This is a genomic window from Bacillus sp. NEAU-242-2, from assembly GCF_027853835.1.
Taxonomy (GTDB): Bacteria; Bacillota; Bacilli; order Bacillales; family Bacillaceae; genus Bacillus; species Bacillus velezensis.
The window spans coordinates 1-54,884 of record NZ_JAPNNY010000009.1 but is presented as its reverse complement, the minus strand read 5'-3'; the positions used below and the strand labels follow the sequence as shown (position 1 = coordinate 54,884).

The window sequence follows — 54,884 nt, the reverse complement described above, 5'->3', positions numbered from 1 at the left end:
CGGCGGGCGGCTTTCTCCCACTCCGTTCAAACCGTCCAGAAACCATCACCCATTACATCAATTGAAACATCAGAAGAACCCCGCGTTCACACAAAGCTCGAAGAATTCAACAGAGTGCTTGGCGGCGGCGTTGTGAAAGGCTCGTTAGTATTGATCGGCGGCGATCCCGGGATCGGAAAATCAACGCTCCTTCTCCAAGTATCCGCACAATTAGCAGATACGGCCGGCAGCGTGCTTTACATTTCAGGGGAGGAATCCGTGAAGCAAACGAAGCTGCGCGCCGACAGACTTGGAATCAACAGCCAAATGTTACATGTTTTATCTGAAACCGATATGGAGTATATTTCGTCTGCTATACAAGAGATGAAACCCGCATTTGTTGTCGTAGACTCCATTCAGACCGTTTACCAAAGTGATATCACCTCGGCTCCCGGCAGTGTATCACAAGTAAGAGAGTGTACGGCCGAATTGATGAAAATCGCGAAAACAAACGGCATACCTATTTTTATCGTCGGACACGTCACAAAAGAAGGATCGATCGCAGGGCCGAGATTGCTTGAGCACATGGTCGATACCGTTCTATACTTTGAAGGAGAGCGGCACCATACATTCCGTATTTTGCGGGCTGTAAAAAACCGGTTCGGCTCAACAAATGAAATGGGCATCTTTGAAATGCGGGAAGAGGGGCTTACGGAAGTGCTCAACCCTTCTGAAATTTTCTTGGAAGAGCGTTCTGCCGGGGCATCGGGTTCGAGTATCGTTGCATCAATGGAAGGAACGAGACCGATTCTGGTTGAAATCCAGGCGCTCATATCACCGACCAGTTTTGGAAACCCGCGCCGCATGGCTACAGGCATTGACCACAACAGGGTATCGTTAATTATGGCTGTGCTTGAGAAGCGGGTGGGTCTTTTGCTTCAAAATCAAGATGCATATTTAAAAGTCGCCGGCGGGGTCAAACTGGATGAACCGGCGATTGATTTGGCAGTAGCCGTCAGCATTGCCTCAAGCTTCAGAGATACACCGCCGAATCCCGCAGATTGCTTTATCGGTGAAGTGGGACTGACAGGAGAAGTCCGCAGGGTGTCAAGAATCGAACAGCGCGTAAAAGAAGCGGCGAAACTCGGCTTCAAGCGCATGATCATACCTGAGGCGAATGCAGACGGGTGGACAATACCAAAAGGGATTGAGGTTGTCGGAGTAGCAAATGTTGCTGAAGCGCTTCGTACTTCATTAGGAGGATCATAATAGATGGAAAAAGAGAAAAAAGGGGCGAAACAAGAGCTTGACCTGTCTGCAATTCTGCAGTTCGTTGCACCGGGCACCCCGCTCAGAGCCGGGATAGAGAATGTACTTCGGGCAAATACAGGCGGCCTGATTGTTGTCGGATACAATGATAAGGTAAAGCAAGTCGTGGATGGCGGTTTTCATATTAATACATCATTTGCGCCCGCTCACTTATACGAGCTGGCCAAAATGGACGGTGCCATTATTTTAAGTGATTCCGGCCAGAAAATTCTTTATGCGAATACGCAGCTTATGCCGGAGGCGACCATTTCTTCTTCAGAAACGGGAATGAGGCACCGTACGGCGGAACGGGTGGCGAAGCAGACCGGCTGTCTCGTCATCGCCATTTCTGAGCGCAGAAATGTCATTACGTTATATCAGGACAGCATGAAGTACACACTAAAGGACATAGGTTTTATTTTAACAAAGGCAAATCAGGCCATTCAAACGCTAGAGAAGTATAAAACCATTTTAGACAAAACGATTACGGCTTTAAACGCATTAGAGTTTGAGGAGCTTGTGACATTCAGTGACGTGCTGTCTGTCATGCATCGGTATGAAATGGTGCTTCGAATAAAAAATGAAATCAATATGTATATTAAAGAACTCGGAACGGAAGGACACTTAATCCGTCTGCAGGTGATTGAACTGATTACGGACATGGAAGAAGAGGCGGCACTTTTCATCAAAGACTATGTCAAAGAAAAAATCAAAGATCCGTTCGTGCTGTTAAAAGAGCTTCAGGATATGTCCAGCTATGATCTGCTTGATGATTCCATTCTGTTTAAACTGCTTGGATATCCGGCTTCTACGAATCTTGATGATTATGTGCTCCCGAGAGGATACAGGCTGCTGAACAAAATTCCGCGTCTGCCGATGCCGATTGTTGAAAATGTGGTTGAGGCGTTCGGATTTTTGCCAAGCATAACGGAAGCCACTGTAGAAGAGCTTGATGATGTCGAGGGTATCGGCGAAGTGCGCGCCCAAAAAATCAAAAAAGGCTTAAAACGCCTTCAGGAAAAACACTATATAGATAGACAGCTTTAAGTATCGCTTAAACCTGTCGGAATCCGGGTATATTATTGTTAGTTTTTGTTTATTCTGAATTTGTAGGCTCTGACAGTCTGCTGAAAAAATGCTACTTAAAAGGAGGTGGAGGTATGTTAAAACGAATAGTTCAGGCGTTCTTCATTATTGTGGGCGGCGTTGTCGGTATCTTTTTAATACCTGAATTGTTTGTGCTGTCAAATATACAGGACATACCTTTAATAACAAACGCATATACGTCTGCTGCAATTGGTGCTATTATCTTTTTTCTCATCAGTATATGGACGACAGAATATGTGATTAATTGGGTAAAATGGATTGAAGATTCTTTGCTGAGAGCTCCGGTGCCGGATCTGTTATTCGGGAGTCTCGGATTGGTTTTTGGACTTATCATCGCATATCTCATTGTAAACGTGATTCCGCTGGACAATATTCCGTACCGTATATTCAGCACCATCATTCCGGTCTTTCTGGCTTTCTTTCTCGGTTATCTGGGCTTCCAAGTCGGATTTAAGAAAAAGGATGAACTGATCAGTCTTTTCTCCATTTCTGCAAGAATGCAGAAGAAAAAGGGAAGTGCTGATGAGGAGCAGGAAGAACAGGATAAAAGGCTGAAAATCTTGGATACAAGTGTTATTATTGATGGGAGAATTGCAGATATTTGTCAGACGGGCTTTTTAGAAGGCGTCATTGTCATTCCTCAATTTGTGCTGGAGGAATTACAGCATATCGCTGATTCTTCAGATGTTTTAAAACGTAACAGAGGACGCCGCGGACTGGATATCTTGAATCGCATTCAAAAGGAACTGGATATTACGGTTGAAATTTATGAAGGCGACTTCGAAGACATTCAGGAGGTTGACAGCAAGCTTGTCAAACTTGCGAAGCTGACTTCCGGCGTCGTTGTGACGAATGATTTTAATTTAAATAAAGTATGCGAGCTTCAAAAGGTTGCAGTACTGAATATTAATGACCTTGCAAACGCGGTGAAGCCGGTTGTGCTTCCGGGCGAAGAGATGAATGTGCAGGTGATTAAGGACGGGAAAGAGCATAATCAAGGTGTGGCTTACTTGGATGACGGCACGATGATTGTTGTGGAAGAAGGCCGCAATTATATAGGGAAACATATTGATGTGCTCGTAACCAGCGTACTGCAGACAGCGGCGGGACGAATGATTTTTGCCAAGCCCAAGCTGCTTGAGAAAGCTCTTTAAGAGGGAGTTCATATGGAGTATGTTGTCGTTATTCCGGCTGCCGGACAAGGAAAAAGGATGAAGGCCGGGAAAAATAAGCTGTTCATCAGCTTAAAAGGTGCGCCTGTTATTATACACACACTGCGGGTTTTTGAAAGCCACGCACCCTGTCAGAAAATAATCCTGGTGATAAACGAGAGTGAACGGGAAGATTTTCGCCAGCTGCTGGCCCAATGTCCGATTCAGACGGAAATTGAGCTTGTTACCGGAGGTGCGGAGCGTCAGCACAGTGTATACGAAGGACTGAAAGTGATTGATAAGGAATCGGTCGTCCTTGTTCATGACGGAGCGCGCCCGTTTGTCACACATCAGCATATCGATAAGCTCGTTGAAACAGCAGAGAAGGCAGGAGCGGCTGTCCTGGCTGTTCCTGTGAAAGACACGATAAAACGGGCGGAAGGCTCCCGGGTTGCGGAGACCTTTGACCGTTCAAGCTTGTGGGCCGTTCAAACGCCGCAAGCTTTTCGTCTTTCTTTATTGAAGACGGCGCATATGGAAGCGGAAAACAAAGGCTTCTTAGGTACGGATGACGCCAGCCTCGTCGAGCGTCTTGATGGATATCAGGTGAGTATCGTTGAAGGCAGCTATACCAATATTAAGCTGACAACGCCGGATGACCTGATATTTGCGGAAGCAATCATGAAAGCGGAAAGTGGGAATCATAATGTTTAGAATCGGACAAGGATTTGATGTGCATCAATTAACGGAAGGCCGTCCGCTCATCATCGGCGGAATTGAAATTCCTTATGAAAAGGGGCTGCTCGGACATTCAGATGCTGATGTATTGCTGCATACAGTCGCAGACGCGTGTCTCGGAGCGGCAGGTGAAGGAGATATCGGCAAACATTTCCCGGATACTGATCCGGAATTCAAGGATGCGGATTCTTTTAAGCTGCTTCAGCATGTCTGGAACATTGTAAAAGAAAAAGGGTACGTACTCGGAAATATAGACTGCACGATTATTGCGCAAAAGCCGAAAATGGCGCCGCATATTGATGCTATGAGAAAACGGATAGCTGAAGGCCTTGAGGCGGACGTCTCTCAAGTAAACGTAAAAGCGACGACGACCGAAAAGCTCGGGTTTACCGGAAGAGCCGAAGGAATTGCCGCTCAGGCAACCGTTCTGATCCAAAAAGCCTGATCATTGTTTTGATGCCGGGTCTATTTGGTGGTAGAATAGATACATATATTCGGCTAGAGGCTACAGACGAGATGAAAGGAAGTATTTGAACATGGGAAATGAAGTACGCGTTCGTTATGCACCGAGTCCGACCGGACATTTGCATATCGGTAACGCCAGAACGGCGCTTTTTAACTATTTATTTGCCCGCAGCCAAGGCGGAAAGTTTATTATCCGGATTGAGGATACGGACAAAAAGCGAAATATTGAAGGCGGAGAGCAAAGCCAGCTCAACTATTTGAAATGGCTCGGCATGGACTGGGATGAAAGTGTGGATGTCGGCGGAGAATACGGCCCGTACCGCCAGTCTGAGCGTAACGACATTTACAAAGAGTACTATGAAGAGCTTCTTGAAAAAGGGCTTGCTTATAAATGTTTCTGTACGGAAGAAGAACTTGAGAAAGAACGTGAAGAGCAAATCGCCCGCGGGGAAATGCCGCGCTATTCCGGCAAACACAGAAACCTGACTCAGGAAGAGCAGGAGCAGTTTTTAGCCGAAGGCAGACAGCCGAGCATCCGTTTCCGCGTGCCGGAAGGGAAAATCATCGCATTTAACGATATCGTAAAAGGCGAGATTTCTTTTGAATCAGACGGCATCGGCGACTTTGTCATCGTCAAAAAAGACGGAACACCGACGTATAACTTTGCTGTCGCGATTGACGATTACTTAATGAAAATGACGCACGTGCTCCGCGGTGAGGATCACATTTCAAATACACCGAAACAGATCATGATTTTCCAGGCATTCGGCTGGGATATTCCTGTCTTCGGACATATGACGCTTATCGTAAACGAAAGCCGCAAAAAATTAAGTAAACGTGATGAATCAATTATCCAGTTTATTGAGCAGTATGATGAGCTGGGTTACCTGCCTGAAGCGCTGTTTAACTTTATCGGACTTCTCGGCTGGTCTCCCGTCGGTGAAGAAGAGCTTTTCACAAGAGAACAATTCATTGAAATTTTTGATGTAAATCGTTTGTCTAAGTCACCGGCTCTGTTTGATATGCATAAACTGAAATGGGTCAACAACCAATACGTTAAAGCGCTGGATCTTGATCAAGTGGTTGAGCTGACCCTGCCGCACCTGCAAAAAGCAGGAAAAGTCGGCACTGAGCTTTCTGCCGAAGAACAGGAATGGGTTCGTAAATTAATCTCTCTTTACCATGAGCAATTGAGCTACGGCGCTGAAATTGTCGAGCTGACTGATTTGTTCTTTAAAGATGAGATCGAGTATAATCAAGAGGCAAAAGCCGTTCTGGAAGAAGAACAGGTGCCTGAAGTGCTCAGCGTATTTGCTGCGAAGCTTGAAGAGCTTGAAGAATTTACGCCTGAGCTGATCAAAGCCTCAATCAAAGCTGTTCAGAAAGAAACAGGCCATAAAGGCAAAAAGCTGTTCATGCCGATTCGTGTAGCGGTTACCGGTCAGACACACGGTCCGGAGCTTCCGCAGGCCATTGAGCTGATCGGCAGAGAAACAGCCGTCAGACGCCTGAAAAGCATTTAAATATACGATTGTTGACAGGGAAGAGTATAAAACAATGACCATTACAGAAAGAATCTTCGTCGGCTGAGAGAGATTCATGCGTCATGTTTTAGAAGTGCGCCCTTAAGACCTTTGAAGAACATTTCTGCGGAAATCAGTATTTAAAGGCGGCCGCCGCCGTTACCGGCTTTTAAGTTGGGAAAACAGTGACTTGTTTTTCAAACAGAGTGGAACCGCGCGGTAAAAGCGTCTCTGTCATGTTTACATGCAGAGGCGCTTTTTTTATAGGCGGAAAAACAGACTGGAGCGGGGAGAGAATGGGGGGAAGCATGTGTTTTTTAAAATGCTAAAAGAAGACATAGATACAGTGTTCGATCAAGATCCGGCAGCAAGAAGCTATTTCGAAGTTGTTTTAACTTATTCTGGTTTACATGCTATATGGGCGCATCGGATTGCACATGCTTTATATAAACGGAGATTTTTCTTCCTGGCGCGCCTGATATCACAGATTGCCCGTTTCTTTACCGGAATTGAAATCCATCCCGGCGCGACCATCGGGAGAAGGTTTTTCATTGATCACGGTATGGGGGTCGTCATAGGGGAAACATGTGAAATCGGCAATAACGTGACGGTATTCCAAGGTGTCACTCTTGGTGGGACGGGAAAAGAAAAGGGAAAGCGGCATCCGACCATAAAAGATGATGCTTTAATTGCAACCGGAGCGAAGGTGCTCGGCTCTATTACGGTCGGGCAGGGCTCTAAAGTAGGGGCCGGCTCCGTTGTGCTTCGTGATGTTCCCGACTTTTCGACCGTTGTCGGCATACCGGGGAAAGTCGTCATTCAGAACGGAAGAAAAATCAAACGCGATCTCAATCACCAAGACTTGCCCGATCCGGTTGCTGACCGGTTTAGAGCATTGGAGCAGCAGATTTTTGAACTGCAGGCTGAACTGGAAGATAAAAAAGAAAGGATCAACCAAAAATGACCATTACACTTTATAATACATTGACACGGAAAAAAGAAACATTCGTTCCTCTTGAGGAAGGCAAAGTAAAAATGTACGTGTGCGGACCGACTGTATACAACTATATTCATATCGGAAACGCCCGTCCGGCGATTGTGTATGATACCGTACGCAACTATTTGGAGTATAAAGGATACGATGTTCAATACGTATCGAATTTCACCGATGTTGACGACAAACTGATTAAGGCGGCCAACGAGCTCGGCGAGGACGTCCCGACCGTTTCTGAACGGTTCATTAAAGCGTATTTTGAAGACGTGGGCGCCCTCGGATGCCGGAAAGCGGATCTTCACCCCCGGGTCATGGAAAACATGGACGCCATTATTGAATTTGTCAGCGAGCTGATTAAAAAAGGTTACGCTTATGAATCAGAAGGCGACGTCTATTTCAAAACAAGGGCCTTCGAAGGCTACGGCAAGCTATCTCAGCAATCCATTGATGAACTCAGATCAGGCGCGCGTATCCGTGTCGGCGAGAAGAAAGAGGATGCGCTGGACTTTGCGCTTTGGAAAGCTGCTAAGGACGGAGAAATTTCATGGGATAGCCCTTGGGGAAAAGGCCGCCCGGGCTGGCATATTGAATGCTCCGCAATGGTGAAAAAGTATTTGGGTGACGAAATCGATATTCACGCCGGCGGTCAGGACCTGACATTCCCGCACCATGAAAACGAAATCGCGCAATCTGAAGCATTAACAGGCAAGACATTCGCAAAATACTGGCTTCATAACGGATATATCAATATCGATAATGAGAAAATGTCAAAATCGCTCGGCAACTTTGTTTTGGTGCACGATATCATTAAGCAATATGACCCGCAGCTTTTGAGATTTTTCATGCTGTCCGTTCATTACCGCCACCCGATCAACTATTCGGAAGAGCTGCTTGAGAAAACAAAAAACGCGTTTAACCGCCTGAAGACGGCATACAGTAATTTAAACCATCGTTTGATTAGCAGCACGAATCTGACTGACAATGATATTGAATGGCTCGCTAAAATCGAAGAGCACCGCGCTGCATTTGAAGAAGCGATGGATGATGATTTTAATACGGCGAATGCGATTTCCGTTTGGTTTGATTTGGCGAAGCTTGCCAACTACTACATGCAGGAGGACAATACGGCGGATCACGTCATTAAAGCCTTTATCAGCATGTTTGACAGAATCGGATCCGTTCTCGGACTTACACTCGGCGAAGAAGAGCTTGTCGATGAAGAGATTGAAGAATTGATCGAGAAGAGAAATGAAGCCCGCCGCAATCGCGATTTTGCTTTGTCAGACCAAATTCGCGATCAGCTGAAAAGCATGAATATCATTCTTGAAGATACGGCCCAGGGAACTCGCTGGAAGCGGGGAGAATAAGCGGATGCTTCAATTTGAACAAATCAAAGATTCAAAGCAGTTAAACGGTCTTGCGCTCGCTTATATGGGTGATGCCATTTTTGAAATATACGTCCGGCATCACCTGCTTAAGCAGGGCTTTACGAAACCGAATGACCTTCATAAGAAGGCGAGCCGGATTGTATCGGCAAAATCACAGGCAGACATATTGTTCCGCCTTCAGGACGAATCCTTTTTCACGGAGGAAGAGGAAGCCGTGCTGAGAAGAGGCAGAAACGCGAAATCAGGGACGACGCCTAAAAACACAGATGTACAGACGTACCGCCATAGTACAGCTTTTGAGGCTTTACTCGGATACCTTTTTCTTGAGAAAAGAGAAGAAAGACTGAATCAGCTGATTGCTGAGGCTATACAAGTCGGGACGTCAGGGAGGAAAACAAATGAGTCAGCAACATGATTACGTCATAGGAAAAAACGCTGTGATTGAGACGTTAAAGTCAGATCGCAAGCTGTATAAGTTATGGATGGCGGAAAACACAGTAAAAGGACAGGCGCAGCAAGTTATGGAGCTTGCTAAAAAGCGCGGCGTCACCATTCAATTTGTACCGAGGAAAAAACTTGATCAGATGGTGGAGGGGCAGCATCAGGGTGTTGTCGCCCAGGTGGCGGCATATGAATATGCACAATTAGACGAATTATATAAAAGAGCGGAAGAGAGAAACGAACAGCCTTTCTTTCTCATATTGGACGAGCTGGAAGACCCTCATAATCTCGGTTCCATCATGAGAACGGCTGACGCTGTCGGTGCACACGGCATTGTGATTCCGAAACGCAGAGCGGTCGGACTGACGTCGACGGTCGCAAAAGCTTCGACCGGTGCGATTGAACACATTCCCGTCGTGAAGGTGACCAACCTTGCCCGGACACTTGATGAAATGAAGGAGCGGGGGATTTGGGTCGTCGGAACGGATGCATCCGCCCGGGAAGACTACCGCTCTATGGACGGCAAGATGCCTTTGGCGCTCGTTATCGGAAGCGAAGGCAGAGGAATGGGCCGGCTTGTGAAAGAGAAATGTGATTTTCTCATTAAACTTCCGATGGCCGGAAAAGTCACGTCTCTGAATGCGTCGGTAGCGGCCGGCCTTCTCATGTATGAAGTCTACCGGAAGCGCAATCCTTTAGGGGAATGAAGACAGATGGACATCCTGTTAGTAGACGGATACAACATGATTGGAGCTTGGCCGCAGCTAAAGGATTTAAAAGCGAACAGTTTTGAAGAAGCGAGAGATGTACTGATCCAGAAGATGGCGGAATATCAGTCCTACACGGGAATCAGAGTCATTGTGGTGTTTGACGCACATCTGGTAAAAGGCATAGAGAAAAAACAAACGAATCACAGAGTCGAAGTGATTTTTACACGGGAGAATGAGACGGCGGATGAGCGGATCGAGAAGCTTGCCCAGGCGCTGAATAATATTGCGACACAGATTCATGTCGCAACCTCCGATTATACGGAGCAGTGGGCGATTTTCGGACAAGGGGCTCTCCGCAAATCCGCCCGGGAGCTTCTGAGGGAAGTGGATACGATAGAACGGCGGATTCAAAGGCGGGTTTCAAAGATCACTTCTGAAAAACCACCGGGGAAAATCGAGCTGTCCGAAGAGGTTTTGAAAACGTTTGAAAAGTGGCGCCGAGGCGGTCTGGATTAGGTTGACGCTTTTTCGCCCATTAATGTATAATATTTCTATCTACGTGCGCCGGGGGGATCGCAGTGAATCTACAGAACAGCAAGGGAAAGTTCAACAAAGTGCAATTTTGCCAGTTGGAGGACGAGCAGGTCATTGAAAAGGTTCATGTTGGGGATAGTGATGCGTTAGATTACTTGATTACGAAGTACCGTAATTTTGTACGGGCGAAAGCAAGGTCTTATTTTTTAATAGGGGCCGACAGAGAAGATATTGTACAGGAAGGGATGATAGGCTTATATAAGTCTATCCGAGACTTTAGAGAGGACAAGCTTACTTCATTTAAAGCTTTTGCAGAATTATGCATTACCCGCCAGATTATTACCGCAATAAAGACAGCTACCCGTCAGAAACACATTCCTTTAAATTCCTATGTTTCTTTAGACAAACCTATTTTTGATGAAGAATCCGACAGAACACTGCTTGATGTCATTTCAGGCGCTAAAACGTTAAATCCTGAAGAGATGATTATTAATCAGGAAGAATTTGATGATATCGAAATGAAAATGGGAGAACTGCTGAGCGATCTGGAGAGAAAGGTGCTTGTTCTGTACTTGGACGGAAGAAGTTACCAGGAAATTTCAGATGACTTAAACCGACACGTAAAATCAATCGATAATGCCCTGCAGCGCGTGAAGCGCAAGCTTGAAAAGTATTTGGAAATAAGAGAAATCAGTCTGTAGCAGGTTTCTGTGTCATATTGACAGAATTTTTCTGACTGTGCTATTTTATTAAGATAAATGATTGTTTAGGAAAAGGTGTAACGATATGAGAAAAAAGATTACGCTGGCATGCAAAACATGCGGAAATCGTAATTATACGACAATGAAAAGCTCTGCATCAGCGGCTGAGCGGTTAGAAGTTAAGAAGTACTGCAGCACTTGCAATTCACATACAGCTCATTTAGAAACAAAATAGTGTTCGCTTTTTAAATTGTGGAGGTCTTTTACATGCGCATGATGAGTTTCTTTAAAGATGTTGGGAAAGAAATGAAAAAGGTTAGCTGGCCTAAAGGCAAAGAGTTAACGCGCTATACGATCACGGTGATTTCAACGGTTATCTTTTTTGTTATCTTTTTTGCCCTCCTTGATACAGGAATTTCTCAATTAATTCGTTTAATAGTTGAATAATGATCAGCAATACGTGCTATAATAGATCATAATATCGTTTGCCAAAACCCGTTCAGCGGGTTTTTTATTGTGTTGAAAAAAGGATTCATAGGCTCTGAGCCTATTTTTTGTTTTACACTTCATTTTTAAATGCGGGGAGGGAAGGACTGCAGAGTCCTGATAGAATGGAAAAGAATTGGTATGTTGTTCATACGTATTCCGGTTATGAAAACAAAGTAAAAGCGAACCTTGAAAAACGTGTGGAATCAATGGGAATGCAGGATAAAATTTTCCGCGTTGTCGTCCCTGAAGAGGAAGAGACTGATATTAAGAACGGCAAGAAAAAAGTAGTCAAAAAGAAAGTGTTCCCGGGTTATGTGCTTGTTGAAATCGTCATGACTGATGATTCCTGGTATGTGGTCCGCAACACGCCGGGCGTTACCGGATTCGTCGGATCAGCCGGTTCAGGCTCAAAGCCGACTCCGCTTCTTCCTGGCGAAGCGGAAACCATCTTAAAACGCATGGGCATGGATGAGCGGAAAACCGACATTGATTTTGAATTGAATGAGACAGTCAAAGTCATAGACGGACCTTTCGCCAACTTTACAGGATCAATTGAAGAGATTGATTATGATAAGAGCAAAGTGAAAGTATTCGTTAACATGTTCGGCCGTGAAACGCCGGTTGAGCTGGAATTTACCCAGATCGACAAATTGTAATGTGAAAAAACTTGAAATTGCTATATATTAATGATAATATAGCAAAGGTACGTCTTGGACTAATCCAAGGCAGCTAGCTTGATATTTCGTCATTCATATAAAGAATGAAACCTTGAGTGGGAGGGTTTACCCTATTACCACATCACGGACTTAAGGAGGTGTGTCTCGTGGCTAAAAAAGTAGTAAAAGTTGTAAAATTGCAAATTCCTGCTGGAAAAGCTAACCCAGCGCCGCCAGTTGGACCTGCACTAGGTCAAGCCGGTGTAAATATCATGGGATTCTGTAAGGAGTTTAACGCTCGTACAGCTGACCAAGCTGGTTTAATCATTCCTGTTGAAATTTCGGTTTACGAAGACCGTTCATTTACATTTATTACAAAAACTCCGCCTGCTGCAGTATTGCTTAAAAAAGCAGCTGGAATTGAGTCTGGTTCTGGTGAACCAAACCGTAATAAAGTGGCAACCGTTAAGCGCGATAAGGTTCGCGAAATCGCTGAAACGAAAATGCCTGACTTAAACGCAGCAGACGTTGAAGCGGCAATGCGCATGGTTGAAGGTACTGCCCGCAGTATGGGTATCGTTATCGAGGATTAATTTGTTTCTTGTCGGGTTGCGAGTTTTCACAAGTTCGCAACCCTTATTCGTGGGAGGTTATTCCGCTATAACCACATAAGGAGGAAATTTTAAAATGGCTAAAAAAGGTAAAAAGTACGTTGAAGCTGCGAAGCTTGTAGACCGTGCGAAAGCTTACGACGTCGCTGAAGCAGTGGCGCTTACTAAAAAAACAAACACAGCTAAATTCGACGCTACAGTTGAAGTTGCTTTTCGTTTAGGGGTTGACCCTCGTAAAAACGATCAGCAAATCCGCGGTGCAGTTGTACTTCCTAACGGAACTGGTAAAACTCAGCGCGTGCTTGTATTCGCTAAAGGCGAAAAAGCAAAAGAAGCTGAAGCTGCCGGTGCAGACTACGTCGGCGATTCTGATTACATCGCGAAAATCCAGCAAGGCTGGTTCGAATTCGATGTAATCGTTGCGACTCCTGACATGATGGGTGAAGTCGGTAAAATCGGCCGTGTGCTTGGACCAAAAGGTCTTATGCCAAACCCTAAAACAGGAACTGTTACATTCGAAGTAGAAAAAGCAATCGGCGAAATCAAAGCTGGTAAAGTAGAATACCGCGTTGACAAAGCTGGTAACATCCATGTTCCGATCGGAAAAGTTTCTTTCGAGGATGAAAAACTTGTTGAGAACTTCACAACAATGTATGATACAATCCTGAAAGCAAAACCGGCTGCGGCTAAAGGTGTTTACGTGAAAAACGTTGCCGTTACTTCTACTATGGGCCCTGGTGTCAAAGTAGACGCTTCTACTTTCAACGTAAAATAATATTTGACTTTAGATCAGCATTCTGATATGATTCAAAATGTTGTAAAATATAATATGTCATTTATACCGTAGACAGCAGGGGCCGTTGAGGCTTAATATCCTGCCGAGGTGTATATATATCACAGCTATTACGTTACGTATGCTTGTATATACAGCCTCCATGTCCACATGGAGGCTTTTTATATGAAATCGTCGTCACAGTCGTGATCACCTAGCGGTATAAGTGTTACACAAAATCTACAGGAGGTGTAACCATGAGCAGCGCAATTGATACAAAAAAAGTTGTTGTTGAAGAGATTGCTTCTAAACTGAAAGAAAGCAAATCAACGATCATCGTTGACTACCGCGGACTTAACGTTTCTGAAGTAACTGAACTCCGTAAACAGCTTCGCGAAGCTAACGTAGAGTTCAAAGTGTACAAAAACACAATGACTCGCCGTGCGGTTGAACAAGCTGAACTTGATGGTTTGAATGATGTCTTAACTGGACCGAATGCGATCGCATTCAGTACTGAAGATGTTGTCGCTCCGGCAAAAGTTCTTAACGAGTTCGCGAAAAATCACGAAGCTCTGGAAATCAAAGCGGGCGTTATCGAAGGAAAAGTATCTTCTGTTGAAGAAGTGAAAGCTCTTGCTGAACTTCCTTCACGCGATGGCTTACTTTCTATGTTGCTTAGCGTACTTCAAGCTCCAGTTCGCAACCTTGCACTTGCAGCTAAAGCAGTTGCAGACCAAAAGGAAGAACAAGGCGCTTAATCTGATTTTACCCTAAAATAAAACAAATGGAGGAATTTCAAATGGCTTTAAATATCGAAGAAATCATTGCTTCCGTTAAAGAAGCAACTGTACTTGAATTGAACGACCTAGTAAAAGCAATCGAAGAAGAATTTGGCGTAACTGCTGCTGCTCCTGTAGCTGTAGCTGGCGGAGCTGCTGCTGGCGGCGCTGCTGAAGAGCAAAGCGAATTCGACCTTATCCTTGCTGGTGCAGGTTCTCAGAAAATCAAAGTTATCAAAGTTGTTCGTGAAATCACTGGTCTTGGCTTGAAAGAAGCTAAAGAACTTGTTGACAACACTCCAAAACCACTTAAAGAAGGTATTGCGAAAGAAGAAGCTGAAGAGCTTAAAGCTAAACTTGAAGAAGTTGGCGCTTCTGTAGAAGTTAAGTAATCTTCACTTGCCTGTAGGGGAAGCTCGCTTTTATGAGGCGGGCTTTTTCTTTGCTTTTCTTTAAGTGCAATTAAAAAAGGAGGTTCTAATAATGAGTGAACACTATTATTCAGAAAAACCTTCAGTTAAAAGTGATAAACAGACATGGTCATTTACACTGCGGAACAGATCTTATACATTCACAAGTGACAGCGGCGTTTTCTCGAAAAAGGAAGTTGATTTCGGTTCGCGTGTCTTAATTGAAGCGTTTGAAGAGCCGGAGATCGATGGTGACTTCCTGGATGCAGGCTGCGGTTACGGCCCGATCGGTCTGTCGCTCGCCGGTGCATTTACAGACCGGACCGTGCACATGATTGACGTGAATGAAAGAGCCGTAGAGCTGTCAAATGAAAATGCAGAAAAAAACGGAATAAAAAACGTTCGGATTTATCAGAGTGATTTATTTTCAAATATTGATTCTGCTCAAACATTTGCTTCTATTATTACAAACCCCCCAATCCGCGCCGGAAAAAAAGTTGTCCATGCCATTTTTGAAAAAAGCGCTGAGCATTTAAGGGCTTCAGGTGAATTGTGGATCGTTATACAGAAAAAACAGGGCGGGCCTTCTGCCATTGAAAAACTGAAGGAGCTTTTTGACGAAGTTTCTGTGGTTCAAAAAAAGAAAGGCTATTATATCATAAAAGCAAAAAAAGTTTGACTTGAATTTTCAGCTATGTTAATATTGTAAAATGCCAATGTATATATTTTGCATGATATGCTCAAATAATCATAGTGCATGTATAAATTATACAAACATGGAAATGCTAATAAAATCGGTATTTGTTTTTGGATGTGGTTTTCTTAATTAGAAACCCTTTTTTCTTTTGTCTTGTAAAAGTATTTCTTTATCGTAAGAGATGCTTATTACACATATAATACGCATGATTTGAGGGGTGAATCAGTTGACAGGTCAACTAGTTCAGTATGGACGACACCGCCAGCGCAGAAGCTATGCTCGCATTAGCGAAGTGTTAGAATTACCAAATCTCATTGAAATTCAAACCTCTTCTTATCAGTGGTTTCTTGATGAGGGTCTTAGAGAGATGTTTCAAGACATATCACCAATTGAGGATTTCACTGGTAACCTCTCTCTAGAGTTCATTGACTACAGTTTAGGAGATCCTAAGTATCCCGTTGAAGAGTCAAAAGAACGTGATGTGACTTACTCAGCTCCGCTAAGAGTGAAGGTTCGTTTAATTAACAAAGAAACTGGAGAGGTAAAAGACCAGGATGTCTTCATGGGTGATTTCCCTATTATGACAGATACCGGTACTTTTATCATCAACGGTGCAGAACGTGTTATCGTATCTCAGCTTGTTCGGTCTCCAAGTGTATATTTCAGTGGTAAAGTAGACAAAAACGGTAAAAAAGGTTTTACCGCGACTGTCATTCCAAACCGTGGCGCATGGTTAGAATACGAAACTGATGCGAAAGATGTTGTGTATGTCCGCATTGATCGCACACGTAAGTTGCCGGTTACGGTTCTTTTGCGTGCTCTCGGCTTCGGTTCCGACCAAGAGATTCTCGATCTCATTGGTGAGAACGAATATCTCCGCAATACACTGGATAAGGACAACACCGAAAACAGTGACAAAGCGCTTCTTGAAATCTATGAGCGCCTTCGTCCCGGAGAGCCGCCTACAGTAGAAAACGCAAAAAGCTTGCTGGATTCCCGTTTCTTCGATCCGAAGCGATACGACCTTGCGAATGTAGGACGCTATAAAATTAATAAAAAGCTTCATATCAAGAACCGCCTGTTTAACCAGCGCCTTGCAGAAACACTGGTGGATCCGGAAACCGGTGAAATTCTCGCTGAAAAAGGGCAGATTCTTGACAGAAGAACACTTGATAAAGTACTGCCATACTTAGAAAATGGAATCGGCTTCAGAAAGCTTTATCCTAACGGCGGCGTTGTCGAGGATGAAGTGATGCTTCAATCCATTAAAATCTATGCTCCTACTGATGCAGAAGGAGAGCAGACGATCAATGTGATCGGCAATGCTTACATCGAAGAGGCGATTAAAAACATTACGCCTGCTGATATTATTTCTTCTATCAGCTACTTCTTCAACCTCCTGCACGGAGTGGGCGACACTGATGATATCGACCATCTCGGAAACCGCCGTCTGCGTTCTGTAGGTGAGCTCCTGCAAAACCAATTCCGTATCGGTTTAAGCCGGATGGAACGTGTCGTACGTGAAAGAATGTCTATTCAAGACACGAATACAATTACGCCGCAGCAGCTGATTAACATCAGACCTGTTATTGCGTCTATTAAAGAGTTCTTCGGAAGCTCACAGCTTTCTCAATTCATGGATCAGACGAACCCGCTTGCTGAATTGACGCACAAACGCCGTCTGTCAGCTCTCGGACCGGGCGGTTTGACACGTGAGCGCGCAGGTATGGAAGTACGTGACGTTCACTACTCTCACTACGGCCGTATGTGTCCGATTGAAACGCCTGAGGGCCCTAACATCGGTTTGATCAACTCATTGTCATCATTTGCGAAAGTAAACCGCTTTGGTTTCATTGAGACGCCATACCGCCGCGTTGATCCTGAAACAGGAAAAGTAACGCCTAGAATCGACTACCTGACTGCTGATGAAGAGGATAACTATGTCGTAGCCCAAGCGAATGCTAAGCTGAGCGATGACGGTTCTTTCTTGGATGACAGCATCGTAGCGCGTTTCAGAGGGGAAAACACCGTTGTAGCCCGCAACCGCGTGGATTACATGGACGTATCTCCTAAACAGGTTGTATCTGCTGCGACAGCATGTATTCCGTTCTTGGAAAACGATGACTCGAACCGCGCCCTCATGGGAGCGAACATGCAGCGTCAGGCTGTGCCTTTGATGCAGCCGGAAGCTCCGATCGTCGGAACGGGTATGGAATACGTATCCGGTAAAGACTCCGGTGCAGCCGTTATTTGTAAACACCCTGGTATCGTAGAACGGGTGGAAGCGAAAAACGTATGGGTGCGCCGCTATGAAGAAATTGACGGTCAAAAAGTAAAAGGCAACCTGGATAAGTACAGCTTGCTGAAATTCGTCCGCTCCAACCAAGGTACGTGCTACAACCAGCGTCCGATCGTCAGTGTCGGCGATGAAGTAGTAAAAGGAGAAATCCTTGCTGACGGACCTTCAATGGAGCTTGGTGAACTTGCTCTCGGCCGCAACGTAATGGTCGGCTTCATGACATGGGACGGTTACAACTATGAGGATGCCATCATCATGAGTGAACGCCTTGTGAAAGATGATGTATACACATCTATTCACATTGAAGAATATGAATCAGAAGCACGTGATACAAAGCTTGGACCGGAAGAGATCACCCGCGATATTCCAAACGTAGGGGAAGACGCGCTTCGCAACCTTGATGACCGCGGAATTATCCGTATCGGTGCGGAAGTCAACGACGGAGACCTTCTCGTAGGTAAAGTAACGCCTAAAGGTGTAACTGAGCTTACGGCTGAAGAACGCCTTCTTCATGCGATCTTTGGAGAAAAAGCGCGTGAGGTCCGTGATACTTCTCTCCGTGTGCCTCACGGCGGCGGCGGAATTATCCACGACGTAAAAGTCTTCAACCGTGAAGACGGCGACGAACTTCCTCCGGGAGTGAACCAGCTTGTACGCGTATATATCGTTCAGAAACGTAAGATTTCTGAAGGTGATAAAATGGCCGGACGTCACGGAAACAAAGGGGTTATCTCGAAGATTCTTCCTGAAGAAGATATGCCTTACCTTCCTGACGGCACGCCGATCGATATCATGCTTAACCCGCTGGGTGTACCATCACGTATGAATATCGGTCAGGTATTAGAACTTCACATGGGTATGGCTGCCCGCTACCTCGGCATTCACATCGCGTCACCTGTATTTGACGGCGCGCGTGAAGAAGATGTGTGGGAAACACTTGAAGAAGCAGGCATGTCAAGAGACGCTAAAACAGTTCTTTATGACGGCCGTACGGGAGAACCGTTCGACAACCGTGTATCAGTCGGAATCATGTACATGATCAAACTGGCGCACATGGTTGATGATAAACTTCATGCCCGTTCTACAGGTCCTTACTCACTTGTTACGCAGCAGCCTCTCGGCGGTAAAGCCCAATTCGGCGGACAGCGTTTCGGTGAGATGGAGGTTTGGGCGCTTGAAGCTTACGGCGCAGCTTACACGCTTCAAGAAATCCTGACTGTGAAGTCCGATGACGTGGTCGGACGTGTGAAAACATATGAAGCCATCGTCAAAGGCGACAATGTTCCAGAGCCTGGTGTTCCGGAATCATTCAAAGTATTGATCAAAGAGCTTCAAAGCTTAGGTATGGACGTAAAAATCCTCTCAGGCGATGAAGAAGAAATAGAAATGAGAGATCTAGAAGACGAGGAAGATGCGAAACAGGCTGACGGCCTTGCATTATCAGGTGATGAAGCGCCGGAAGAAACAGCATCTCCAGACGTTGAACGTGACGCAGTAACGAAAGAATAGTCTCTGATTGATAAAGGCAAGTGACATCGGTTAATCCGAAGATAAAAAGGGAGGTAGGCCCCTTGCTAGATGTGAACAATTTTGAGTATATGAACATCGGTCTTGCTTCACCGGATAAAATCCGTTCATGGTCTTTTGGTGAAGTGAAAAAGCCTGAAACGATAAACTATCGTACGTTGAAACCTGAAAAGGACGGCCTGTTCTGCGAACGCATTTTCGGACCGACTAAGGACTGGGAATGTCATTGCGGCAAGTACAAGCGGGTTCGTTATAAAGGCGTAGTTTGTGACCGTTGCGGAGTTGAAGTAACGCGGGCTAAAGTCCGTCGTGAGAGAATGGGGCATATTGAACTGGCTGCCCCGGTTTCTCACATTTGGTATTTCAAAGGTATTCCGAGCCGTATGGGTCTTGTATTGGATATGTCACCGCGTGCGCTGGAAGAAGTTATTTACTTTGCTTCTTACGTCGTAACTGACCCGGCCAATACACCGCTCGAAAAGAAACAGCTTTTATCTGAAAAGGAATACCGTGCGTATCTGGATAAGTACGGAAACAAATTCCAAGCCTCTATGGGTGCGGAAGCCATTAATAAACTTCTGCAGGACATCGACCTTGTCAAAGAAGTTGATATGTTAAAAGAAGAGCTGAAGACTTCTCAAGGACAGCGCCGTACACGTGCGATCAAACGCCTTGAAGTGCTTGAAGCCTTCCGTAATTCAGGAAACAAGCCGTCTTGGATGATCCTCGACGTGCTTCCGGTTATTCCGCCTGAATTAAGACCGATGGTTCAGCTTGACGGCGGACGTTTCGCAACGTCTGACCTGAACGACCTTTACCGTCGTGTCATCAACCGTAATAACCGTTTAAAACGTCTGTTAGACCTCGGCGCGCCAAGCATCATCGTTCAGAACGAAAAACGTATGCTTCAGGAAGCAGTCGACGCTCTGATTGACAACGGACGCCGCGGCCGTCCGGTTACCGGACCGGGTAACCGTCCGCTTAAATCTCTTTCTCATATGCTGAAAGGGAAACAAGGGCGGTTCCGTCAGAACCTTCTCGGTAAACGTGTAGACTACTCAGGCCGTTCCGTTATCGTCGTAGGCCCGCACCTGAAAATGTATCAGTGCGGTTTGCCGAAGGAAATGGCGCTTGAGCTCTTCAAGCCTTTCGTCATGAAAGAGCTTGTTGAAAAAGGCCTTGCTCACAATATCAAGAGCGCAAAACGCAAAATCGAACGCGTGCAGCCTGAAGTATGGGATGTACTTGAATCTGTCATTAAGGAGCATCCGGTCTTACTGAACCGTGCCCCTACTCTTCACAGATTAGGTATCCAGGCTTTCGAACCGACGCTTGTTGAAGGACGCGCCATCCGTCTTCACCCGTTAGTATGCACAGCTTATAACGCTGACTTTGACGGTGACCAAATGGCGGTTCACGTACCTTTATCAGCTGAGGCTCAAGCTGAGGCGCGCATTCTGATGCTTGCAGCCCAAAACATCTTGAACCCTAAAGATGGTAAACCGGTTGTTACGCCGTCTCAGGATATGGTATTAGGAAACTACTACCTGACGCTTGAGCGCGCCGGAGCAGTCGGCGAGGGTATGGTTTTCAAAAATACGGACGAAGCGCTTCTTGCTTATCAAAACGGTTATGTTCACCTTCATACGAGAGTAGCTGTTGCAGCGAACTCCCTTAAGAATGTGACATTTACTGAAGAACAGCGTTCAAAATTGTTAATTACAACTGTCGGTAAGCTCGTCTTCAATGAAATTCTTCCGGAATCATTCCCTTACATGAATGAACCAACGAAGAGCAACATTGAAGAGAAGACACCTGACCGTTTCTTCTTAGATAAAGGTGCTGACGTAAAAGCTGTGATTGCTGAGCAGCCGATCAACGCACCGTTTAAAAAAGGCATTTTGGGTAAAATCATCGCGGAAATCTTTAAACGATTCCATATCACGGAAACGTCTAAAATGCTTGACCGCATGAAAAACCTTGGTTTCAGATATTCAACGAAAGCCGGCATCACAGTAGGGGTTTCTGATATCGTCGTTCTCGATGATAAACAGGAAATCCTTGAAGAAGCACAAAGCAAAGTGGATAATGTTCTGAAACAGTTCAGACGCGGTTTAATCACCGAAGAAGAACGTTATGAAAGAGTCATTTCAATTTGGAGTTCAGCGAAAGATGTTATCCAAGGCAAACTGATGAAATCATTAGACGAAGTCAACCCGATCTACATGATGAGTGATTCAGGAGCCCGTGGTAACGCATCTAACTTTACACAGCTTGCGGGTATGCGCGGTCTGATGGCCAACCCGGCTGGACGAATCATTGAATTGCCGATTAAATCAAGTTTCCGTGAAGGTCTGACAGTATTGGAGTACTTTATCTCCACTCACGGTGCGCGTAAAGGTCTTGCCGATACCGCCCTGAAAACAGCTGACTCAGGTTACCTTACACGCCGTCTTGTTGATGTTGCGCAGGATGTTATCATTCGTGAAACAGATTGCGGAACAGACCGCGGTATTCTTGCAAAACCGCTCAAAGAAGGCACGGAAATCATCGAGCGTCTGGAAGAGCGTCTGATCGGACGTTTCGCCAGAAAACAGATCAAACATCCTGAAACGGGTGCTGTGCTCATTAACGAAAATGAATTGATCGATGAAGATAAAGCGCTGGAAATCGTTGAAGCCGGAATCGAAGAAGTGTGGATCCGTTCCGCGTTCACATGTAACACTCCTCATGGTGTATGTAAACGATGCTACGGACGTAACCTTGCAACCGGAACTGATGTTGAAGTCGGCGAAGCAGTAGGTATTATCGCCGCTCAATCTATCGGTGAGCCTGGAACACAGTTAACGATGCGTACGTTCCACACAGGCGGGGTTGCCGGAGACGATATTACACAAGGTCTTCCGCGTATCCAAGAGCTTTTCGAAGCGCGTAATCCTAAAGGTCAAGCGACGATTTCTGAGATTGACGGTACAATTGCCGAAATCAATGAAGTCCGCGACAAACAGCAGGAGATTGTTGTTCAGGGCGCTGTTGAGACCCGTTCATACACGGCACCTTACAACTCACGCCTGAAAGTGGCTGAGGGTGATCAGATTACCCGCGGTCAAGTGCTGACAGAAGGTTCAATCGATCCGAAAGAACTTCTTAAAGTCACTGACCTGACGACGGTTCAGGAATATCTTCTGCATGAGGTTCAGAAGGTTTACCGTATGCAGGGGGTTGAAATCGGCGATAAACACGTAGAAGTAATGGTTCGCCAAATGCTTCGCAAAGTCCGTGTAATCGATGCCGGAGATACTGATGTTCTCCCTGGCACATTGCTTGATATTCACCAATTTACAGAAGCGAACAAAAAAGTGCTGCTTGAAGGCAATCGACCTGCTACAGGCCGTCCTGTCCTTCTCGGTATCACGAAAGCTTCACTCGAGACGGATTCATTCTTGTCTGCCGCATCATTCCAGGAAACAACACGCGTTCTTACAGATGCTGCGATTAAAGGCAAGCGCGATGAACTTCTCGGCCTGAAAGAGAATGTTATCATCGGTAAACTGGTTCCTGCCGGTACCGGTATGATGAATTACAGAAAAGTAAAACCTGTTTCAAACGTTCAGCCTTCGGAAGATATGGTTCCGGCTGAATAACAGAAACTGCTGCAGGAAAGGCTGTTTTGACAGCTTTTCCTCAGTATTACAATTATTCTGGCGGGGACTGCACTAAAAAATGTCATACGTTGTTGACATCCGTCCCGCAGAGTGATAATATAACCAAGGTGCTCGAAATAAAACCTGTTACTTTGGAGGATATGTTTATGTCTTATGATAAAGTATCACAGGCCAAATCAATTATTATTGGTACGAAGCAAACAGTGAAAGCTCTAAAACGAGGTTCAGTGAAGGAAGTCGTCGTGGCAAAAGATGCGGATTCAGTTCTTACGGCTGGCGTTATCCAGCTTGCAAAGAACCAAAATACCGCTGTCTGTATGGTGGATTCCATGAAAAAGCTCGGCAAAGCCTGCGGAATTGAAGTGGGAGCAGCAGCTGTTGCCATTATGTTATAGCGTACTTTTTGTTTTTATATAAGATATCAATCTTGTGTAAAGACATTGTTTTTTGCCTAATGATGAACCACCTGGGTATGTGGGTTATAAAACGTAATGAAGGGAGGAACACAACATGCCTACAATTAATCAGCTAATTCGCAAGGGACGCGTGAGCAAAGTTGAAAACTCTAAGTCACCTGCACTAAACAAAGGATACAACAGCTTTAAAAAAGAGCACACTAACGTATCTTCTCCACAAAAACGCGGGGTATGTACTCGTGTGGGTACAATGACACCGAAAAAACCGAACTCAGCACTTCGTAAATATGCTCGTGTTCGTTTGACTAACGGAATCGAGGTTACTGCCTACATTCCAGGTATCGGTCACAACCTGCAAGAGCACAGCGTTGTACTGATCCGCGGCGGACGTGTAAAAGACTTACCGGGGGTACGCTACCACATCGTTCGTGGCGCGCTTGATACTGCCGGAGTTGAAAACCGTGCGCAAGGCCGTTCTAAATACGGTACGAAACGTCCTAAAGCAAAGTAATAATAATAAATCATTAAAACTATGAAGGGAGGATATTCAGATGCCACGTAAAGGTCCTGTAGCAAAAAGAGATGTTTTACCTGATCCGCTTTACAACTCTAAGCTGGTATCCCGCCTGATCAACAAAATGATGATCGACGGTAAAAAAGGTAAATCTCAAACAATCCTATACAAGTCATTCGATATCATTAAAGAACGCACTGGCAATGATGCAATGGAGGTTTTCGAACAAGCATTGAAAAACATCATGCCTGTACTTGAAGTAAAAGCACGCCGTGTAGGTGGAGCTAACTACCAAGTGCCTGTAGAAGTTCGTCCTGAACGCCGTACAACTCTTGGTCTTCGCTGGTTGGTTAACTATGCGCGTCTTCGCGGAGAAAAAACAATGGAAGAGCGCCTGGCTAACGAAATTCTTGATGCAGCTAACAACACTGGTGCTGCCGTTAAGAAACGTGAAGACACTCACAAGATGGCAGAAGCGAACAAAGCATTTGCTCACTACCGCTGGTAGGATTCATATAATCAAAATAATAATTCCCTAATAAGGAAGGAGAAATTACCCAATGGCAAGAGAGTTCTCCTTAGAAAAAACTCGTAATATCGGGATCATGGCTCACATCGATGCCGGTAAAACGACTACTACAGAACGGATCTTGTTCTACACAGGCCGTATCCACAAAATTGGCGAAACTCACGAAGGTGCTTCGCAAATGGACTGGATGGAGCAGGAACAAGAACGCGGTATCACAATCACTTCTGCAGCAACGACTGCACAGTGGAAAGGTTACCGTGTAAACATCATCGATACACCGGGACACGTAGACTTCACAGTTGAAGTTGAACGTTCACTCCGTGTACTTGATGGTGCGGTTGCCGTACTTGATGCTCAATCAGGTGTTGAGCCTCAGACAGAAACAGTATGGCGCCAAGCAACAACTTACGGAGTACCGCGTGTTGTATTTGTCAACAAAATGGACAAAATCGGCGCAGACTTCCTTTACTCTGTAGGCACTTTAAGAGACCGTCTTCAAGCTAACGCTCACGCAATTCAATTGCCGATCGGCGCTGAAGACAACTTCGAAGGTATCATCGACTTAGTAGAAAACGTTGCGTATTTCTACGAAGATGACCTTGGAACTCGTTCAGATGCGAAAGAAATCCCTGAAGAGTACAAAGAGCAAGCTGAAGAGCTTCGCAGCAGCCTGATTGAAGCTGTAGCTGAGCTTGATGAAGAGCTTATGGAAAAGTACCTTGAAGGTGAAGAAATCACTATCCCTGAACTGAAAGCTGCTATCCGTAAAGGTACACTGAATGTTGAATTCTACCCTGTACTTGTTGGATCTGCTTTCAAAAACAAAGGTGTTCAGCTTGTACTTGATGCTGTTCTTGACTACCTTCCTGCGCCAACTGATGTTGCTGCAATCAAAGGTGTACGTCCTGACACAGATGAAGAGATCGTTCGTCATTCTTCTGATGAAGAGCCGTTCTCTGCACTTGCATTTAAAGTTATGACTGACCCTTATGTCGGTAAGCTGACATTCTTCCGCGTATATTCCGGTACACTTGATTCCGGTTCATATGTAAAGAACTCTACAAAAGGCAAGCGTGAGCGCGTAGGACGTATCCTTCAAATGCACGCTAACAGCCGTGAAGAGATCTCTACTGTTTACGCTGGAGACATCGCAGCTGCTGTAGGTCTAAAAGATACTTCTACTGGAGATACTCTATGTGATGAAAAGGATCTTGTAATCCTTGAATCAATGGAATTCCCAGAGCCTGTTATCGACGTAGCGATTGAGCCTAAATCAAAAGCTGACCAAGATAAAATGGGTATCGCTTTAGCGAAACTTGCTGAAGAAGATCCTACATTCCGTACACAAACAAACCCTGAAACGGGTCAAACAATCATCTCTGGTATGGGTGAGCTTCACCTTGATATCATTGTTGATCGTATGAAGCGTGAGTTCAAAGTTGAAGCTAACGTTGGTGCTCCTCAAGTTGCGTACCGTGAGACATTCCGTACCGGTGCAAAAGTTGAAGGTAAATTCGTACGTCAATCAGGCGGACGCGGTCAGTTCGGTCACGTTTGGATCGAATTTGAACCGAACGAAGAAGGCGCTGGCTTTGAATTCGAAAACGCAATCGTCGGTGGTGTTGTTCCTCGTGAATACATCCCAGCCGTACAAGCAGGTCTTGAAGACTCTCTTGAAAATGGTGTCCTAGCCGGATTCCCGCTAATCGACATCAAGGCGAAACTTTTTGATGGATCTTACCATGATGTTGACTCAAACGAAATGGCGTTTAAAGTCGCTGCTTCTATGGCATTGAAAAATGCAGTCAGCAAATGTAACCCAGTTCTTCTTGAACCAATCATGAAAGTTGAAGTTGTTATTCCTGAAGAATACATGGGAGACATCATGGGTGATGTTACTTCTCGTCGCGGACGCGTAGAAGGTATGGAAGCTCGCGGTAACGCTCAAGTTGTGCGTGCGATGGTACCTCTTGCTGAAATGTTCGGTTACGCTACTGCCCTTCGTTCTAACACGCAAGGACGCGGTACGTTCACAATGTTCATGGATCACTACGAAGAAGTGCCGAAGAGCATCGCTGAAGAAATTATCAAAAAAAATAAAGGCGAATAATTGATTTTGCCACTTAACTCAAGTATAACTACTATTGTAAGATGAGGAAGTGAGAGCTTGCTTTCACTTTCTATCACTCTATACATTACTAATTAAAAGCTCTTAAGGAGGATTTTAGAATGGCTAAAGAAAAATTCGACCGTTCCAAATCACATGCCAATATCGGTACAATTGGACACGTTGACCATGGTAAAACAACATTAACTGCTGCTATCTCAACAGTACTTCATAAGAAATCTGGTAAAGGTACAGCTATGGCGTACGATCAAATTGATGGTGCTCCAGAAGAACGTGAGCGCGGTATCACAATCTCTACTGCACACGTTGAGTACGAAACTGACACTCGTCACTATGCACACGTTGACTGCCCAGGACACGCTGACTATGTTAAAAACATGATCACTGGTGCTGCGCAAATGGACGGAGCTATCCTTGTAGTATCTGCTGCTGATGGCCCAATGCCGCAAACTCGTGAGCACATCCTTCTTTCTAAAAACGTTGGTGTACCATACATCGTAGTATTCCTTAACAAATGCGACATGGTAGACGACGAAGAGCTTCTTGAGCTTGTTGAAATGGAAGTTCGCGATCTTCTTAGCGAATACGACTTCCCTGGTGATGATGTACCAGTTGTTAAAGGTTCTGCTCTTAAAGCTCTTGAAGGCGATGCTGAGTACGAAGAAAAAATTCTTGAACTTATGGCTGCAGTTGATGAGTACATCCCAACTCCAGAACGCGACACTGAAAAACCATTCATGATGCCAGTTGAGGACGTATTCTCAATCACTGGTCGTGGTACAGTTGCTACTGGCCGTGTAGAACGCGGACAAGTTAAAGTCGGTGACGAAGTTGAAATCATCGGTCTTCAAGAAGAAAACAGCAAAACAACTGTTACAGGTGTTGAAATGTTCCGTAAGCTTCTTGACTACGCTGAAGCTGGAGACAACATCGGTGCACTTCTTCGCGGTGTAGCTCGTGAAGACATCCAACGTGGACAAGTACTTGCTAAACCAGGTACAATCACTCCACACAGCAAATTCAAAGCTGAAGTTTACGTTCTTTCTAAAGAAGAGGGTGGACGTCATACTCCATTCTTCTCTAACTACCGTCCTCAGTTCTACTTCCGTACAACTGACGTAACTGGTATCATCAATCTTCCAGAAGGCGTAGAAATGGTTATGCCTGGAGATAACACTGAAATGATCGTTGAACTTATCTCTACAATCGCTATCGAAGAAGGAACTCGTTTCTCTATTCGTGAAGGCGGACGTACAGTTGGTTCAGGCGTTGTTTCTACAATCACTGAGTAATCGACTCGTTCATTAATGCGGGGTCCCTTATGGGGCCTCGTTTTTTTGTTTCCCCGCTGATTCCATGTATAATAGAACGTATACAAATTTTAGGAGAAGACCGATGGACGATAACTTCAAGAAAACCAATCGTATTTCAATGCTTCAGCAATTGCTGATTAATGGCAGTGAACAAACCATTATGATTAATGGTGATGACAGGAGTAATCCGCTGCTTTTGTTTTTGCACGGCGGTCCCGGCACGCCTCAAATCGGCTATGCGAGAAAATACCAGAATAAGCTGGAAAAGCATTTCACCGTTGTGAACTGGGATCAGAGAGGGGCGGGTCTCTCTTATTCAAAGGAAATTCCGGGTTCATCTATGACTTTGGATCAGCTGACAGCTGACACCATTCAGCTGACCGAACGCTTATGCGAGCAATTCAGCAGGCAAAAAATATATATCGCCGGCTATTCGTGGGGCTCAGTTCTGGCGCTTCATGTTCTTCAAGAGAAACCTGATTTGTATTATGCGTATATCGGTATCAGTCAGGTGGTTAATATTCAAAAGGAAGAAACGGAAGCTTACCGGCTGATGATGGAATGGAGCAGGCAACACAAACATATCCTGCTGGAAAAGACGCTGAGCTTTATCGGAGCACCTCCATGGGAGAAACAGCTGCAGCGAACGTTGTTTCTGCTTTGTATCGAGATGAGGGGAGGGGGCTTTACCCATCATCCGATCGGCGCTCTTAAAGCAGGGGGGCGAATGCTGTTTGGTGAACCGTACGGTGTGAGGGGGAGCTTCTTAGCCGCGCGGGGACAAATGTTCAGCCTGAAACACCTGTGGGAGGATCTCATTTCCTTTGATGCAGGGGAATCAGTTTCTTCTATTGTAATACCGTGCTGTTTTATGTCAGGGAGATACGATTTGACGGTACCGGGGACGACGTCTTATGAATATTATCAGAAGGTTGACGCGCCGTATAAAGAATGGCATTGGTTTGAGAACTCAGCCCATTCGCCTCACTTGGAGGAACCGGATCGCTTTGCCGAAGTTGTCAGCCGGTTCGCATCGTTCCATCTCTGAAAGAAAACAGGCATATCCTTGATTAATCATGGTATCACCTGTATAATAATCAAAGTGTGAAAACCACAAGGTTCTTTAAATAAACCTTGCAACATGCGTCTATTTTCTGTATAATAGTGTATGTTGGTCTTTGACTGCGATGAAGTGAGAGGTTGCTGACACACCCGGCCGCTTTGCCATGGCAAGGTGATCAGGTTTTTCTCACGGAGAACTGTCTAACGTGATGTAGGCGAAAAGGAGGGAAAATAATGGCAAAACAAAAAATTCGTATTCGTTTAAAAGCATATGATCATAGAATCCTTGATCAATCTGCAGAGAAGATTGTTGAAACGGCAAAACGTTCTGGTGCCAGCGTATCTGGTCCGATTCCGTTGCCAACTGAAAAATCAGTTTACACAATCCTTCGTGCGGTGCACAAATACAAAGATTCTCGTGAGCAATTTGAAATGCGTACACATAAACGTTTAATCGACATTGTGAACCCAACACCACAAACTGTTGATGCTCTCATGCGATTAGACTTACCATCTGGTGTCGATATCGAAATCAAACTTTAATTCTAAAATATAGAATGATCTTAATAGGAGGTGTGACGAATGACCAAAGGAATCTTAGGAAGAAAAATTGGTATGACGCAAGTATTCGCAGAGAACGGTGATCTTATCCCGGTAACTGTTATTGAAGCAGCTCCAAACGTTGTTCTTCAAAAGAAAACAGCTGAAAATGATGGCTATGAAGCGATCCAGCTTGGTTTTGACGATAAGCGCGAAAAGCTTTCAAACAAACCGGAAAAAGGACACGTTGCAAAAGCGGAAACTGCTCCTAAGCGCTTCGTTAAAGAATTACGCGGCGTGGATATGGATGCGTATGAAATTGGTCAGGAAGTCAAGGTTGAAATTTTCTCTGCAGGAGAAATCGTAGATGTAACAGGAGTATCTAAAGGTAAAGGTTTCCAAGGTGCAATCAAGCGCCACGGACAATCTCGCGGACCTATGTCTCACGGTTCACGCTACCACCGTCGTCCTGGTTCAATGGGACCTGTAGATCCTAACCGTGTATTCAAAGGTAAACTATTACCTGGACGCATGGGCGGAGATCAAATCACTGTCCAAAACCTTGAAGTCGTAAAAGTAGATGCTGAGCGCAATCTTCTTTTGATTAAAGGTAACGTACCTGGTGCGAGAAAAGCTTTAATCACTGTTAAAAGTGCTGTTAAATCTAAATAAGTCTCTTAGGAAAGGAGGAAATTGATCATGCCAAAAGTAGCATTATACAACCAAAACGGTTCTACTGCTGGTGATATCGAATTAAACGCTTCTGTATTTGGAATTGAGCCAAATGAGAGCGTAGTATTCGACGCTATTCTTATGCAAAGAGCTTCCTTACGTCAAGGATCTCACAAAGTAAAAAATCGTTCTGAAGTACGCGGCGGAGGTCGCAAACCATGGCGTCAAAAAGGTACAGGTCGTGCCCGTCAAGGTTCAATCCGTTCACCGCAATGGCGCGGAGGTGGTGTCGTATTCGGCCCAACACCACGCAGCTATTCTTACAAATTACCTAAAAAAGTTCGCCGCTTGGCAATCAAATCAGTATTGTCTTCTAAAGTGAACGACAACAACATTATTGTTCTTGAAGATCTTACTCTTGATACGGTTAAAACAAAAGAAATGGCAGCTGTCCTTAAAGGATTATCTGTTGAGAAAAAAGCTTTAATCGTAACTGCGGATGCAAACGAAGCAGTATCTCTTTCTGCACGCAACATCCCTGGAGTTACAGTTGTTCAAGCTAACGGAATCAACGTGTTAGACGTTGTCAACCACGAGAAGCTTCTGATTACAAAAGCTGCGGTTGAAAAAGTAGAGGAGGTGCTTGCATAATGAAAGATCCTCGTGATGTTCTTAAGCGCCCCGTCATTACTGAACGTTCTGCTGATTTAATGACTGAAAAAAAATATACTTTTGAAGTTGATGTAAGAGCTAATAAAACAGAAGTGAAAGATGCAGTTGAAAGTATCTTTGGAGTGAAAGTTGACAAAGTCAACATCATGAACTACAAAGGGAAATCAAAACGTGTCGGCCGCTACACTGGTATGACTAGCCGTCGCAGAAAAGCGATCGTAAAACTTACTGCAGACAGCAAAGAAATCGAAATTTTTGAAGCTTAATTATCTGTAAAAAGAAGGAGGGAAATTCAAAATGGCGATTAAAAAGTATAAACCGACCTCTAACGGACGTCGTGGCATGACAACTTCAGATTTTGCTGAAATCACGACTGACCAGCCGGAAAAATCCTTGCTTGCGCCCCTTCACAAAAAAGGCGGACGTAACAACCAAGGTAAATTGACTGTACGTCACCAAGGTGGCGGACACAAACGCCAATACCGTGTTATCGACTTCAAACGCGATAAAGATGGTATACCTGGACGCGTTGCTACAGTTGAGTACGATCCAAACCGTTCAGCTAACATTGCACTAATCAACTATGTAGACGGAGAAAAACGTTACATTCTTGCACCAAAAGGAATTCAAGTAGGTACTGAAATCATGTCCGGCCCTGAAGCTGACATCAAAGTAGGTAACGCACTTCCGCTTATCAACATCCCTGTTGGTACAGTTGTGCATAACATTGAATTAAAACCTGGTAAAGGCGGACAGCTTGTACGTTCAGCTGGTACATCTGCTCAGGTCCTTGGTAAAGAAGGCAAATACGTTCTTGTACGTCTTAACTCTGGTGAAGTTCGCATGATCCTTTCTGCTTGCCGCGCTTCTATCGGTCAAGTAGGTAACGAGCAGCACGAACTTATCAACGTTGGTAAAGCAGGACGCTCTCGCTGGAAAGGCATCCGCCCTACAGTCCGCGGTTCTGTAATGAACCCTAACGATCACCCGCACGGTGGTGGTGAAGGTCGCGCGCCAATCGGACGTAAATCACCAATGTCTCCTTGGGGCAAACCGACTCTTGGATTCAAGACACGTAAGAAAAAGAACAAATCTGATAAATTTATCGTACGTCGTCGTAAAAATAAATAACGGGGTTGTCTACGGTTCATTTCGGACCGTAGTGCAATCACGAAGGGAGGTTCCAAAATGGCTCGCAGCTTGAAAAAAGGACCATTTGTCGATGGACACTTGATGACAAAAATCGAGAAATTAAATGAAACGGACAAGAAACAAGTTGTAAAAACTTGGTCTCGCCGTTCAACTATTTTCCCACAATTTATCGGTCACACTATCGCAGTATATGACGGACGTAAACACGTGCCTGTATTCATTTCTGAAGACATGGTAGGCCACAAGTTGGGCGAATTCGCACCGACTCGTACTTACAAAGGCCACGCCAGTGACGATAAAAAAACAAGACGCTAAGAGAGGAGGCTTTTAAATGCAAGCTAAAGCTGTTGCAAGAACAGTCCGTATTGCTCCTCGTAAAGCACGTCTAGTAATGGACCTGATTCGAGGTAAGCAAGTAGGCGAAGCAGTATCTATCTTGAACCTAACTCCGAGAGCTGCTTCTCCGATCATCGAAAAAGTTTTAAAATCTGCTGTCGCAAATGCTGAGCACAACTACGAGATGGACGCTAACAATCTGGTTATTTCTCAGGCATTTGTTGACGAAGGCCCAACGTTAAAAAGATTCCGCCCGCGTGCTATGGGACGTGCGAGCCAAATCAACAAACGTACGAGCCACATTACAATCGTTGTATCAGAAAAGAAGGAGGGATAAGTAGTGGGTCAAAAGGTAAATCCAGTCGGTCTTCGTATCGGAGTCATTCGTGATTGGGAATCTAAGTGGTACGCTGGTAAAGATTACGCTGACTTCCTGCACGAAGATTTAAAAATTCGTGAATTCATTAGCAAACGCCTTTCTGACGCTTCTGTTTCTAAAGTAGAAATCGAGCGTGCAGCAAACCGCGTTAACATTACGATCCACACTGCTAAGCCTGGTATGGTAATCGGTAAAGGCGGATCTGAAGTTGAAGCACTTCGTAAAGCCCTTAACAGCCTTACTGGCAAGCGTGTACACATTAACATTCTTGAAATCAAAAGAGCAGATCTTGATGCTCAGCTTGTAGCTGACAACATCGCTCGTCAACTAGAAAACCGTATTTCTTTCCGCCGTGCGCAGAAACAACAAATCCAACGCACTATGCGTGCTGGAGCACAAGGTGTGAAAACAATGGTTTCCGGCCGTCTTGGCGGAGCTGATATCGCTCGTTCTGAATACTACAGTGAAGGAACTGTTCCATTGCACACTTTACGTGCTGACATCGACTATGCAACATCTGAAGCTGACACAACTTACGGTAAGCTTGGTGTAAAAGTCTGGATCTATCGTGGAGAGGTTCTTCCTACTAAGAAGAAAACTGAGGAAGGAGGAAAATAATATGTTATTACCAAAACGCGTTAAATATCGCAGAGAGCATCGCGGAAAAATGCGCGGTCGCGCTAAAGGCGGTACTGAAGTACATTTTGGTGAGTACGGTATCCAGGCTCTTGAAGCTTCTTGGATCACGAACCGCCAAATCGAAGCTGCACGTATTGCGATGACTCGTTACATGAAACGTGGCGGTAAAGTTTGGATTAAAATTTTCCCTTCAAAACCTTACACTGCTAAACCGCTTGAGGTACGGATGGGTTCCGGTAAAGGGGCTCCTGAAGGCTGGGTAGCTGTTGTAAAACCGGGCAAAGTTTTATTTGAAATTTCTGGTGTGTCTGAAGAGGTAGCTCGTGAAGCTCTTCGTCTTGCATCTCACAAATTGCCAATTAAAACGAAGTTCGTAAAACGTGAAGAAATTGGTGGTGAATCAAATGAAAGCTAATGAAATTCGTGACCTTACCACTGCTGAAATTGAACAAAAAGTAAAGTCTCTTAAAGAAGAACTTTTCAATCTTCGCTTTCAATTAGCGACAGGACAACTTGAAAATACTGCTCGCATTCGTGAAGTGCGCAAAGCTATCGCGCGCATGAAAACTGTGATTCGTGAAAGAGAAATTGCTGCCAATAAATAATCACTGAGGGGAGGTCGTGAGCATGAGCGAACGTAACCAACGCAAAGTTTACCAAGGCCGTGTTGTTTCTGACAAAATGGATAAAACCATCACTGTTGTTGTTGAAACATACAAAAAGGATCCTATTTACGGTAAACGCGTAAAATACTCAAAGAAATTCAAAGCACATGATGAAAATAACCAAGCTAAAATCGGAGACATCGTAAAGATCATGGAAACTCGTCCATTATCTGCAACTAAGCGTTTTCGTCTAGTAGAAGTTGTCGAAGAAGCTGTTATTATCTAATAAAGATCGGAATTCTTTTTCCGAAGGGAGGTAACAAATAATGATTCAACAAGAGACTCGTTTAAAAGTTGCTGACAACTCCGGTGCGCGTGAGGTACTTACTATTAAAGTTCTAGGCGGTTCTGGACGTAAAACGGCTAACATTGGTGATGTAATTGTTTGCACGGTTAAACAAGCAACACCTGGAGGCGTTGTCAAAAAAGGTGAAGTCGTAAGAGCTGTTATCGTTCGCACAAAAAGCGGAGCACGCAGAACTGACGGATCATACATCAGCTTCGATGAGAATGCATGTGTTATCATCCGTGACGACAAGAGCCCGCGTGGAACTCGTATCTTCGGACCGGTTGCCCGTGAATTACGTGAAAACAACTTCATGAAAATTGTTTCTCTGGCTCCAGAAGTTATCTAATGAAATAAATGCCTTACTCAAGGAGGTGCGATCAGGATGCATGTGAAAAAAGGCGATAAAGTAATGGTTATCTCTGGTAAAGATAAAGGCAAACAAGGTACGATCCTTGCTGCTTTCCCTAAAAAGGACCGCGTTCTAGTTGAGGGCGTAAACATGGTGAAGAAGCACTCTAAACCAACTCAAGCAAACCCTCAAGGCGGTATTTCTAATCAAGAGGCGCCAATTCATGTATCAAACGTTATGCCGCTCGATCCTAAAACAGGTGAAGTGACTCGCGTAGGATACAAAGTGGAAGATGGCAAAAAAGTTCGTGTTGCAAAAAAATCTGGGCAAGTCTTAGATAAATAGTATTTAAAGGAAGGGAGGTCTATCTCATGAACCGCCTTAAAGAAAAGTACAATAAAGAAATTTCACCTGCTTTAATGACGAAGTTCAACTACGACTCTGTTATGCAGGTGCCAAAAATCGAAAAAATCGTAATCAACATGGGTGTCGGTGATGCTGTTCAAAACGCAAAAGCAATCGACAGTGCTGTTGAAGAATTAACGTTTATCGCAGGTCAAAAACCTGTCGTTACTCGTGCGAAGAAATCAATTGCTGGATTCCGTCTTCGTGAGGGAATGCCTATCGGTGCGAAAGTAACTCTTCGCGGAGAGCGCATGTATGATTTCCTTGATAAACTTATTTCTGTATCTTTACCGCGTGTACGTGACTTCCGCGGGATTTCTAAGAAATCTTTCGACGGTCGCGGAAACTACACTCTTGGTATCAAAGAACAGTTAATCTTCCCTGAAATTGACTACGATAAAGTAACAAAGGTTCGCGGAATGGACATCGTTATCGTAACGACTGCTAACTCTGACGAAGAGGCTCGTGAGCTATTAACTCAAGTAGGTATGCCGTTCCAGAAATAATCAATGAAAGGGAGGCGAAATCGTGGCTAAAAAGTCAATGATTGCGAAACAACAACGTACACCAAAGTTTAAAGTGCAAGAGTACACTCGCTGTGAACGCTGCGGACGTCCGCACTCAGTCATTCGTAAATTTAAACTTTGCCGTATTTGTTTCCGTGAGCTTGCATATAAAGGACAAATTCCTGGCGTGAAAAAAGCCAGCTGGTAATCCCCAAGAATGGGAAGGAGGTAATTATATAATGGTTATGACAGATCCAATTGCAGATATGCTGACTCGTATTCGCAATGCAAACATGGTACGTCATGAGAAGCTTGAAATTCCTGCTTCTAAATTGAAAAGAGAAATTGCTGACATTTTAAAGCGTGAAGGTTTCATTCGTGACGTTGAGTTCGTAGAAGACAGCAAACAAGGTATCATCCGCGTTTTCTTGAAATACGGACAAAACAACGAGCGCGTTATCACTGGTCTTAAAAGAATCAGCAAACCAGGTTTGCGTGTATACGCTAAATCAAATGAAGTACCTCGCGTACTTAACGGTCTTGGAATCGCGATTATTTCTACATCACAAGGTGTTTTAACGGACAAAGAAGCCCGTGCAAAACAAGCTGGTGGAGAAGTTCTAGCATACGTTTGGTAAGAAGTTTAACAAGAATGGAGGTGTTTTAGTATGTCTCGTGTAGGTAAAAAACTGCTTGAGATCCCTTCTGGAGTTACAGTAACGCTGAACGAAGGCAACACTGTAGCTGTAAAAGGACCAAAAGGAGAATTAACTCGTACTTTCCATCCTGATATGGAAATCAAAATTGAGGACAACGTGCTTACAGTTACTCGTCCTTCTGATCACAAAGAGCACCGTGCGCTGCATGGTACGACTCGCAGTCTGCTTGGAAACATGGTTGAAGGCGTATCTAAAGGATTTGAAAGAGGTTTGGAATTAGTCGGTGTCGGTTATCGTGCGGCTAAATCCGGAAACAAACTTGTTTTAAACGTTGGATACTCTCACCCTGTTGAGATCGTTCCTGAAGAGGGCATCGAAATCGAAGTTCCTTCTCAAACTAAAGTAGTTGTAAAAGGTACAGACAAAGAGCGTGTAGGAGCTATCGCTGCTAACATCCGCGCTGTACGTTCTCCAGAGCCTTACAAAGGTAAAGGAATCCGCTACGAAGGTGAAGTTGTTCGCCGTAAAGAAGGTAAATCTGCTAAGTAAGACCGCTTAAAGTGAAGAAAGGAGTGACCTAAGGATGATTACGAAAACTAGCAAAAATGCTGCTCGTCAAAAAAGACATGCCCGTGTTCGTGCTAAACTTTCAGGCACAGCTGAAAGACCTCGTCTGAATGTGTTCCGTTCAAACAAACACATTTATGCTCAAATCATCGATGATGTAAATGGCGTTACACTTGCTAGTGCCTCTACTCTCGATAAAGATTTGAACGTGGAAAGCACTGGTGACAGCGCTGCTGCTGCTAAAGTCGGTGAACTCGTTGCGAAACGCGCTTCTGAGAAAGGTGTTTCTGACGTAGTATTTGACCGCGGCGGATACTTATACCATGGACGTGTAAAAGCTCTGGCCGATGCAGCTCGTGAAGCCGGACTGAAATTTTAATAAAAAAAGGAGGGACACATGATTATGCGTCGTATTGACCCAAGCAAATTAGAGTTAGAAGAACGCTTAGTTACGGTTAACCGCGTAGCGAAAGTTGTTAAAGGTGGTCGTCGTTTCCGTTTCGCAGCTCTAGTCGTTGTCGGTGACAAAAACGGTCACGTAGGTTTCGGTACTGGTAAAGCACAAGAAGTACCTGAAGCAATCCGCAAAGCTGTTGAAGATGCGAAAAAGAATTTGATTGAAGTACCAATGGTTGGAACTACGATTCCACACGAAATCATCGGACGTTTCGGTGCAGGCAATATCTTGTTGAAACCTGCTTCTGAAGGTACTGGAGTTATCGCTGGAGGCCCTGTACGTGCGGTACTTGAGCTTGCTGGCGTTGCTGATATCCTTTCTAAGTCTTTAGGTTCTAACACACCGATCAACATGATCCGTGCAACACTTCAAGGTTTAAGTGAGCTTAAACGTGCCGAAGACGTTGCGAAGCTTCGTGGAAAATCTGTAGAAGAACTGTTAGGATAAGGAGGGAACATTAATGGCTAAATTAGAAATTACCCTCAAACGCAGTGTAATCGGTCGCCCGGAAGATCAGCGCGTTACTGTAAGAACACTTGGTTTAAAGAAAACAAACCAAACTGTCGTTCATGAAGATAACGCTGCGATCCGCGGTATGATTAATAAAGTATCTCATCTAGTTTCTGTTAAAGAACAATAAAAATAAATTATAGGCTAAGGAGGTGTCCTAATGAAACTTCATGAATTAAAGCCTTCAGAAGGTTCACGTAAAGTACGCAATCGCGTAGGTCGTGGTATTGGTTCTGGTAACGGTAAAACAGCTGGTAAAGGTCACAAAGGTCAAAACGCTCGTTCTGGCGGCGGTGTACGCCCTGGATTCGAGGGGGGACAAATGCCTTTATTCCAACGTCTTCCTAAGCGCGGTTTTACAAACATCAACCGTAAGGAATACGCTATTGTGAACGTAGACAAATTGAACGGTTTTGCGGAAGGAACGGAAGTCACTCCTGAACTTCTTCTTGAGACTGGTGTTATTAGCAAACTTAATGCAGGAGTAAAGATTCTTGGCAACGGTAAATTAGAGAAAAAATTAACTGTAAAAGCCAATAAATTCTCTGCTTCTGCGAAAGAAGCTGTTGAAGCTGCTGGCGGTACAGCTGAGGTGATCTAACTTGTTTAAGACAATCTCCAACTTTATGCGTGTGAGTGATATTCGGAATAAAATCATTTTTACATTACTCATGCTTATCGTCTTTCGCATAGGTGCGTTTATCCCTGTGCCATATGTAAATGCTCAGGCGTTGCAGACACAAAGTTCGATGGGGGTTTTTGATCTCCTTAACACATTTGGCGGCGGTGCGCTTTATCAGTTCTCCATTTTTGCGATGGGAATTACGCCTTACATCACTGCTTCGATCATCATTCAGCTGCTTCAGATGGATGTTGTGCCGAAGTTTACCGAGTGGTCTAAGCAAGGTGAAGTCGGCCGCCGTAAATTAGCTCAGTTCACGAGATATTTTACGATTGTGCTTGGTTTTATCCAGGCATTAGGTATGTCTTACGGGTTTAACAACCTGGCAAACGGTATGCTGATTGAAAAATCCGGCATATCGACATATCTGATTATTGCTTTAGTACTCACTGGAGGAACTGCTTTTTTAATGTGGCTGGGAGAACAAATTACTTCCAATGGAGTAGGTAACGGAATTTCGATCATCATCTTCGCGGGGATTGTGGCTAGTATTCCGAAAACTGTTGGGCAGATTTATGAGACTCAATTTGTCGGCAGCAGCGATCAGCTGTTTATTCATATTGTAAAAATCGCTTTACTGGTGATTGCGATTTTGGCCGTTATTGTTGGTGTTATTTTCATTCAGCAGGCCGTACGCAAAATCGCGATTCAATATGCAAAAGGGCAAGGTCGTTCACCTGTTGGCGGAGGCCAGTCAACTCACCTTCCGCTTAAAGTGAATCCGGCAGGGGTTATTCCGGTAATCTTTGCGGTTGCGTTCCTTATTACGCCGCGTACTATCGCGTCATTTTTCGGAGAAAACGATGTGACAAAGTGGATTCAAGCCAACTTTGACAATACACATCCGGTGGGCATGACGGTTTATGTCGCATTAATTATCGCCTTTACGTACTTCTATGCTTTTGTGCAGGTAAACCCTGAACAAATGGCTGATAACCTAAAAAAACAGGGTGGCTATATCCCGGGGGTTCGTCCAGGGAAAATGACTCAAGATAGAATTACGAGCATTTTGTATCGACTTACGTTTGTGGGTTCTATATTCTTAGCCGTGATTTCCATTCTTCCTATCTTTTTCATTCAATTCGCTGGATTGCCTCAAAGTGCACAGATTGGCGGAACATCATTGTTAATTGTCGTCGGGGTAGCCTTGGAGACAATGAAGCAGCTGGAGAGCCAGTTAGTGAAACGTAATTACCGAGGATTTATGAAAAATTAGAGGACTGGTTTTAACCATTCCTCTAAATAAGAGAGGACGGGGGAAATCCGAATGAACTTAGTCTTAATGGGACTTCCTGGAGCCGGTAAAGGCACACAGGGAGAACGAATTGTTGAGGATTATGGGATACCTCATATCTCAACGGGAGATATGTTCCGTGCTGCTATGAAAGAAGAAACACCACTCGGACTCGAAGCAAAGTCTTATATTGATAAAGGCGAGCTCGTACCGGACGAAGTCACAATCGGCATTGTCAAAGAAAGACTCGGCAAAGATGATTGTGAAAGAGGTTTTCTTCTGGACGGATTTCCGCGAACAGTCGCTCAGGCTGAAGCTCTTGAAAACATTCTTGAGGAATACGGCAAGCCGATTGATTATGTCATTAACATTAAAGTAGACAAAGACTCTTTAATGGATCGTTTGACTGGACGCAGAATTTGCAGTGTTTGCGGCACAACCTATCATTTGGTTTTCAATCCGCCGAAAACGCCGGGTGTTTGTGATAAAGACGGAGGAGACCTTTATCAACGGGCAGATGATAATGAGGAAACCGTCTCAAAACGGCTTGAGGTCAACATGAAGCAGACTCAGCCTTTACTCGATTTTTATTCTGAGAAAGGGTATCTTGTCAACGTCAATGGCCAGCAGGACATTAACGACGTGTACAAAGATGTGAAAGAGCTTCTTGGAGGATTGAGCAAATGATTATCTGTAAGACCCCTCGTGAGCTTAGCATCATGCGGGAAGCAGGGCGAATCGTGGCTTTGACTCATGAAGAGATGAAAAAGCACATTAAACCAGGAATCTCGACAAAAGAATTGGATCAAATTGCCGAACGTTTTATTGAGAAGCAGGGTGCAATCCCATCTTTTAAGGGGTATAATGGGTTTCGCGGGAGCATCTGTGTATCAGTTAATGAAGAACTCGTTCACGGAATTCCCGGTAAAAGGGTTTTGCGTGACGGTGACATTATCAGCATTGATATCGGTGCTAAATTAAATGGTTATCATGGTGACTCTGCTTGGACATATCCGGTAGGAAACATCAGTGATGATGATAAACGACTGCTGGAAGTGACAGAGGAGTCTTTATATAAAGGCTTGAAGGAAGCAAAACCAGGTGAACGTTTGTCGAATATTTCCCACGCAATACAAACGTATGTCGAAAATGAGCAGTTTTCAGTTGTTAGGGAGTATGTCGGACATGGTGTTGGTCAAGACTTGCATGAGGATCCGCAAATTCCTCATTACGGTCCGCCAAACAAAGGACCTAGGCTGAAGCCTGGTATGGTTCTCGCTATAGAACCGATGGTTAACGCTGGCAGCCGGTATGTGAAAACATTGGCTGATAACTGGACGGTTGTAACGGTAGATGGGAAAAAGTGTGCTCATTTTGAACATACGATTGCGATTACGGAAACGGGTTTTGATATACTGACAAAAGTCTAGATGATGAAATGAATTCCATGACACATGTTTTTCATTCCGCACCTGGGCAGATTGTAGGTTTACAATTGGTCGGAAGAAAAACCGGCTAGCTGCTGTCATCGGAATGAAGATTCATCATCGTGTACTAAAGCAGACGGAGAAAAGCGTACATTTCATTCTCCTTAGAAAAAGAATATCAATCATTCACCCTTTATGATTGCGTATCTCCGGAAGTTCAGAACAGTATAAACGAAACAGGGCGTGTGACAAACGGATAACTGAGATTTTCTCTTTTGAAATTTGTCAGAGAGCAAGTTACTGATTTGAAGAAGGGAGAACACTTGAATGGCGAAAGACGATGTAATTGAAGTGGAAGGTACGATTGTCGAAACACTGCCAAACGCGATGTTCAAAGTTGAACTCGAAAATGGCCATACGGTTTTGGCTCACGTATCTGGTAAAATCCGCATGCACTTCATTCGCATTTTACCTGGAGACAAAGTTACGGTAGAATTATCTCCATATGACTTAACTCGTGGCAGGATTACGTACCGTTACAAATAAAGCACTCCGGAAACTGAAGGAGGTTGGAAACACATGAAAGTGAGACCATCAGTTAAACCAATCTGCGAGAAATGTAAAGTTATTCGCAGAAAAGGAAAAGTAATGGTGATCTGTGAAAATCCAAAGCATAAACAAAAACAAGGATAATTAATAAGGAGGTGCCCAGAGAATGGCTCGTATTGCTGGTGTAGATATCCCACGTGACAAACGTGTTGTTATTTCTTTAACATATGTCTTCGGAATTGGCCGCACAACGGCTCAGCAAGTCTTGAAAGAGGCTGGTGTTTCTGAAGATACTCGTGTGCGTGATCTTACTGAAGAAGAACTTGGTAAAATCCGTGATGTTATTGACAAACTGAAAGTAGAAGGTGACCTTCGCCGTGAAGTTTCTCTTAACATCAAGCGTCTGATCGAAATCGGAAGCTACCGCGGAATCCGCCATCGCAGAGGTTTGCCTGTTCGCGGACAAAACTCTAAAAACAATGCGCGTACTCGTAAAGGTCCGCGTCGTACTGTAGCTAACAAGAAAAAATAAGTAAGGGAGGTACCTAAACAATGGCTGCTGCTCGTAAACAAAACACGCGTAAACGTCGCGTGAAAAAGAATATTGAGTCAGGAATCGCTCATATTCGTTCAACTTTCAACAACACGATCGTTACGATCACTGATACTCATGGTAATGCTATTTCTTGGTCAAGTGCCGGAGCTCTAGGATTCAGAGGTTCTCGTAAATCGACTCCTTTTGCTGCGCAAATGGCTGCTGAAACAGCTGCTAAAGGTTCAATCGAACACGGACTTAAAACTCTTGAAGTAACTGTTAAAGGACCAGGTTCTGGCCGTGAAGCTGCAATCCGTGCTTTACAAGCTGCCGGACTTGAAGTTACAGCTATCAGAGACGTAACTCCTGTTCCTCATAATGGATGCCGTCCACCAAAACGTCGCCGCGTGTAATTTGTTTGTATAGATTTTGTGTCCCTGTCAATAATGGGTTATGATACAGTTATTTATGAAACGAATGCACCGACTCGTTGCCTGAGCACATACGGGACTAAACAATGGGGAATTTCGGATGGAATCTCATATGATTCTATTCGAGGTTTCGACGTTTTGAAGGAGGGTTTTAAGTAATGATCGAGATTGAAAAACCAAAAATCGAAACGGTTGAAATCAGCGACGATGCCAAATTTGGTAAGTTTGTCGTAGAGCCGCTTGAGCGTGGATATGGTACAACTCTGGGTAACTCCTTACGTCGTATCCTCTTATCCTCACTCCCTGGTGCCGCTGTAACATCGATCCAGATAGATGGTGTACTGCACGAATTCTCGACAATCGAAGGCGTTGTGGAAGATGTTACAACGATAATCTTGCACATTAAAAAGCTTGCATTGAAAATCTACTCTGATGAAGAGAAGACGCTTGAAATTGATGTACAGGGCGAAGGAACTGTCACAGCAGCTGATATTACACACGACAGCGATGTTGAAATCCTTAATCCGGATCTTCATATCGCGACTCTTGGTGAGAATGCGAGTTTCCGAGTTCGCCTTACTGCACAAAGAGGACGTGGGTATACACCTGCTGATTCGAACAAAAGAGACGATCAGCCAATCGGCGTGATTCCGATCGATTCAATCTTTACGCCAGTTTCTCGTTTATCTTATCAGGTAGAAAACACTCGTGTAGGCCAGGTTGCAAACTATGACAAACTTACACTTGATGTTTGGACTGACGGAAGCACTGGACCGAAGGAAGCAATTGCTCTCGGTTCAAAGATTTTAACTGAACACCTTAATATATTCGTCGGTTTAACTGACGAAGCTCAGCATGCTGAAATCATGGTTGAAAAAGAAGAGGACCAAAAAGAAAAAGTTCTTGAAATGACGATTGAGGAACTTGATCTTTCTGTCCGTTCTTACAACTGCTTGAAGCGTGCGGGCATTAACACGGTTCAAGAACTTGCGAACAAGACGGAAGAAGATATGATGAAAGTTCGCAACCTGGGGCGCAAATCACTTGAAGAAGTGAAAGCGAAACTTGAAGAACTTGGACTCGGCCTTCGCAAAGACGATTGATCTAGTTTCCATGTGAACTAGGATTTTCGTGTGTTTTTTAATTAGAAACAGCATTCCATTAAAGGAGGGGACATCACATGTCATACAGAAAACTAGGACGTACGAGTTCACAGCGTAAAGCTATGCTTCGTGATCTTACAACAGATTTGATCATCAACGAAAGAATTGAAACAACTGAAACACGTGCGAAAGAACTTCGCTCTGTTGTTGAAAAGATGATCACTCTTGGTAAGCGCGGTGACTTGCATGCTCGTCGTCAAGCTGCTGCATACATTCGCAACGAGGTTGCTAATGAAGAAAATAACCAAGATGCACTTCAAAAATTATTCTCTGACATTGCAACTCGTTACGAGGAGCGCCAAGGCGGATACACACGTATTATGAAGCTTGGTCCTCGCCGTGGTGACGGTGCACCAATGGCAATCATCGAATTGGTTTAATCACATATTTTTGTGTATCTAAAGAAGGGCGGGACAGTTTCTAACTGGATCTATGCCCTTTTTTTAGATATCAGAACTTTTTATCATGAGACAGAAAAGCAGAGCTATAGCTGAGAGGAGGTCAGGCGCCCGTGGATCAAAAACAGCTTATATCCGTAAAAGACATTCTATTCCGTTACCGCAAAGATGCAGAAAGACCGGCGCTGGACGGTGTGAGTCTGGAGGTATACGAAGGAGAATGGCTTGCTATCGTAGGCCACAACGGTTCAGGGAAGTCGACTTTGGCCAGAGCGCTGAACGGGCTGATTTTGCCTGAGGCCGGAGAAATTGAAGTCGGCGGCATCAAGCTGACTGAGGATACCGTGTGGGATGTGCGGAAAAAAATAGGGATGGTCTTTCAGAATCCCGATAACCAATTTGTCGGAACGACTGTTCGCGATGATGTGGCTTTTGGTTTAGAAAACAATGGTGTTCCGCGCGAAGAAATGATTGAGAGAGTAGATTGGGCTGTCACACAAGTCAATATGCAGGATTTTCTTGATCAAGAGCCGCACCATCTCTCCGGAGGTCAAAAACAAAGAGTGGCGATCGCGGGAATTATTGCCGCGCGTCCTGATATTATGATTTTGGATGAAGCGACATCCATGCTTGACCCGATTGGGAGAGAAGAAGTCCTTGATACTGTCAGACGCTTAAAAGATCAGGGCATGGCCACCGTCATTTCGATAACACATGACCTGGAAGAAGCCGCAAGGGCGGACAGGATCATTGTGATGAACGGCGGCAGGAAATATGCAGAGGGCACGCCTGAAGAGATTTTTAAATTAAATGAAGACTTGGTTCGCATCGGTCTTGATTTGCCTTTCTCATTCCAGCTCAGCCTGCTTTTGAAAGAAAGCGGACTGGCGTTAACGAAAAACCATCTGACTCAGGAAGGGCTGGTGAATGAGCTGTGGACATTAAAATCAAAGATGTAGAACACCGCTATCAAATGAAGACACCGTTTGAACGGCTTGCTCTGTATGATATCAATGCCGTGATAAAAGAGGGCAGCTACGTTGCCGTCATCGGGCATACAGGGTCGGGCAAATCGACGCTCCTGCAGCATTTAAACGGTTTGCTGAAACCGACTAAAGGACAGCTTGAGCTCGGGAGCACGATTCTGGCAGCCGGTAAAAAAAATAAAGACCTTAAGACTTTGCGAAAAAAAGTCGGAATCGTTTTCCAATTTCCCGAACATCAGCTGTTTGAAGAGACTGTGCTGAAGGACATCGCATTCGGACCGATGAATTTCGGTGTAAAAAAAGAAGACGCTGAACGGAAAGCAAAAGAAATGCTGGGGCTTGTGGGCCTTCCAGAAGACATTTTGGATCGTTCACCGTTTGAGCTCAGCGGCGGCCAGATGCGCAGAGTGGCGATTGCCGGCGTTCTCGCGATGGAGCCGGAAGTGCTGGTTTTGGATGAACCGACGGCCGGTCTTGATCCGAGAGGGCGCCAGGACATTATGGACATGTTCTATGCGCTTCATCAGCGGGGAAACCTGACTACCGTTCTCGTCACCCACAGCATGGAGGACGCCGCCCGCTATGCTGACGAAATGATCGTCATGCACAAAGGAACCATTAAAGCGACGGGAAGTCCGCGTGACTTGTTTGTAAAAGGTGAAGAGATGGCCGAAATGGGACTGGATCTTCCTGAGTCGGTGAAGTTTCAGAGACGGCTTGAGAAGGCTCTCGGAGTCAAGTATGAGAAACCCATGCTGACCCTGCAGGATGCCGCCAGTGAAATTAAGGCTTTCTTTCAGGAGGAAAAGGACCAATGATGGACAGCATGATTATCGGAAAGTATGTTCCCGGATCATCGCTTATTCACCGATTGGACCCGCGAACAAAACTTGTCAGCATCTTTCTTTTTGTATGTATCGTTTTTTTGGCAAACAACGTACAGACGTACGCTTTGCTCGGTTTGTTTACATTCGGGGTGATCGCCTTAACACGAGTGCCGTTCAGCTTTTTGCTGAAGGGGCTTAAGCCGATTATCTGGATTGTGGCGTTTACCTTTTTATTACACATTTTCATGACGCATGAAGGATCTGTCATTTTTCAGCTTGGCTGGTTTAAAGTGTATGAGGGCGGACTTATACAGGGGATTTTTATCTCCCTCCGTTTCGTTTACCTTATCTTTATGACGACGCTGCTGACGCTGACAACAACGCCGATTGAAATAACGGATGGAATGGAGCAGCTCCTGAATCCTTTTAAAAAGGTGAAGCTGCCTGTACACGAACTCGCATTGATGATGTCGATATCATTGCGATTTATCCCGACATTAATGGAAGAGACAGATAAAATCATGAAGGCGCAAATGGCGAGGGGTGCGGACTTTACAAGCGGCCCGGTGAAAGACAGAATCAAAGCGGTTGTTCCGCTGCTTGTCCCGCTGTTTGTCAGCGCCTTTAAACGCGCGGAAGAGCTTGCGGTCGCCATGGAGGCGAGAGGCTACCAGGGCGGTGAGGGGAGAACGAAATACAGAAAGCTCGTCTGGACCGGAAAGGATACCGGAGCCATTCTGCTCATCATCGTATTAGCCGTGTTATTGTTTTTCTTAAGAAGTTAGAGGTGCTGCTGAATGAGAGTGAAATGTACCATTGCTTATGACGGGCATTTATTTAACGGATATCAGGTTCAGCCTGGAAAGCGGACCGTTCAAAGTGAATTGGAAAAAGCGCTGGCTGTTATCCACAAAACGGACGGCAGGGTGCCTGTGTACTCATCCGGCCGCACGGACAGCGATGTTCATGCTGCCGGGCAGGTCATTCATTTTGATACGCCGCTGTCCATCCCGGCTGAGAAATGGCCGTTTGCGCTCAATGCCCTGCTGCCTGATGATATTGCCGTCAAAACAGCAGAGATTGCGGATGATGGGTTCCATGCACGATTTAGCGCGGTCCAAAAGGAATATCGCTACTTTGTATATACGGAGAAACACCCGGACGTATTTAAACGACATTACGCTTACCATTTTGCATATCAGCTTAATGTGCAGAAAATGAGGGAAGCTTCAAGGCACCTCATCGGGACACATGATTTCACAAGCTTTTGCGCGGCTGATACCGCGGTTCAGGATAAGGTCAGAACGATTTACGAGCTGGATTGGACTGAGACCGGAGACGGCCTGCAGATGAGGATCACCGGAAACGGTTTTCTCTATAATATGGTCAGAATCATTGCCGGAACGTTATTGGATACAGGAGCTGGAAAATTTTCTCCCGATGATGTAAAAGCAATGCTCAAAGCGAAGGATCGCGAAGCCGCGGGGCGCACCGCACCGGGGCACGGGCTGTATTTATGGAGCGTTTGCTATGACAACTAAACCAGGTGTAACATTTTCTTGACAGAGTCTGCATAAAGTTATAAGATATCATATGGTATGTATTTCAACCCCACGATAAGCCCCGGAACTTATTGTGTTGTGAAATAGAACGTAACAGAAGTTTATGAAAAAATGACAGATCATTTAGGAGGGAATTAAATGCGTACAACACCTATGGCTAACGCAAGTACTATTGAACGCAAGTGGTTAGTTGTTGATGCAGCAGGCAAGACTTTAGGACGTCTTTCTACAGAAGTTGCATCTATCCTTCGCGGGAAACACAAACCGACTTACACACCGCACGTTGATACTGGAGATCATGTGATCATCATCAACGCTGAAAAAATCGAGTTAACTGGTAAAAAGTTAACTGATAAAATCTACTACCGTCACACAATGCACCCAGGCGGTCTGAAATCAAGAACAGCTCTTGAAATGCGTACAAACTACCCTGAGAAAATGCTTGAGCTTGCTATCAAAGGCATGCTTCCAAAAGGTTCTCTAGGTCGTCAAATGTTCAAGAAATTGAACGTATACCGTGGTTCTGAGCATCCACATGAAGCACAAAAACCTGAAGTTTACGAACTTCGCGGTTAATTAAAAAGGAGGTTACCAATTTGGCACAGGTTCAATATTACGGTACTGGCCGTCGTAAAAGTTCTGTAGCGCGTGTGCGCTTAGTTCCAGGAGAAGGTCGTATCGTCGTTAATAATCGTGAAATCAGCGAGCACATTCCATCTCCGGCTCTAATCGAAGATATCAAACAACCATTAACTTTAACTGAAACAGCTGGTACTTATGATGTTTTAGTAAACGTACATGGAGGCGGCTTATCTGGTCAAGCTGGAGCAATCCGTCACGGTATCGCTCGTGCTTTGCTTGAAGCAGATCCAGAATACCGTGCAACACTTAAACGTGCTGGTCTTCTGACTCGTGACGCCCGTATGAAAGAACGTAAAAAATACGGTCTTAAAGGCGCTCGTCGTGCACCTCAGTTCTCAAAACGTTAATCGTTTTGGATTGCAAAAACCACAACTTCTTGGTTGTGGTTTTTTTGTATTTTTTTCTCATATCGAAGAGGTTATCCGATGTTTTTCTAGAATTGTTTGTTATACTCTATTCATTACCAATAAGGAGCGCAGTTATAATGAATAAGTTAGTCATACATAACAGCAAGGCATGGGATAAAAAAGTCGAAACAGGCAATGAATGGACGGTTGCGGTTGATTCTCATACGATTGGTGAAGCAAAAAAAGGCAATTGGAGCATCAGAATGACCCCCGGAAAAGATGTGCCGGCGGATTGGTTTCCGCCCATAGACGGTCTGAAGGTTCTTTGTCTTGCTTCAGGAGGAGGACAGCAAGGGCCGGTCCTTGCTGCTGCAGGAGCGGACGTCACCATCTTTGACAATTCGGAAAAACAGCTTGCGCAAGACAGAATGGTTGCCGGGCGGGACGATCTTACGCTTCGGACTGTCAAAGGCAGCATGAATGATCTGAGTTGTTTTGATGATGAGACATTTGATTTTATCGTGCACCCGGTATCGAATTGCTTTGTTGATACGGTTCTTCCGGTATGGAAAGAAGCTCATCGCGTATTGAAAAAAGGCGGGTCTTTAGTCTCCGGTTTTGTAAATCCCGTCGTGTTCTTATTTGATATGGATTTAGAGCAGGAAGGCGTACTAAAAGTAAAGTATTCCATTCCGTTTTCGGATGAAAAAGATCTGAGTAAGAAAAAGGTAAAGGAACTTATTGATAATCATGAAGCGCTTGAATTCGGCCATACGCTGGAGGATCAAATTAAAGGTCAGATTGACGCAGGCTTTATGGTTGCCGGTTTTTACGAGGACAAAGGCGGCCTCGTGCTGGATGAATACATTAATACATACTCCGTAACAAGAAGCATTAAAATATAAAAACGGCATCCCGTCAGAGGTGCTGTTTTTTTGCGGCTTTTTCCTGCGGACGGCTGATCACATTAGCCGAAACCGGTTCTATTCCAATTTCTCTGGCCCAAACCGACAGTTGTCCCATATGGTGAATCTCATGCGCAAGGATGTGGCGGAGAATATCTTCTTTAGGAAAGGTTTGGTCCATCCAGTCCGGCTTAACAAGATCCGGCCCTTTGCGGGAGACCGCATGAATAACATCCTCCCGATACTGTTCAGACAGCTTTCTGAGATCCTGAATGCTCGTATAGTCAGACTCAGCGGGTAAAACATCATCTTTACCTAAAATGGCACGAGCCCAGCTGATCTCGACATCAATGATATGAAATAAAGTCCGCAAGATGCTCTCCATTCCGCCTGTCCGGGTTTTCGTCAGTTCCTCCCGGCTCAGCTTTTCACATATCATAAACCACTCGTCACGCACCGTCCAATTGTATTGAAACAGCTTTTTCATCACGTCACCTCAGCTCTTTATTCTTCCAGTTAACATGAAACTCCTTCATTTGGGAGGATTTCCACTATCAACAAAGCATGCTTTTTCCCTTTTCCTTTCAAAATAACAGTAAAAAGGAGCGTGGCTGGCAATGGCAGAAGTATTATCTTTTTCAGACGTGAAACGGCAGAAGGATTTTGAGCTTGAGAAGAGTTTACTAAAGGAGCTGTCACTGACGCAGATCATTCAGTCCGTAAAAGCATGTCTTACCCCTTTGTTTCCCTTTCTTCAAGACGAAAACGGCATTCTGAGTGAAGGATGCATAGATTTTGCAATTGAAGCGTATTTATTAGGCGGCAGGTTCGGCGTATTTGGCTATTATGGTGAGTCTTTGCAGAGGGCAAACGCCCGTTCGGCTGAAGAAGAGGAAGAACTGACGGCCGATTTTTTTGAATATCTTTGCAATTGGACGCATGAGCAATATTCTTCCGTTGAACAAAAAGAAATCTATGAAGCGTCCTGCCGGTTTATCAACAGCTGGTGGACGGAAGGATTTCTGCAAAGGGAAAAACAATGTAAGCTCCGCATGAGGTAATCATAATTTCCTCCCTTGTCCCATACTTATTAATAACGGGGACAAGCGGGAGGGAAAGCTATGACAAAAAAGCTGAAATGGCTCGGTTTTTTACTTGGCTTTATCATATTATTGTGTTTATTCCGGTTTCAATTCCATAATGATGATTCCTGGCGGCCGTGGAGCCTGCCGCTGAGCGGGAAAATCATCTATCTCGATCCGGGACACGGCGGGCCGGACGGAGGCGCCACGGGAGGCAGTCACCTTGAAAAGGACATTACTCTCGAAGTGGCCTCCAGGGTCAGAGACTATTTGCAGGAGCAGGGAGCTTTGGTCATTATGACGCGGGAGACGGATACTGATTTAGCTCCTGAAGGGACGAGAGGCTACAGCCGACGCAAAGCGGAAGATCTGAGAAAGCGCGTGGAGATCATCAACCGTTCAGAGGCGGAGCTTTATATCAGCATTCATCTGAACGCCATACCGTCACCGAGATGGAGCGGCGCCCAAAGCTTCTACTATGGAAAATACGAAGAGAATGAAAAAGTGGCAAAATATATACAGGACGAATTGAGAATCAATTTGGAGAATACAACGAGAAAGGCAAAACGGATACACGGCATTTACTTAATGCAGAATGTAACCAAACCGGGCGCGCTGGTGGAAATAGGATTTCTGTCCAATCCCGCGGAAGCGAAAAGGCTCGGCCAGCCTAAATATCAGGACAAAATCGCTTCTTCCGTGTATAAGGGCGTATTGAGATACTTCACAGAGAAAGGAGACCCTCCCGAGTAAGGAGGGTTTTTCGCCGATTCTGCGTTTAATATATGGTATAATACCATTTGTAAACGAATACACAAAGGGTGAGGGTTCGATGATAAGAGAAGATGAAGTAAGAAATATAGTCGGAAACATGCGCGAACCTTTTCTTCATAGACCGCTGGGAGAATTGGATGCCATTAAAGAAGTAAAGGTCAAGCCGGAAAAACGGCATGTCAGTGTAAAAATTGCATTGGCAAAAACGGGGACGGCTGAACAGATGGGCATTCAGCAGGAAATCGTATCCGTTTTGAAAGAAGCGGGTGCGGAAACTGTCGGACTGCGGTTTGAAGAGCTGCCGGAAGAAACATTGGCGAAATTCAGCCGGCCTGCTGCTGAAAGCGAAACTCTGCTGAATAGGAAACATCCGCCGGTCTTTCTTGCGGTGGCAAGCGGAAAAGGCGGTGTCGGCAAATCAACGGTTTCCGTCAACCTGGCCATTTCTCTTGCGCGGCTCGGCAAAAAAGTCGGCTTGATCGACGCGGATATATACGGATTCAGCGTGCCGGACATGATGGGTATTACAGTTCGCCCGACAGTTGAAGGAGAAAAACTGCTTCCTGTCGAAAGATTTGGAGTAAAGGTTATGTCGATGGGCTTTTTCGTCGAAGAAAACGCTCCGGTTGTGTGGAGAGGGCCGATGCTGGGCAAGATGCTGAATAACTTCTTCCATGAGGTTGACTGGGGAGAGGTTGACTATATCGTTCTCGATCTGCCGCCCGGCACGGGTGATGTGGCGCTCGATGTACACACGATGCTTCCGAGCTGCAAAGAGATTATCGTATCAACGCCGCACCCTACAGCCGCATTTGTAGCGGCGAGAGCGGGTTCTATGGCGATTAAGACCGATCATGAAGTTGTAGGGGTCATTGAAAATATGGCTTATTATGAAAGTGCAAAAACCGGCGAGAGAGAATATGTGTTCGGTCAAGGCGGGGGAGACAAGCTTGCAGAGGAATTGCAGGTGCCGCTGCTTGGCAGAATTCCTTTAAAACAGCCTGATTGGGACAAGGACCAGTTTGCGCCTTCTGTCTATGACAGAAGTCATCCGATCGGGGAAATTTATATGGGAATCGCCCAGAAAGTCATTGAAAAAACAGCTGAATAAAAAAGGGGCCGGGATCAACACGGCCCGGCCTTTTATTGGCTTTCTTTTTCAGAGCTTGAAGCCGCTTTTTTCAATTCATCCTCGAATTGCTTTTTGAAAAGCGGGCTGGAAAGTGTCTCTGTAATTACATCTTCTAAGTAACTGCGGAACTTTTGGCTTTTCACCAGCTCATAGTATTTTTTATCCATGCCGGGGTCCTGCATGATCTGCATAAAACTTTTCTGATAATCAGGGTCTTTCATCAGTTTTTTTATGATTTTTTCGTGCTCGGGCTGAAGCGTTTTTGCAAAGCTCTCGGCGAACTTTGAGTCTTCAAAGATGGTTTTCCAGAACTCCGCCCCTTTTTTAGAGGTGAGGGTTTTCTCTATTGTGCCTTTAATGGCATTTTGATCAATCACCAATGCCTCATTCATCGCATCATCATTTAATATTTCCTTAATTGCTTTTTTTCCATCATCTGTCTTTAATATATCAACAACCATTTTTTTAGTCTGGTCATAATCCATATCCGCTGCTTGGTCTTTTGGAGCACAAGCTGTTACAGATAATACAACAAAACAGCTTATCAATAGCGTTTTGGCTTTTGACATGCATAAGCTCCTTCCTTACTTGTACTTATTTTTAATATGATTCATCGGAATGGATTTATACATAACAAAATATCGCTGAACGCGATTGTCAGGGGGATGAATAAGAGATGAAAAGCCGCGGGCTTGTTCGATTTTTCTTTTCGATTTTAGCTGTGGGCGCTCTTATTACAAGCGTCGTGGGATTTGCACTGAAGTGGGGGGAGTACAAGGGGTTCTTTCTGAATTTTGAGGCCGGTCAGATTTTCTCTGTTCTGATCTGGTTTATCGGGGTAGGCATGATTTTCAGTGTGATCAGCCAGATGGGATTCTTCGTCTTTCTGACGGTGCACCGGTTTGCCCTTGAAATTCTCAGATCAAACTCGCTTTGGAATCTGCTTCAGCTGTTTATCATTCTGTTTGTCGCTTTTGATTTAATGTACGTCAGATTTTTGTTTTTCGGTGAGCGGGATGACTCGATTGCGGGGTTTGTCTGGCTGCCGCTGGCTCTGCTTGCCGTCGGCCTGTTGACGGCGTATATAAAACAAAAGCAGTCCTCAAAAAATACGTTCGTTTCATCATTATTTTTAATGGTCGTTATTACGGCGCTTGAATGGGTTCCTGCGCTAAGAGTGAATAATGAGGACTGGCTTTATTTGATGCTGATTCCGCTGATGGGCTGCAATGCGTTTCAGCTGTTAATGCTGCCGAAGTTTGCCCAGAGGTAGTTATTTCACTTCTGATGACTTGACGTCAGTATTTGCGATCAGGTCGCCGACTGTCACGTTTTTCAGTCCTTTTTGCTTTAAATTGTGAATGATGGCGGGGAGCGCTTCTTCGGTCTGTGTTGCTGAATCAGAGGCGTGCAGCAGGACAATGTCGCCGCCTTTTATATGACTGTTTACATTTTCAATGATTTTATCAGGACCGGGATTTGTCCAATCCTGCGAGTTAACGCTGTAATGAACCACTGAATAGCGGTACTGCTGTGCAATGGCAAGAACCTTTTTATTAAATTGTCCGGTCGGCGGGCGGAGTAAATGAACATTCTTCACACCCAGCTTTTTAAATGCGGTCTGGGCCCGGAGGATGTCTTTTTTTATTTCATTGTCCTCTAGGTTGGTATAATTCTTATACGCATATCCCATGCTGCCGATTTGATGTCCGTCTTTTACCATACGTTCAACTGTGTCCGGGTGCCGTTCCGCCCAAGAAGCTGACAGAAAAAAAGTGGCGTTTTTAATACCGTTTGCTTTTAGCGCGTTCAGAATCGGAACCGCTTTTTCGTCGCCCCAGCTGATATCGAATGTTAATGCGACTTCGCCCGCTTTCGTTTCCCCTTTTGAAATAGCCTTCGGGCTGCTATCAGTTAAAAATACAGGAAGGGGGACGGCTCTCTGTATATAAAAAAAGCTGGCTGCTGCAAATGCGGCAATGATAATAATAAGCAGCTGTTTTATCCTTCTGATGTGCCACACGTAGAAGTGGTTCACTGATGACGCCTCCTTATCTTGTCCATGCTTGATTACATCGTATGCCGCGGCGGAGATGAATATAACGAAATACGTTTCAAAAAAAAACGAAAAAAACACTTGCTAAATTCAGCGAATGCATGGTATATTATTAAACGTCGCTGATGGACAGCAGACAACAACAAAAAGCTTCGGAAACAACTTAAAAAAAGTTGTTGACATAAAAGAAGCTGAGTGGTAAGATAATAAAGCTGCTTCAACAAGCGGTAATGATCTTTGAAAACTAAACAAGACAAAACGTACCTGTTAATTCAAAGTTTTAAATAAATCGCACAGCGATGTGCGTAGTCAGTCAAACTACTTTATCGGAGAGTTTGATCCTGGCTCAGGACGAACGCTGGCGGCGTGCCTAATACATGCAAGTCGAGCGGACAGATGGGAGCTTGCTCCCTGATGTTAGCGGCGGACGGGTGAGTAACACGTGGGTA

General features: G+C 44.8%; 72 protein-coding genes, 1 rRNA gene, 1 pseudogene and 2 other annotated features (1 of these 76 running past the window's edge). Of the genes and pseudogenes, 71 read left to right on the top strand and 3 right to left on the bottom strand.

From position 1 onward, the window contains the following. The 66 genes and pseudogenes from radA to OWN49_RS18245 form a co-directional block, all read left to right on the top strand. Positions 1–1,248, top strand: the 3' portion of a protein-coding gene (gene radA / locus OWN49_RS18570) for a DNA repair protein RadA (protein WP_014416742.1). It extends 132 nt beyond the left edge of the window; 1,248 of the gene's 1,380 nt are visible here — the last part of the coding sequence; the start codon falls outside the window, past its left edge; the stop codon is at positions 1,246–1,248. Between the two features lie 3 nt (positions 1,249–1,251). Next, entirely contained in the window at positions 1,252–2,334 is a 1,083-nt protein-coding gene (gene disA / locus OWN49_RS18565; protein ID WP_003156401.1) for a DNA integrity scanning diadenylate cyclase DisA, read from the top strand. A 113-nt stretch (positions 2,335–2,447) separates the two neighbouring features. Further along, positions 2,448–3,548, top strand: coding sequence for a PIN/TRAM domain-containing protein (locus OWN49_RS18560; protein WP_003156403.1), 1,101 nt, complete (start codon positions 2,448–2,450; stop codon positions 3,546–3,548). Between the two features lie 12 nt (positions 3,549–3,560). Then, positions 3,561–4,259, top strand: coding sequence for a 2-C-methyl-D-erythritol 4-phosphate cytidylyltransferase (gene ispD / locus OWN49_RS18555; RefSeq protein WP_071392202.1), 699 nt, complete (start codon positions 3,561–3,563; stop codon positions 4,257–4,259). Beyond that, positions 4,252–4,728, top strand: a complete 477-nt coding sequence (ispF, locus tag OWN49_RS18550; protein ID WP_003156407.1) for a 2-C-methyl-D-erythritol 2,4-cyclodiphosphate synthase — start codon at positions 4,252–4,254, stop codon at positions 4,726–4,728. Before ispD ends, ispF begins: the two co-directional genes overlap by 8 nt. Positions 4,729–4,819: 91 nt before the next feature. Beyond that, entirely contained in the window at positions 4,820–6,271 is a 1,452-nt protein-coding gene (gene gltX / locus OWN49_RS18545; protein WP_015388783.1) for a glutamate--tRNA ligase, read from the top strand. 2 nt (positions 6,272–6,273) lie between these two features. Further along, positions 6,274–6,507, top strand: a binding site (T-box leader). Between the two features lie 74 nt (positions 6,508–6,581). Then, complete coding sequence (gene cysE / locus OWN49_RS18540) at positions 6,582–7,235, top strand: serine O-acetyltransferase (protein ID WP_003156410.1); 654 nt, start codon at positions 6,582–6,584, stop codon at positions 7,233–7,235. Next, on the top strand, positions 7,232–8,632 hold the full coding sequence (gene cysS / locus OWN49_RS18535; RefSeq protein WP_077721696.1) for a cysteine--tRNA ligase: 1,401 nt from the start codon (positions 7,232–7,234) through the stop codon (positions 8,630–8,632). The genes cysE and cysS overlap by 4 nt, the downstream gene beginning before the upstream one ends. Before the next feature lie 4 nt (positions 8,633–8,636). Beyond that, positions 8,637–9,068 carry a Mini-ribonuclease 3 gene (locus OWN49_RS18530; RefSeq protein WP_003156412.1) on the top strand — a complete coding sequence of 144 codons (432 nt, stop codon included), beginning with the start codon at positions 8,637–8,639 and terminating at the stop codon, positions 9,066–9,068. Further along, entirely contained in the window at positions 9,052–9,801 is a 750-nt protein-coding gene (gene rlmB / locus OWN49_RS18525) for a 23S rRNA (guanosine(2251)-2'-O)-methyltransferase RlmB (protein WP_003156413.1), read from the top strand. The genes OWN49_RS18530 and rlmB overlap by 17 nt, the downstream gene beginning before the upstream one ends. Before the next feature lie 6 nt (positions 9,802–9,807). Then, the gene (gene rae1, locus OWN49_RS18520) at positions 9,808–10,320 is read left to right on the top strand and encodes a ribosome-dependent mRNA decay endonuclease Rae1/YacP (RefSeq protein ID WP_003156414.1); all 513 of its coding nucleotides are present in this window, start codon (positions 9,808–9,810) and stop codon (positions 10,318–10,320) included. Positions 10,321–10,382: 62 nt separating this feature from the next. Next, positions 10,383–11,039, top strand: a complete 657-nt coding sequence (sigH, locus tag OWN49_RS18515) for an RNA polymerase sporulation sigma factor SigH (protein WP_003156415.1) — start codon at positions 10,383–10,385, stop codon at positions 11,037–11,039. Between the two features lie 85 nt (positions 11,040–11,124). After that, entirely contained in the window at positions 11,125–11,274 is a 150-nt protein-coding gene (gene rpmG / locus OWN49_RS18510) for a 50S ribosomal protein L33 (protein ID WP_003156421.1), read from the top strand. Positions 11,275–11,306: 32 nt separating this feature from the next. Further along, positions 11,307–11,486, top strand: coding sequence for a preprotein translocase subunit SecE (secE, locus tag OWN49_RS18505; RefSeq protein ID WP_003156422.1), 180 nt, complete (start codon positions 11,307–11,309; stop codon positions 11,484–11,486). A gap of 164 nt (positions 11,487–11,650) precedes the next feature. Continuing rightward, positions 11,651–12,184: a transcription termination/antitermination protein NusG gene (nusG, locus tag OWN49_RS18500; protein WP_003156423.1), complete on the top strand. Its 534-nt coding sequence runs from the start codon at positions 11,651–11,653 to the stop codon at positions 12,182–12,184. A gap of 167 nt (positions 12,185–12,351) precedes the next feature. Further along, positions 12,352–12,777 (top strand): 50S ribosomal protein L11, encoded by a 426-nt coding sequence (gene rplK, locus OWN49_RS18495; RefSeq protein ID WP_003156430.1) that lies wholly within the window; start codon positions 12,352–12,354, stop codon positions 12,775–12,777. A gap of 94 nt (positions 12,778–12,871) precedes the next feature. Then, a complete protein-coding gene (gene rplA, locus OWN49_RS18490; protein ID WP_003156431.1) occupies positions 12,872–13,570 on the top strand; it encodes a 50S ribosomal protein L1 in 699 nt (232 codons plus the stop codon). 48 nt (positions 13,571–13,618) lie between these two features. Next, positions 13,619–13,761 (top strand) — a sequence feature (ribosomal protein L10 leader region). Positions 13,762–13,824: 63 nt separating this feature from the next. After that, positions 13,825–14,325: a 50S ribosomal protein L10 gene (rplJ, locus tag OWN49_RS18485; protein ID WP_003156433.1), complete on the top strand. Its 501-nt coding sequence runs from the start codon at positions 13,825–13,827 to the stop codon at positions 14,323–14,325. Positions 14,326–14,366: 41 nt separating this feature from the next. Further along, on the top strand, positions 14,367–14,738 hold the full coding sequence (rplL, locus tag OWN49_RS18480) for a 50S ribosomal protein L7/L12 (RefSeq protein WP_003156436.1): 372 nt from the start codon (positions 14,367–14,369) through the stop codon (positions 14,736–14,738). Positions 14,739–14,829: 91 nt separating this feature from the next. Next, entirely contained in the window at positions 14,830–15,435 is a 606-nt protein-coding gene (locus OWN49_RS18475) for a class I SAM-dependent methyltransferase (protein ID WP_015388780.1), read from the top strand. 244 nt (positions 15,436–15,679) lie between these two features. Beyond that, a complete protein-coding gene (gene rpoB / locus OWN49_RS18470; protein WP_003156440.1) occupies positions 15,680–19,261 on the top strand; it encodes a DNA-directed RNA polymerase subunit beta in 3,582 nt (1,193 codons plus the stop codon). A 62-nt stretch (positions 19,262–19,323) separates the two neighbouring features. Further along, positions 19,324–22,923: a DNA-directed RNA polymerase subunit beta' gene (gene rpoC, locus OWN49_RS18465; protein WP_007410398.1), complete on the top strand. Its 3,600-nt coding sequence runs from the start codon at positions 19,324–19,326 to the stop codon at positions 22,921–22,923. 167 nt (positions 22,924–23,090) lie between these two features. Continuing rightward, the gene (locus OWN49_RS18460) at positions 23,091–23,339 is read left to right on the top strand and encodes a 50S ribosomal protein L7ae-like protein (protein WP_003156443.1); all 249 of its coding nucleotides are present in this window, start codon (positions 23,091–23,093) and stop codon (positions 23,337–23,339) included. A gap of 115 nt (positions 23,340–23,454) precedes the next feature. After that, the gene (gene rpsL, locus OWN49_RS18455) at positions 23,455–23,871 is read left to right on the top strand and encodes a 30S ribosomal protein S12 (RefSeq protein ID WP_003156445.1); all 417 of its coding nucleotides are present in this window, start codon (positions 23,455–23,457) and stop codon (positions 23,869–23,871) included. A 40-nt stretch (positions 23,872–23,911) separates the two neighbouring features. Next, positions 23,912–24,382: a 30S ribosomal protein S7 gene (gene rpsG / locus OWN49_RS18450; protein WP_003156447.1), complete on the top strand. Its 471-nt coding sequence runs from the start codon at positions 23,912–23,914 to the stop codon at positions 24,380–24,382. Positions 24,383–24,434: 52 nt separating this feature from the next. Further along, entirely contained in the window at positions 24,435–26,513 is a 2,079-nt protein-coding gene (gene fusA / locus OWN49_RS18445) for an elongation factor G (protein ID WP_007410399.1), read from the top strand. A 119-nt stretch (positions 26,514–26,632) separates the two neighbouring features. After that, on the top strand, positions 26,633–27,823 hold the full coding sequence (gene tuf / locus OWN49_RS18440; RefSeq protein ID WP_003156451.1) for an elongation factor Tu: 1,191 nt from the start codon (positions 26,633–26,635) through the stop codon (positions 27,821–27,823). Between the two features lie 103 nt (positions 27,824–27,926). Continuing rightward, positions 27,927–28,892: an alpha/beta fold hydrolase gene (locus tag OWN49_RS18435; RefSeq protein WP_070081273.1), complete on the top strand. Its 966-nt coding sequence runs from the start codon at positions 27,927–27,929 to the stop codon at positions 28,890–28,892. A 248-nt stretch (positions 28,893–29,140) separates the two neighbouring features. Beyond that, complete coding sequence (rpsJ, locus tag OWN49_RS18430; protein ID WP_003156464.1) at positions 29,141–29,449, top strand: 30S ribosomal protein S10; 309 nt, start codon at positions 29,141–29,143, stop codon at positions 29,447–29,449. A gap of 39 nt (positions 29,450–29,488) precedes the next feature. Next, entirely contained in the window at positions 29,489–30,118 is a 630-nt protein-coding gene (gene rplC, locus OWN49_RS18425; RefSeq protein WP_003156465.1) for a 50S ribosomal protein L3, read from the top strand. A 27-nt stretch (positions 30,119–30,145) separates the two neighbouring features. Beyond that, complete coding sequence (gene rplD, locus OWN49_RS18420; protein ID WP_003156466.1) at positions 30,146–30,769, top strand: 50S ribosomal protein L4; 624 nt, start codon at positions 30,146–30,148, stop codon at positions 30,767–30,769. Further along, a complete protein-coding gene (rplW, locus tag OWN49_RS18415) occupies positions 30,769–31,056 on the top strand; it encodes a 50S ribosomal protein L23 (RefSeq protein ID WP_003156467.1) in 288 nt (95 codons plus the stop codon). Before rplD ends, rplW begins: the two co-directional genes overlap by 1 nt. A gap of 31 nt (positions 31,057–31,087) precedes the next feature. After that, positions 31,088–31,921, top strand: coding sequence for a 50S ribosomal protein L2 (gene rplB / locus OWN49_RS18410; RefSeq protein ID WP_003156470.1), 834 nt, complete (start codon positions 31,088–31,090; stop codon positions 31,919–31,921). A gap of 57 nt (positions 31,922–31,978) precedes the next feature. Further along, positions 31,979–32,257, top strand: a complete 279-nt coding sequence (gene rpsS, locus OWN49_RS18405; RefSeq protein WP_003156472.1) for a 30S ribosomal protein S19 — start codon at positions 31,979–31,981, stop codon at positions 32,255–32,257. Positions 32,258–32,273: 16 nt separating this feature from the next. Beyond that, positions 32,274–32,615, top strand: coding sequence for a 50S ribosomal protein L22 (gene rplV / locus OWN49_RS18400; RefSeq protein WP_172614390.1), 342 nt, complete (start codon positions 32,274–32,276; stop codon positions 32,613–32,615). Between the two features lie 3 nt (positions 32,616–32,618). Continuing rightward, a complete protein-coding gene (gene rpsC / locus OWN49_RS18395) occupies positions 32,619–33,275 on the top strand; it encodes a 30S ribosomal protein S3 (protein ID WP_003156476.1) in 657 nt (218 codons plus the stop codon). Between the two features lies 1 nt (position 33,276). Further along, a complete protein-coding gene (rplP, locus tag OWN49_RS18390; RefSeq protein WP_003156478.1) occupies positions 33,277–33,711 on the top strand; it encodes a 50S ribosomal protein L16 in 435 nt (144 codons plus the stop codon). Then, the gene (rpmC, locus tag OWN49_RS18385; protein ID WP_003156482.1) at positions 33,701–33,901 is read left to right on the top strand and encodes a 50S ribosomal protein L29; all 201 of its coding nucleotides are present in this window, start codon (positions 33,701–33,703) and stop codon (positions 33,899–33,901) included. Before rplP ends, rpmC begins: the two co-directional genes overlap by 11 nt. A gap of 22 nt (positions 33,902–33,923) precedes the next feature. Next, on the top strand, positions 33,924–34,187 hold the full coding sequence (rpsQ, locus tag OWN49_RS18380; RefSeq protein WP_003156484.1) for a 30S ribosomal protein S17: 264 nt from the start codon (positions 33,924–33,926) through the stop codon (positions 34,185–34,187). A 40-nt stretch (positions 34,188–34,227) separates the two neighbouring features. After that, entirely contained in the window at positions 34,228–34,596 is a 369-nt protein-coding gene (rplN, locus tag OWN49_RS18375) for a 50S ribosomal protein L14 (RefSeq protein WP_007410404.1), read from the top strand. A 36-nt stretch (positions 34,597–34,632) separates the two neighbouring features. Then, a complete protein-coding gene (rplX, locus tag OWN49_RS18370) occupies positions 34,633–34,944 on the top strand; it encodes a 50S ribosomal protein L24 (protein WP_003156486.1) in 312 nt (103 codons plus the stop codon). Between the two features lie 26 nt (positions 34,945–34,970). Continuing rightward, on the top strand, positions 34,971–35,510 hold the full coding sequence (gene rplE, locus OWN49_RS18365) for a 50S ribosomal protein L5 (RefSeq protein ID WP_003156487.1): 540 nt from the start codon (positions 34,971–34,973) through the stop codon (positions 35,508–35,510). A 22-nt stretch (positions 35,511–35,532) separates the two neighbouring features. Next, entirely contained in the window at positions 35,533–35,718 is a 186-nt protein-coding gene (gene rpsN, locus OWN49_RS18360; RefSeq protein ID WP_003156488.1) for a 30S ribosomal protein S14, read from the top strand. 31 nt (positions 35,719–35,749) lie between these two features. After that, a complete protein-coding gene (gene rpsH / locus OWN49_RS18355; RefSeq protein WP_003156489.1) occupies positions 35,750–36,148 on the top strand; it encodes a 30S ribosomal protein S8 in 399 nt (132 codons plus the stop codon). A 30-nt stretch (positions 36,149–36,178) separates the two neighbouring features. Continuing rightward, entirely contained in the window at positions 36,179–36,718 is a 540-nt protein-coding gene (gene rplF / locus OWN49_RS18350; RefSeq protein WP_003156490.1) for a 50S ribosomal protein L6, read from the top strand. A gap of 34 nt (positions 36,719–36,752) precedes the next feature. Next, on the top strand, positions 36,753–37,115 hold the full coding sequence (gene rplR, locus OWN49_RS18345) for a 50S ribosomal protein L18 (RefSeq protein ID WP_003156492.1): 363 nt from the start codon (positions 36,753–36,755) through the stop codon (positions 37,113–37,115). Positions 37,116–37,139: 24 nt separating this feature from the next. Beyond that, positions 37,140–37,640, top strand: coding sequence for a 30S ribosomal protein S5 (gene rpsE / locus OWN49_RS18340; protein ID WP_003328273.1), 501 nt, complete (start codon positions 37,140–37,142; stop codon positions 37,638–37,640). 13 nt (positions 37,641–37,653) lie between these two features. Next, a complete protein-coding gene (gene rpmD, locus OWN49_RS18335) occupies positions 37,654–37,833 on the top strand; it encodes a 50S ribosomal protein L30 (protein ID WP_003156497.1) in 180 nt (59 codons plus the stop codon). 30 nt (positions 37,834–37,863) lie between these two features. Next, positions 37,864–38,304: a 50S ribosomal protein L15 gene (gene rplO / locus OWN49_RS18330; protein WP_003156499.1), complete on the top strand. Its 441-nt coding sequence runs from the start codon at positions 37,864–37,866 to the stop codon at positions 38,302–38,304. A 1-nt stretch (position 38,305) separates the two neighbouring features. After that, entirely contained in the window at positions 38,306–39,601 is a 1,296-nt protein-coding gene (gene secY, locus OWN49_RS18325) for a preprotein translocase subunit SecY (RefSeq protein ID WP_003156501.1), read from the top strand. Positions 39,602–39,652: 51 nt separating this feature from the next. Beyond that, positions 39,653–40,306, top strand: a complete 654-nt coding sequence (locus OWN49_RS18320; protein WP_003156503.1) for an adenylate kinase — start codon at positions 39,653–39,655, stop codon at positions 40,304–40,306. Continuing rightward, a complete protein-coding gene (map, locus tag OWN49_RS18315) occupies positions 40,303–41,049 on the top strand; it encodes a type I methionyl aminopeptidase (protein ID WP_003156505.1) in 747 nt (248 codons plus the stop codon). Before OWN49_RS18320 ends, map begins: the two co-directional genes overlap by 4 nt. A 64-nt stretch (positions 41,050–41,113) precedes the next feature. After that, a pseudogene (locus OWN49_RS18310) lies at positions 41,114–41,396 on the top strand (KOW domain-containing RNA-binding protein). Further along, a complete protein-coding gene (gene infA, locus OWN49_RS18305) occupies positions 41,374–41,592 on the top strand; it encodes a translation initiation factor IF-1 (protein WP_003156508.1) in 219 nt (72 codons plus the stop codon). The pseudogene OWN49_RS18310 and the gene infA overlap by 23 nt, the downstream one beginning before the upstream one ends. 33 nt (positions 41,593–41,625) lie before the next feature. Further along, positions 41,626–41,739 carry a 50S ribosomal protein L36 gene (gene rpmJ / locus OWN49_RS18300; protein WP_003156543.1) on the top strand — a complete coding sequence of 38 codons (114 nt, stop codon included), beginning with the start codon at positions 41,626–41,628 and terminating at the stop codon, positions 41,737–41,739. Positions 41,740–41,761: 22 nt separating this feature from the next. Then, positions 41,762–42,127: a 30S ribosomal protein S13 gene (gene rpsM, locus OWN49_RS18295; RefSeq protein ID WP_003156545.1), complete on the top strand. Its 366-nt coding sequence runs from the start codon at positions 41,762–41,764 to the stop codon at positions 42,125–42,127. A gap of 20 nt (positions 42,128–42,147) precedes the next feature. Further along, a complete protein-coding gene (gene rpsK / locus OWN49_RS18290) occupies positions 42,148–42,543 on the top strand; it encodes a 30S ribosomal protein S11 (protein ID WP_003156547.1) in 396 nt (131 codons plus the stop codon). Between the two features lie 176 nt (positions 42,544–42,719). Then, on the top strand, positions 42,720–43,664 hold the full coding sequence (locus OWN49_RS18285) for a DNA-directed RNA polymerase subunit alpha (RefSeq protein WP_003156549.1): 945 nt from the start codon (positions 42,720–42,722) through the stop codon (positions 43,662–43,664). 77 nt (positions 43,665–43,741) lie between these two features. Beyond that, entirely contained in the window at positions 43,742–44,104 is a 363-nt protein-coding gene (gene rplQ, locus OWN49_RS18280) for a 50S ribosomal protein L17 (RefSeq protein WP_003156550.1), read from the top strand. A 131-nt stretch (positions 44,105–44,235) separates the two neighbouring features. Next, positions 44,236–45,081, top strand: a complete 846-nt coding sequence (locus tag OWN49_RS18275) for an energy-coupling factor ABC transporter ATP-binding protein (RefSeq protein WP_007615256.1) — start codon at positions 44,236–44,238, stop codon at positions 45,079–45,081. Continuing rightward, positions 45,057–45,926 (top strand): energy-coupling factor ABC transporter ATP-binding protein, encoded by an 870-nt coding sequence (locus OWN49_RS18270; RefSeq protein WP_014416754.1) that lies wholly within the window; start codon positions 45,057–45,059, stop codon positions 45,924–45,926. The genes OWN49_RS18275 and OWN49_RS18270 overlap by 25 nt, the downstream gene beginning before the upstream one ends. Then, positions 45,923–46,720, top strand: coding sequence for an energy-coupling factor transporter transmembrane component T family protein (locus OWN49_RS18265; protein ID WP_014304219.1), 798 nt, complete (start codon positions 45,923–45,925; stop codon positions 46,718–46,720). Before OWN49_RS18270 ends, OWN49_RS18265 begins: the two co-directional genes overlap by 4 nt. A gap of 12 nt (positions 46,721–46,732) precedes the next feature. After that, positions 46,733–47,476 (top strand): tRNA pseudouridine(38-40) synthase TruA, encoded by a 744-nt coding sequence (gene truA, locus OWN49_RS18260; RefSeq protein ID WP_071392197.1) that lies wholly within the window; start codon positions 46,733–46,735, stop codon positions 47,474–47,476. A gap of 159 nt (positions 47,477–47,635) precedes the next feature. Further along, positions 47,636–48,073: a 50S ribosomal protein L13 gene (gene rplM, locus OWN49_RS18255; protein WP_003156556.1), complete on the top strand. Its 438-nt coding sequence runs from the start codon at positions 47,636–47,638 to the stop codon at positions 48,071–48,073. 20 nt (positions 48,074–48,093) lie between these two features. Next, the gene (rpsI, locus tag OWN49_RS18250) at positions 48,094–48,486 is read left to right on the top strand and encodes a 30S ribosomal protein S9 (protein ID WP_003225846.1); all 393 of its coding nucleotides are present in this window, start codon (positions 48,094–48,096) and stop codon (positions 48,484–48,486) included. Between the two features lie 137 nt (positions 48,487–48,623). After that, positions 48,624–49,391 carry a class I SAM-dependent methyltransferase gene (locus tag OWN49_RS18245; RefSeq protein ID WP_146276005.1) on the top strand — a complete coding sequence of 256 codons (768 nt, stop codon included), beginning with the start codon at positions 48,624–48,626 and terminating at the stop codon, positions 49,389–49,391. 13 nt (positions 49,392–49,404) lie between these two features. Here the strand turns inward: OWN49_RS18245 and OWN49_RS18240 are convergent, their stop codons facing one another. Further along, positions 49,405–49,878, bottom strand: coding sequence for a DinB family protein (locus OWN49_RS18240; RefSeq protein WP_014304222.1), 474 nt, complete (start codon positions 49,876–49,878; stop codon positions 49,405–49,407). Positions 49,879–50,008: 130 nt separating this feature from the next. Between OWN49_RS18240 and OWN49_RS18235 the strand changes: the two genes are divergently transcribed. From OWN49_RS18235 to OWN49_RS18225, 3 genes are all read left to right on the top strand, one after another. Continuing rightward, on the top strand, positions 50,009–50,452 hold the full coding sequence (locus OWN49_RS18235; RefSeq protein ID WP_061861089.1) for a DUF2521 family protein: 444 nt from the start codon (positions 50,009–50,011) through the stop codon (positions 50,450–50,452). Between the two features lie 60 nt (positions 50,453–50,512). Beyond that, a complete protein-coding gene (gene cwlD / locus OWN49_RS18230; protein ID WP_070081277.1) occupies positions 50,513–51,226 on the top strand; it encodes an N-acetylmuramoyl-L-alanine amidase CwlD in 714 nt (237 codons plus the stop codon). Between the two features lie 79 nt (positions 51,227–51,305). Further along, positions 51,306–52,358, top strand: coding sequence for an Mrp/NBP35 family ATP-binding protein (locus OWN49_RS18225; RefSeq protein ID WP_003156567.1), 1,053 nt, complete (start codon positions 51,306–51,308; stop codon positions 52,356–52,358). A gap of 32 nt (positions 52,359–52,390) precedes the next feature. Here the strand turns inward: OWN49_RS18225 and gerD are convergent, their stop codons facing one another. After that, the gene (gerD, locus tag OWN49_RS18220) at positions 52,391–52,948 is read right to left on the bottom strand and encodes a spore germination lipoprotein GerD (RefSeq protein WP_007615280.1); all 558 of its coding nucleotides are present in this window, start codon (positions 52,946–52,948) and stop codon (positions 52,391–52,393) included. A gap of 107 nt (positions 52,949–53,055) precedes the next feature. On the opposite strand from gerD, the gene kbaA reads away from it, so the two are divergent. Further along, the gene (gene kbaA, locus OWN49_RS18215) at positions 53,056–53,652 is read left to right on the top strand and encodes a KinB-signaling pathway activation protein (RefSeq protein ID WP_003156571.1); all 597 of its coding nucleotides are present in this window, start codon (positions 53,056–53,058) and stop codon (positions 53,650–53,652) included. On the opposite strand, the gene pdaB is transcribed toward kbaA, so the two are convergent. After that, entirely contained in the window at positions 53,653–54,417 is a 765-nt protein-coding gene (gene pdaB / locus OWN49_RS18210; protein ID WP_167859833.1) for a polysaccharide deacetylase family sporulation protein PdaB, read from the bottom strand. It abuts the gene before it with no gap. 341 nt (positions 54,418–54,758) lie between these two features. On the opposite strand from pdaB, the gene OWN49_RS18205 reads away from it, so the two are divergent. Beyond that, positions 54,759–54,884, top strand: a 16S ribosomal RNA gene (locus tag OWN49_RS18205); the annotation flags it as partial.

Excerpts from the sequence above, each read along its gene's own strand:
- disA (WP_003156401.1), top strand. The coding sequence starts at position 1,252 with ATGGAAAAAGAGAAAAAAGGGGCGAAACAAGAGCTTGACCTGTCTGCA.
- OWN49_RS18560 (WP_003156403.1), top strand. The coding sequence starts at position 2,448 with ATGTTAAAACGAATAGTTCAGGCGTTCTTCATTATTGTGGGCGGCGTT.
- ispD (WP_071392202.1), top strand. The coding sequence starts at position 3,561 with ATGGAGTATGTTGTCGTTATTCCGGCTGCCGGACAAGGAAAAAGGATG.
- ispF (WP_003156407.1), top strand. The coding sequence starts at position 4,252 with ATGTTTAGAATCGGACAAGGATTTGATGTGCATCAATTAACGGAAGGC.
- gltX (WP_015388783.1), top strand. The coding sequence starts at position 4,820 with ATGGGAAATGAAGTACGCGTTCGTTATGCACCGAGTCCGACCGGACAT.
- cysS (WP_077721696.1), top strand. The coding sequence starts at position 7,232 with ATGACCATTACACTTTATAATACATTGACACGGAAAAAAGAAACATTC.
- OWN49_RS18530 (WP_003156412.1), top strand. The coding sequence starts at position 8,637 with ATGCTTCAATTTGAACAAATCAAAGATTCAAAGCAGTTAAACGGTCTT.
- rlmB (WP_003156413.1), top strand. The coding sequence starts at position 9,052 with ATGAGTCAGCAACATGATTACGTCATAGGAAAAAACGCTGTGATTGAG.
- rae1 (WP_003156414.1), top strand. The coding sequence starts at position 9,808 with ATGGACATCCTGTTAGTAGACGGATACAACATGATTGGAGCTTGGCCG.
- rpmG (WP_003156421.1), top strand. The coding sequence starts at position 11,125 with ATGAGAAAAAAGATTACGCTGGCATGCAAAACATGCGGAAATCGTAAT.
- secE (WP_003156422.1), top strand. The coding sequence starts at position 11,307 with ATGCGCATGATGAGTTTCTTTAAAGATGTTGGGAAAGAAATGAAAAAG.
- nusG (WP_003156423.1), top strand. The coding sequence starts at position 11,651 with ATGGAAAAGAATTGGTATGTTGTTCATACGTATTCCGGTTATGAAAAC.
- rplA (WP_003156431.1), top strand. The coding sequence starts at position 12,872 with ATGGCTAAAAAAGGTAAAAAGTACGTTGAAGCTGCGAAGCTTGTAGAC.
- rplJ (WP_003156433.1), top strand. The coding sequence starts at position 13,825 with ATGAGCAGCGCAATTGATACAAAAAAAGTTGTTGTTGAAGAGATTGCT.
- rplL (WP_003156436.1), top strand. The coding sequence starts at position 14,367 with ATGGCTTTAAATATCGAAGAAATCATTGCTTCCGTTAAAGAAGCAACT.
- OWN49_RS18475 (WP_015388780.1), top strand. The coding sequence starts at position 14,830 with ATGAGTGAACACTATTATTCAGAAAAACCTTCAGTTAAAAGTGATAAA.
- OWN49_RS18460 (WP_003156443.1), top strand. The coding sequence starts at position 23,091 with ATGTCTTATGATAAAGTATCACAGGCCAAATCAATTATTATTGGTACG.
- rpsL (WP_003156445.1), top strand. The coding sequence starts at position 23,455 with ATGCCTACAATTAATCAGCTAATTCGCAAGGGACGCGTGAGCAAAGTT.
- rpsG (WP_003156447.1), top strand. The coding sequence starts at position 23,912 with ATGCCACGTAAAGGTCCTGTAGCAAAAAGAGATGTTTTACCTGATCCG.
- fusA (WP_007410399.1), top strand. The coding sequence starts at position 24,435 with ATGGCAAGAGAGTTCTCCTTAGAAAAAACTCGTAATATCGGGATCATG.
- tuf (WP_003156451.1), top strand. The coding sequence starts at position 26,633 with ATGGCTAAAGAAAAATTCGACCGTTCCAAATCACATGCCAATATCGGT.
- OWN49_RS18435 (WP_070081273.1), top strand. The coding sequence starts at position 27,927 with ATGGACGATAACTTCAAGAAAACCAATCGTATTTCAATGCTTCAGCAA.
- rpsJ (WP_003156464.1), top strand. The coding sequence starts at position 29,141 with ATGGCAAAACAAAAAATTCGTATTCGTTTAAAAGCATATGATCATAGA.
- rplC (WP_003156465.1), top strand. The coding sequence starts at position 29,489 with ATGACCAAAGGAATCTTAGGAAGAAAAATTGGTATGACGCAAGTATTC.
- rplD (WP_003156466.1), top strand. The coding sequence starts at position 30,146 with ATGCCAAAAGTAGCATTATACAACCAAAACGGTTCTACTGCTGGTGAT.
- rplW (WP_003156467.1), top strand. The coding sequence starts at position 30,769 with ATGAAAGATCCTCGTGATGTTCTTAAGCGCCCCGTCATTACTGAACGT.
- rplB (WP_003156470.1), top strand. The coding sequence starts at position 31,088 with ATGGCGATTAAAAAGTATAAACCGACCTCTAACGGACGTCGTGGCATG.
- rpsS (WP_003156472.1), top strand. The coding sequence starts at position 31,979 with ATGGCTCGCAGCTTGAAAAAAGGACCATTTGTCGATGGACACTTGATG.
- rplV (WP_172614390.1), top strand. The coding sequence starts at position 32,274 with ATGCAAGCTAAAGCTGTTGCAAGAACAGTCCGTATTGCTCCTCGTAAA.
- rplP (WP_003156478.1), top strand. The coding sequence starts at position 33,277 with ATGTTATTACCAAAACGCGTTAAATATCGCAGAGAGCATCGCGGAAAA.
- rpmC (WP_003156482.1), top strand. The coding sequence starts at position 33,701 with ATGAAAGCTAATGAAATTCGTGACCTTACCACTGCTGAAATTGAACAA.
- rpsQ (WP_003156484.1), top strand. The coding sequence starts at position 33,924 with ATGAGCGAACGTAACCAACGCAAAGTTTACCAAGGCCGTGTTGTTTCT.
- rplN (WP_007410404.1), top strand. The coding sequence starts at position 34,228 with ATGATTCAACAAGAGACTCGTTTAAAAGTTGCTGACAACTCCGGTGCG.
- rplX (WP_003156486.1), top strand. The coding sequence starts at position 34,633 with ATGCATGTGAAAAAAGGCGATAAAGTAATGGTTATCTCTGGTAAAGAT.
- rplE (WP_003156487.1), top strand. The coding sequence starts at position 34,971 with ATGAACCGCCTTAAAGAAAAGTACAATAAAGAAATTTCACCTGCTTTA.
- rpsH (WP_003156489.1), top strand. The coding sequence starts at position 35,750 with ATGGTTATGACAGATCCAATTGCAGATATGCTGACTCGTATTCGCAAT.
- rplF (WP_003156490.1), top strand. The coding sequence starts at position 36,179 with ATGTCTCGTGTAGGTAAAAAACTGCTTGAGATCCCTTCTGGAGTTACA.
- rplR (WP_003156492.1), top strand. The coding sequence starts at position 36,753 with ATGATTACGAAAACTAGCAAAAATGCTGCTCGTCAAAAAAGACATGCC.
- rpsE (WP_003328273.1), top strand. The coding sequence starts at position 37,140 with ATGCGTCGTATTGACCCAAGCAAATTAGAGTTAGAAGAACGCTTAGTT.
- rpmD (WP_003156497.1), top strand. The coding sequence starts at position 37,654 with ATGGCTAAATTAGAAATTACCCTCAAACGCAGTGTAATCGGTCGCCCG.
- rplO (WP_003156499.1), top strand. The coding sequence starts at position 37,864 with ATGAAACTTCATGAATTAAAGCCTTCAGAAGGTTCACGTAAAGTACGC.
- OWN49_RS18320 (WP_003156503.1), top strand. The coding sequence starts at position 39,653 with ATGAACTTAGTCTTAATGGGACTTCCTGGAGCCGGTAAAGGCACACAG.
- map (WP_003156505.1), top strand. The coding sequence starts at position 40,303 with ATGATTATCTGTAAGACCCCTCGTGAGCTTAGCATCATGCGGGAAGCA.
- infA (WP_003156508.1), top strand. The coding sequence starts at position 41,374 with ATGGCGAAAGACGATGTAATTGAAGTGGAAGGTACGATTGTCGAAACA.
- rpmJ (WP_003156543.1), top strand. The coding sequence starts at position 41,626 with ATGAAAGTGAGACCATCAGTTAAACCAATCTGCGAGAAATGTAAAGTT.
- rpsM (WP_003156545.1), top strand. The coding sequence starts at position 41,762 with ATGGCTCGTATTGCTGGTGTAGATATCCCACGTGACAAACGTGTTGTT.
- rpsK (WP_003156547.1), top strand. The coding sequence starts at position 42,148 with ATGGCTGCTGCTCGTAAACAAAACACGCGTAAACGTCGCGTGAAAAAG.
- OWN49_RS18285 (WP_003156549.1), top strand. The coding sequence starts at position 42,720 with ATGATCGAGATTGAAAAACCAAAAATCGAAACGGTTGAAATCAGCGAC.
- rplQ (WP_003156550.1), top strand. The coding sequence starts at position 43,742 with ATGTCATACAGAAAACTAGGACGTACGAGTTCACAGCGTAAAGCTATG.
- OWN49_RS18265 (WP_014304219.1), top strand. The coding sequence starts at position 45,923 with ATGATGGACAGCATGATTATCGGAAAGTATGTTCCCGGATCATCGCTT.
- truA (WP_071392197.1), top strand. The coding sequence starts at position 46,733 with ATGAGAGTGAAATGTACCATTGCTTATGACGGGCATTTATTTAACGGA.
- rplM (WP_003156556.1), top strand. The coding sequence starts at position 47,636 with ATGCGTACAACACCTATGGCTAACGCAAGTACTATTGAACGCAAGTGG.
- OWN49_RS18245 (WP_146276005.1), top strand. The coding sequence starts at position 48,624 with ATGAATAAGTTAGTCATACATAACAGCAAGGCATGGGATAAAAAAGTC.
- OWN49_RS18240 (WP_014304222.1), bottom strand. The coding sequence starts at position 49,878 with ATGAAAAAGCTGTTTCAATACAATTGGACGGTGCGTGACGAGTGGTTT.
- OWN49_RS18235 (WP_061861089.1), top strand. The coding sequence starts at position 50,009 with ATGGCAGAAGTATTATCTTTTTCAGACGTGAAACGGCAGAAGGATTTT.
- cwlD (WP_070081277.1), top strand. The coding sequence starts at position 50,513 with ATGACAAAAAAGCTGAAATGGCTCGGTTTTTTACTTGGCTTTATCATA.
- OWN49_RS18225 (WP_003156567.1), top strand. The coding sequence starts at position 51,306 with ATGATAAGAGAAGATGAAGTAAGAAATATAGTCGGAAACATGCGCGAA.
- gerD (WP_007615280.1), bottom strand. The coding sequence starts at position 52,948 with ATGTCAAAAGCCAAAACGCTATTGATAAGCTGTTTTGTTGTATTATCT.
- kbaA (WP_003156571.1), top strand. The coding sequence starts at position 53,056 with ATGAAAAGCCGCGGGCTTGTTCGATTTTTCTTTTCGATTTTAGCTGTG.